Origin of the sequence: Shinella sp. S4-D37 (assembly GCF_040812195.1) — a bacterium.
Taxonomy (GTDB): domain Bacteria; phylum Pseudomonadota; class Alphaproteobacteria; order Rhizobiales; family Rhizobiaceae; genus Shinella.
Genome location: NZ_JBFNXL010000001.1, coordinates 279,665 through 337,335 on the forward strand (window position 1 = coordinate 279,665; position 57,671 = coordinate 337,335).

General features: G+C 63.3%; 48 protein-coding genes, 3 pseudogenes and 3 riboswitches (1 of these 54 cut by a window edge). Of the genes and pseudogenes, 33 read left to right on the forward strand and 18 right to left on the reverse strand.

The genetic code is table 11. The features are described from left to right. The 6 genes in view from AB3G45_RS01300 to AB3G45_RS01325 are tightly spaced (at most 36 nt apart) and all read left to right on the forward strand, a layout consistent with a single transcriptional unit that may run on beyond the window. Positions 1-23, forward strand: partial view of a sugar ABC transporter substrate-binding protein gene (locus AB3G45_RS01300; RefSeq protein ID WP_367828847.1) — the 3' portion only. It extends 1,234 nt beyond the left edge of the window; only the last 23 of its 1,257 coding nucleotides appear in the window; its start codon lies beyond the left edge, outside the window; its stop codon occupies positions 21-23. Beyond that, on the forward strand, positions 20-937 hold the full coding sequence (locus tag AB3G45_RS01305; RefSeq protein WP_367828848.1) for a carbohydrate ABC transporter permease: 918 nt from the start codon (positions 20-22) through the stop codon (positions 935-937). Before AB3G45_RS01300 ends, AB3G45_RS01305 begins: the two co-directional genes overlap by 4 nt. Beyond that, complete coding sequence (locus AB3G45_RS01310; RefSeq protein WP_367828849.1) at positions 937-1,794, forward strand: carbohydrate ABC transporter permease; 858 nt, start codon at positions 937-939, stop codon at positions 1,792-1,794. The genes AB3G45_RS01305 and AB3G45_RS01310 overlap by 1 nt, the downstream gene beginning before the upstream one ends. Positions 1,795-1,805: 11 nt before the next feature. After that, the gene (locus tag AB3G45_RS01315; RefSeq protein WP_367828850.1) at positions 1,806-2,762 is read left to right on the forward strand and encodes an SIS domain-containing protein; all 957 of its coding nucleotides are present in this window, start codon (positions 1,806-1,808) and stop codon (positions 2,760-2,762) included. Further along, entirely contained in the window at positions 2,762-4,060 is a 1,299-nt protein-coding gene (locus AB3G45_RS01320) for a D-tagatose-bisphosphate aldolase, class II, non-catalytic subunit (RefSeq protein WP_367828963.1), read from the forward strand. Before AB3G45_RS01315 ends, AB3G45_RS01320 begins: the two co-directional genes overlap by 1 nt. 36 nt (positions 4,061-4,096) lie before the next feature. Continuing rightward, positions 4,097-5,158 (forward strand): ABC transporter ATP-binding protein, encoded by a 1,062-nt coding sequence (locus tag AB3G45_RS01325; protein WP_367828851.1) that lies wholly within the window; start codon positions 4,097-4,099, stop codon positions 5,156-5,158. A gap of 226 nt (positions 5,159-5,384) precedes the next feature. Here the strand turns inward: AB3G45_RS01325 and AB3G45_RS01330 are convergent, their stop codons facing one another. From AB3G45_RS01330 to AB3G45_RS01355, 6 genes are all read right to left on the reverse strand, one after another. Then, positions 5,385-6,185 (reverse strand): ATP-binding cassette domain-containing protein, encoded by an 801-nt coding sequence (locus tag AB3G45_RS01330; protein WP_367828964.1) that lies wholly within the window; start codon positions 6,183-6,185, stop codon positions 5,385-5,387. A gap of 39 nt (positions 6,186-6,224) precedes the next feature. Continuing rightward, positions 6,225-6,884, reverse strand: coding sequence for a siderophore-iron reductase FhuF (fhuF, locus tag AB3G45_RS01335; protein WP_367828852.1), 660 nt, complete (start codon positions 6,882-6,884; stop codon positions 6,225-6,227). 53 nt (positions 6,885-6,937) lie between these two features. Further along, entirely contained in the window at positions 6,938-8,917 is a 1,980-nt protein-coding gene (fhuB, locus tag AB3G45_RS01340) for a Fe(3+)-hydroxamate ABC transporter permease FhuB (RefSeq protein WP_367828853.1), read from the reverse strand. After that, positions 8,914-9,750 (reverse strand): ABC transporter substrate-binding protein, encoded by an 837-nt coding sequence (locus AB3G45_RS01345; protein ID WP_367828854.1) that lies wholly within the window; start codon positions 9,748-9,750, stop codon positions 8,914-8,916. Before AB3G45_RS01345 ends, fhuB begins: the two co-directional genes overlap by 4 nt. Positions 9,751-9,802: 52 nt before the next feature. Beyond that, a complete protein-coding gene (locus AB3G45_RS01350; RefSeq protein WP_367828855.1) occupies positions 9,803-11,839 on the reverse strand; it encodes a TonB-dependent siderophore receptor in 2,037 nt (678 codons plus the stop codon). A gap of 84 nt (positions 11,840-11,923) precedes the next feature. Beyond that, the gene (locus AB3G45_RS01355) at positions 11,924-12,049 is read right to left on the reverse strand and encodes a hypothetical protein (protein ID WP_367828856.1); all 126 of its coding nucleotides are present in this window, start codon (positions 12,047-12,049) and stop codon (positions 11,924-11,926) included. 285 nt (positions 12,050-12,334) lie between these two features. On the opposite strand from AB3G45_RS01355, the gene AB3G45_RS01360 reads away from it, so the two are divergent. From AB3G45_RS01360 to AB3G45_RS01395, 8 genes and pseudogenes are all read left to right on the forward strand, one after another. Beyond that, on the forward strand, positions 12,335-14,485 hold the full coding sequence (locus tag AB3G45_RS01360; protein ID WP_367828857.1) for a TonB-dependent receptor family protein: 2,151 nt from the start codon (positions 12,335-12,337) through the stop codon (positions 14,483-14,485). A gap of 16 nt (positions 14,486-14,501) precedes the next feature. Further along, positions 14,502-15,485, forward strand: coding sequence for an ABC transporter substrate-binding protein (locus tag AB3G45_RS01365; protein WP_367828858.1), 984 nt, complete (start codon positions 14,502-14,504; stop codon positions 15,483-15,485). Positions 15,486-15,489: 4 nt separating this feature from the next. Beyond that, positions 15,490-16,299 (forward strand): ABC transporter permease, encoded by an 810-nt coding sequence (locus AB3G45_RS01370; RefSeq protein WP_367828859.1) that lies wholly within the window; start codon positions 15,490-15,492, stop codon positions 16,297-16,299. After that, complete coding sequence (locus AB3G45_RS01375; RefSeq protein WP_367828860.1) at positions 16,296-17,048, forward strand: ABC transporter ATP-binding protein; 753 nt, start codon at positions 16,296-16,298, stop codon at positions 17,046-17,048. The genes AB3G45_RS01370 and AB3G45_RS01375 overlap by 4 nt, the downstream gene beginning before the upstream one ends. Then, a complete protein-coding gene (locus tag AB3G45_RS01380) occupies positions 17,045-18,232 on the forward strand; it encodes an NnrS family protein (protein ID WP_367828861.1) in 1,188 nt (395 codons plus the stop codon). The genes AB3G45_RS01375 and AB3G45_RS01380 overlap by 4 nt, the downstream gene beginning before the upstream one ends. 12 nt (positions 18,233-18,244) lie before the next feature. Beyond that, positions 18,245-18,408 (forward strand): annotated as a pseudogene (locus AB3G45_RS01385) (DUF308 domain-containing protein); the annotation flags it as partial. A 137-nt stretch (positions 18,409-18,545) separates the two neighbouring features. Further along, positions 18,546-19,011: pseudogene (locus AB3G45_RS01390) on the forward strand (multidrug ABC transporter ATP-binding protein); the annotation flags it as partial. Positions 19,012-19,585: 574 nt separating this feature from the next. Continuing rightward, complete coding sequence (locus AB3G45_RS01395; RefSeq protein WP_367828862.1) at positions 19,586-20,815, forward strand: aromatic ring-hydroxylating dioxygenase subunit alpha; 1,230 nt, start codon at positions 19,586-19,588, stop codon at positions 20,813-20,815. Between the two features lie 114 nt (positions 20,816-20,929). On the opposite strand, the gene AB3G45_RS01400 is transcribed toward AB3G45_RS01395, so the two are convergent. Together AB3G45_RS01400 and AB3G45_RS01405 are read right to left on the reverse strand one after the other, a co-directional pair. After that, positions 20,930-21,817 carry a LysR family transcriptional regulator gene (locus tag AB3G45_RS01400; RefSeq protein WP_367828863.1) on the reverse strand — a complete coding sequence of 296 codons (888 nt, stop codon included), beginning with the start codon at positions 21,815-21,817 and terminating at the stop codon, positions 20,930-20,932. Positions 21,818-21,819: 2 nt separating this feature from the next. After that, positions 21,820-22,656 carry an acyl-CoA thioesterase gene (locus AB3G45_RS01405; protein WP_367828864.1) on the reverse strand — a complete coding sequence of 279 codons (837 nt, stop codon included), beginning with the start codon at positions 22,654-22,656 and terminating at the stop codon, positions 21,820-21,822. Positions 22,657-22,754: 98 nt separating this feature from the next. After that, positions 22,755-22,965: riboswitch (cobalamin riboswitch) on the reverse strand. A gap of 317 nt (positions 22,966-23,282) precedes the next feature. Between AB3G45_RS01405 and AB3G45_RS01410 the strand changes: the two genes are divergently transcribed. The 3 genes from AB3G45_RS01410 to AB3G45_RS01420 are packed head-to-tail and all read left to right on the forward strand — an operon-like array spanning position 23,283 to position 25,793. Then, on the forward strand, positions 23,283-24,266 hold the full coding sequence (locus AB3G45_RS01410) for a DUF1852 domain-containing protein (RefSeq protein ID WP_367828865.1): 984 nt from the start codon (positions 23,283-23,285) through the stop codon (positions 24,264-24,266). Positions 24,267-24,294: 28 nt separating this feature from the next. Then, positions 24,295-25,323, forward strand: a complete 1,029-nt coding sequence (locus AB3G45_RS01415) for a methionine synthase (RefSeq protein WP_367828866.1) — start codon at positions 24,295-24,297, stop codon at positions 25,321-25,323. Positions 25,324-25,349: 26 nt separating this feature from the next. Beyond that, positions 25,350-25,793 carry a hypothetical protein gene (locus tag AB3G45_RS01420; protein ID WP_367828867.1) on the forward strand — a complete coding sequence of 148 codons (444 nt, stop codon included), beginning with the start codon at positions 25,350-25,352 and terminating at the stop codon, positions 25,791-25,793. 9 nt (positions 25,794-25,802) lie between these two features. Here AB3G45_RS01420 and AB3G45_RS01425 read toward each other — a convergent pair whose 3' ends face one another. Together AB3G45_RS01425 and AB3G45_RS01430 are read right to left on the reverse strand one after the other, a co-directional pair. After that, positions 25,803-26,906, reverse strand: coding sequence for a 2Fe-2S iron-sulfur cluster-binding protein (locus tag AB3G45_RS01425; RefSeq protein WP_367828868.1), 1,104 nt, complete (start codon positions 26,904-26,906; stop codon positions 25,803-25,805). Between the two features lies 1 nt (position 26,907). Then, on the reverse strand, positions 26,908-28,149 hold the full coding sequence (locus AB3G45_RS01430; RefSeq protein ID WP_367828869.1) for an aromatic ring-hydroxylating dioxygenase subunit alpha: 1,242 nt from the start codon (positions 28,147-28,149) through the stop codon (positions 26,908-26,910). Positions 28,150-28,239: 90 nt separating this feature from the next. After that, a riboswitch (cobalamin riboswitch) is annotated at positions 28,240-28,442 on the reverse strand. A gap of 137 nt (positions 28,443-28,579) precedes the next feature. Then, positions 28,580-28,798: riboswitch (cobalamin riboswitch) on the forward strand. Between the two features lie 241 nt (positions 28,799-29,039). On the opposite strand from AB3G45_RS01430, the gene nrdH reads away from it, so the two are divergent. From nrdH to nrdF, 4 genes are read left to right on the forward strand one after another with little or no spacing between them, the layout of a single operon-like run. After that, positions 29,040-29,261, forward strand: a complete 222-nt coding sequence (gene nrdH, locus AB3G45_RS01435; protein ID WP_367828870.1) for a glutaredoxin-like protein NrdH — start codon at positions 29,040-29,042, stop codon at positions 29,259-29,261. Positions 29,262-29,270: 9 nt separating this feature from the next. Then, positions 29,271-29,669 (forward strand): class Ib ribonucleoside-diphosphate reductase assembly flavoprotein NrdI, encoded by a 399-nt coding sequence (gene nrdI, locus AB3G45_RS01440; RefSeq protein ID WP_367828871.1) that lies wholly within the window; start codon positions 29,271-29,273, stop codon positions 29,667-29,669. Next, the gene (gene nrdE, locus AB3G45_RS01445; protein ID WP_367828872.1) at positions 29,666-31,813 is read left to right on the forward strand and encodes a class 1b ribonucleoside-diphosphate reductase subunit alpha; all 2,148 of its coding nucleotides are present in this window, start codon (positions 29,666-29,668) and stop codon (positions 31,811-31,813) included. Before nrdI ends, nrdE begins: the two co-directional genes overlap by 4 nt. A 15-nt stretch (positions 31,814-31,828) precedes the next feature. Then, positions 31,829-32,818, forward strand: coding sequence for a class 1b ribonucleoside-diphosphate reductase subunit beta (gene nrdF / locus AB3G45_RS01450; RefSeq protein ID WP_367828873.1), 990 nt, complete (start codon positions 31,829-31,831; stop codon positions 32,816-32,818). A gap of 159 nt (positions 32,819-32,977) precedes the next feature. On the opposite strand, the gene AB3G45_RS01455 is transcribed toward nrdF, so the two are convergent. Continuing rightward, entirely contained in the window at positions 32,978-34,810 is a 1,833-nt protein-coding gene (locus AB3G45_RS01455; protein WP_367828965.1) for a methyl-accepting chemotaxis protein, read from the reverse strand. Positions 34,811-35,296: 486 nt separating this feature from the next. Next, the gene (locus AB3G45_RS01460; RefSeq protein ID WP_367828874.1) at positions 35,297-35,980 is read right to left on the reverse strand and encodes a GntR family transcriptional regulator; all 684 of its coding nucleotides are present in this window, start codon (positions 35,978-35,980) and stop codon (positions 35,297-35,299) included. 159 nt (positions 35,981-36,139) lie between these two features. On the opposite strand from AB3G45_RS01460, the gene dctP reads away from it, so the two are divergent. The 5 genes and pseudogenes from dctP to AB3G45_RS01485 all read left to right on the forward strand — a co-directional run bounded on the left by dctP (position 36,140) and on the right by AB3G45_RS01485 (position 42,186). Next, positions 36,140-37,156 (forward strand): TRAP transporter substrate-binding protein DctP, encoded by a 1,017-nt coding sequence (gene dctP, locus AB3G45_RS01465; protein WP_367828966.1) that lies wholly within the window; start codon positions 36,140-36,142, stop codon positions 37,154-37,156. Between the two features lie 145 nt (positions 37,157-37,301). Beyond that, a pseudogene (locus AB3G45_RS01470) lies at positions 37,302-37,673 on the forward strand (TRAP transporter small permease); the annotation flags it as partial. Positions 37,674-37,751: 78 nt separating this feature from the next. After that, a complete protein-coding gene (locus AB3G45_RS01475) occupies positions 37,752-39,119 on the forward strand; it encodes a TRAP transporter large permease (RefSeq protein WP_367828967.1) in 1,368 nt (455 codons plus the stop codon). A gap of 107 nt (positions 39,120-39,226) precedes the next feature. Then, on the forward strand, positions 39,227-40,666 hold the full coding sequence (locus AB3G45_RS01480; RefSeq protein WP_367828875.1) for a malonyl-CoA decarboxylase: 1,440 nt from the start codon (positions 39,227-39,229) through the stop codon (positions 40,664-40,666). After that, the gene (locus AB3G45_RS01485) at positions 40,663-42,186 is read left to right on the forward strand and encodes a malonyl-CoA synthase (RefSeq protein WP_367828876.1); all 1,524 of its coding nucleotides are present in this window, start codon (positions 40,663-40,665) and stop codon (positions 42,184-42,186) included. Before AB3G45_RS01480 ends, AB3G45_RS01485 begins: the two co-directional genes overlap by 4 nt. 109 nt (positions 42,187-42,295) lie before the next feature. Here the strand turns inward: AB3G45_RS01485 and AB3G45_RS01490 are convergent, their stop codons facing one another. Next, complete coding sequence (locus AB3G45_RS01490; protein WP_367828877.1) at positions 42,296-43,324, reverse strand: LacI family DNA-binding transcriptional regulator; 1,029 nt, start codon at positions 43,322-43,324, stop codon at positions 42,296-42,298. A gap of 271 nt (positions 43,325-43,595) precedes the next feature. Here AB3G45_RS01490 and AB3G45_RS01495 point away from each other — a divergent pair, with 271 nt between their 5' ends. The 7 genes from AB3G45_RS01495 (at position 43,596) to AB3G45_RS01525 (ending at position 50,823) form a co-directional block, all read left to right on the forward strand. Continuing rightward, entirely contained in the window at positions 43,596-44,933 is a 1,338-nt protein-coding gene (locus tag AB3G45_RS01495) for an ABC transporter substrate-binding protein (RefSeq protein ID WP_367828878.1), read from the forward strand. 102 nt (positions 44,934-45,035) lie between these two features. After that, positions 45,036-45,983 carry a carbohydrate ABC transporter permease gene (locus tag AB3G45_RS01500; protein WP_367828879.1) on the forward strand — a complete coding sequence of 316 codons (948 nt, stop codon included), beginning with the start codon at positions 45,036-45,038 and terminating at the stop codon, positions 45,981-45,983. Beyond that, entirely contained in the window at positions 45,980-46,921 is a 942-nt protein-coding gene (locus AB3G45_RS01505; protein ID WP_367828880.1) for a carbohydrate ABC transporter permease, read from the forward strand. The genes AB3G45_RS01500 and AB3G45_RS01505 overlap by 4 nt, the downstream gene beginning before the upstream one ends. Further along, a complete protein-coding gene (locus AB3G45_RS01510; protein WP_367828881.1) occupies positions 46,918-47,106 on the forward strand; it encodes a hypothetical protein in 189 nt (62 codons plus the stop codon). The genes AB3G45_RS01505 and AB3G45_RS01510 overlap by 4 nt, the downstream gene beginning before the upstream one ends. A gap of 4 nt (positions 47,107-47,110) precedes the next feature. Next, a complete protein-coding gene (locus tag AB3G45_RS01515; protein WP_367828882.1) occupies positions 47,111-48,205 on the forward strand; it encodes an ABC transporter ATP-binding protein in 1,095 nt (364 codons plus the stop codon). Further along, a complete protein-coding gene (locus tag AB3G45_RS01520) occupies positions 48,198-49,193 on the forward strand; it encodes an ABC transporter ATP-binding protein (RefSeq protein ID WP_367828883.1) in 996 nt (331 codons plus the stop codon). Before AB3G45_RS01515 ends, AB3G45_RS01520 begins: the two co-directional genes overlap by 8 nt. Before the next feature lie 10 nt (positions 49,194-49,203). Further along, on the forward strand, positions 49,204-50,823 hold the full coding sequence (locus tag AB3G45_RS01525) for a dihydroxyacetone kinase subunit DhaK (protein ID WP_367828884.1): 1,620 nt from the start codon (positions 49,204-49,206) through the stop codon (positions 50,821-50,823). Between the two features lie 730 nt (positions 50,824-51,553). Here AB3G45_RS01525 and AB3G45_RS01530 read toward each other — a convergent pair. From AB3G45_RS01530 to AB3G45_RS01550, 5 genes are all read right to left on the reverse strand, one after another. After that, on the reverse strand, positions 51,554-53,149 hold the full coding sequence (locus AB3G45_RS01530) for a diguanylate cyclase (RefSeq protein WP_367828885.1): 1,596 nt from the start codon (positions 53,147-53,149) through the stop codon (positions 51,554-51,556). 145 nt (positions 53,150-53,294) lie between these two features. Next, a complete protein-coding gene (locus AB3G45_RS01535; RefSeq protein WP_367828886.1) occupies positions 53,295-54,185 on the reverse strand; it encodes a LysR family transcriptional regulator in 891 nt (296 codons plus the stop codon). Positions 54,186-54,302: 117 nt separating this feature from the next. Further along, entirely contained in the window at positions 54,303-54,644 is a 342-nt protein-coding gene (locus tag AB3G45_RS01540) for a hypothetical protein (protein ID WP_367828887.1), read from the reverse strand. A 181-nt stretch (positions 54,645-54,825) separates the two neighbouring features. Then, the gene (locus tag AB3G45_RS01545) at positions 54,826-56,904 is read right to left on the reverse strand and encodes a pyridoxamine 5'-phosphate oxidase family protein (RefSeq protein ID WP_367828888.1); all 2,079 of its coding nucleotides are present in this window, start codon (positions 56,902-56,904) and stop codon (positions 54,826-54,828) included. 53 nt (positions 56,905-56,957) lie between these two features. Next, complete coding sequence (locus AB3G45_RS01550) at positions 56,958-57,575, reverse strand: glutathione S-transferase family protein (RefSeq protein ID WP_367828889.1); 618 nt, start codon at positions 57,573-57,575, stop codon at positions 56,958-56,960. Positions 57,576-57,671: the final 96 nt, after the last annotated feature.

Consider the following 57,671-nt stretch of genomic DNA (forward strand, 5'->3'; position numbering starts at 1 on the left):
CAAAGCAGGCCATGGCGCAATGACAGCGATCGTCACCGGCCGATCGGCCGGAAAGCGTGGCGTCGGCATGAATGCCGACGCCACGCTCGGCGTGCTGCTTGTCGCACCCATCCTCGTCACCATGGCGAGCCTCGTCTTCTACCCGATGGCGCGCACCTTCTGGGACAGCCTGCACCGCGTCAACCCGATGCAAGCAGGCACGCCCTTCGTGGGACTGGATAATTATGCGCGAATGCTTTCCGACGCACAGCTCGGCGCTGCATGGACCAATACTATCGTCTATGTCGTCCTTGCAGTCATCGCCGAGACGGTGTTCGGCGTCCTCGCCGCGGCCCTCATCAACCAGGTGAAGGTGGGGCGGCGATGGATCCTGGCGGCGGTGATTCTGCCCTGGGCGCTCCCGGGCGTCGTCAATTCCGTGATCTGGCTGTGGATCTACCAGCCGGGCGCCGGCCTCCTGAACGGCATCCTCTCGGCTTTGGGCCTGCCGTTCGAGAACCACGTCTGGTTCAACGACCGGACCAGCGCCATCATCGCCGTCACCGTCGTTCATGTCTGGCGCATGATGCCGCTCACGATCGTCATCGTTCTGGCGGCCATGCAGAGCATCCCGAGCCATCTCTACGAGGCGGCGCGCATCGACGGTGCGACGCGCGGCCAGATGTTCACCCTCGTTACGCTGCCGCTCGTGCGCAGCGCAATCGCCGTCGCCATGACCAATGCCACGGTGAACGCTTTCAACCTTTTCGACGAGGCCTGGGTGCTTTCCGGGGCCAGCCTCGAGACCCGCCCCGTCCTCGTGCAGATTTATCTCGAAACGTTCCAGAACCTCCGCTTCTCCTACGGGATGGCGCTCTCGATCACCGTCACCTTCGTCGCGCTCCTCGTGTCGCTGGTCTACGTCCTCCGCGTCTATCGCAACACACGGTTCGACTGATGAAACCTACGCTTCCCTACCGCCTGCTGATATGGGCCGGCCTCATCCTCCTGCTGCTCTGGTCGTTGGGACCGATCTACTGGACGATCGCCAGTTCCCTGACGCCGACGGCGGATTTCTCCGTGCGGCCGATACGTTTCTTTCCGCAGAATTTCACACTCGACCACTATTCGAGGCTGCTCGGCATCAACATCGACCGGATCGGCGGCGTCGAGGTGTGGAAGCAGTTCCGCGCGGCGCTCTTCAACAGCCTCGTGACCTCGGTGGCGGCGACCGTTCTGTGCATCGCGGTCTCCTCGCTTGGAGCCTATGCCTTCACCCGCATCCCGTTTCCAGGCCGCGGTGCGCTTTTCGCGGCAGTGGTCGCCACGCTTGCGATCCCGGCCTACGCGGTCCTCATCCCGCTTTATCAGATCATGATCAAGATGCAGCTTGTCGACACCTATGTCGGCGTCGCCCTCATCTATGTCTCGGCCTATCTGCCCCTCTCCCTCTGGCTTCTTCGAAGCGTCTTCGACGCCTTGCCGCTTGCGCTCGAGGAAGCGGCGCAACTCGACGGCGCGGGGCGGCTTTATATCTTCTTCAATATCGTGCTTCCGCTCGCCGGCCCCGGCCTGACGGCAGCCGCCATCCTGACGTTCCTCGGGGCATGGGGCCAATATCTGGTTCCTCTCATTTTCTCTCCGCAAGCGACCAAGCCCCTGACCGTCCTCATTCCCGAATTCGTCACCAAGAACTTCATCGACTACGGGCTGATCACGGCGAGCGGATCCATCGCGATCGTCATCCCCGCCCTCGTCGTCATCTTCCTCAACCGATACCTCGTCAGCGGACTGCTGGCCGGCTCGGTAAAATAACCGGAGACATCATGAACACGACTGAAAAGGTGATTTTCGAGCAGTTCCCGTATTGGGAAAAGGCGATAGGCTCGAACACCGCCGCCAGGAAGACCGACCTCCTCGTCTATGTCGGCTGCGGCACATCCTACTATCTCGCGCTCTCCCTTGCGGCCTCTGCCAACGGTGCAGGACGGCAGGCGATCGCAGTGCCCGGCGACGAATGGCTCAACCGGCCGTCGCTCTTCTGGCCCGAATGGACGAGGACGCATGTGGTCGCAATCTCGCGCAGCGGCGAGACGACCGAAACTGTCGCCGCCGCCCGGAAAAGCCGTGCCAGCGGCGCCTTCGTCACCGGCCTGACGGTGGAGCTGGAAAGCAGTCTTGCCAGGAGCTGCCACAAGACCATCGCAGCCGCGACCCATCCGGACGAGGGCATCGTGATGACGGCCTCGGCGAGCCTCATGCTGCTGCTCGGCATGCAGATGGCCGGATACGACATCCCCGCCTCGACCCCGGCAGCGGCGGAAGCGCTCGCCAGGGCCCTCGATGCGTCGCTCCCGGCCCAAATCCACGAGCGCTCGCATGTCGTCTTCCTCGGCAGCGGCGCCCTGTTCGGCATCGCCTTGGAAGGTGCCCTCAAGCTGATGGAGATGAGCCAGGTCCTGACCCAGGCCTTTCATCCGCTCGAATACCGCCACGGCCCGATCAGCCTGGTCGATCAGAAGACAGCCGTCGTGATGCTCTACAGCGCCGACCAGAAGGACGCCGAGATCAAGCTCGTCGGGGAATTGCAGGACAAGGGCGCGCTCGTCGTCGGCCTGGGCGGTCCGGGCGACGTGGCGCTTCCCGTCGTGGACACCGATCCGGCCGTTGCCGGTCTCGTCCTCCTGCCCGCGCTCCAGATCCTGGGTGAACGCGCCGCACAAGCACGGCGAATCGATACGGTCGCACCGCGTCACCTGACGAAAGTGGTGACATTGGCATGATCGCCGCCGTTGAACGCAACCGGCGCATTGCGCTGGCAAAACTGTTCGGATCGAAAGATTTGCCACTGCCGCGGGGAATCACCTCCGTGTGCTCCGCCCATCCGCTCGTCGTCGAAGCCGTGCTACGCCGTGCAGCGCGCGAGGATCAGGCGGTCCTGCTGGAGGCGACCTGCAATCAGGTCAACCAGGAGGGTGGATATACCGGGATGACGCCAGCCGATTTCCGGCATTTCGTCGAGCGTATTGCTGTGACAGCCGGCTTTCCGGTGGACCGCATCATTCTTGGCGGCGACCACCTCGGCCCGAATCCATGGCGGAAACTCCCTGCCGACGAGGCCATGGCCCGCGCCGAGGCGATGATCGTCGCCTATGCCGAGGCGGGCTTCGAAAAACTCCATCTCGACACCTCGATGGGCTGCGCAGGAGAACCGGCAGGCCTTTCCGATGCGCTGACGGCCGAAAGGGCTGCGCGCCTTGCGCGTGCCGCGGAAGACGCCACGAGGCGTGTCGGCCGCAAGCCGCCCGTCTATGTTATCGGCACGGAGGTTCCTCCGCCCGGAGGCGCGACGCAAGTATTGGAGGAGCTGGAAATCACCCGCCCCGAAGCCGTGCTGGAGACGCTTGCCGTCCATCGCTCCGCCTTTGTCGCAGCCGGCGTCGAGCCTGCTCTCGCGCGCGTCATCGGCATCGTGGTCCAGCCCGGCGTCGAGTTCGGCAACGCCAACGTTGCGCTCTACAAGCCGGACCGGGCGCAGAGCCTGGTCTCGGCGCTTGACGCCATGCCCGGCCTCCTCTTCGAAGCCCATTCGACCGACTATCAGCCGGCCGGCGAGCTCTCCGCCCTGGTCGATGGCGGGTTCGGGATTTTGAAAGTAGGGCCGGGGCTGACCTTCGCCCTCAGGGAAGCCCTCTACGGGCTCGATGCGATACGCCGGGAGATCGCCGGTCAAGCCGCATCGCGGGGTCTGCCCGCCGTTCTGGAAGAGGTCATGCTGGCCAGCCCCGGCCATTGGTCGGGTCACTATAGCGGCACAGCCACGGAACAGAGGCTGCAGCGCCATTTCAGCTACAGCGACCGGATTCGCTATTATTGGCTGGACAGGCAGGTATCGAACGCCGTGGACCGGCTTTTCGCCGAGCTCCCCGGGCGGATTCCCGAAACCCTGATCAGTCAATATCTCAGCCGGCTCTACCCGAAGGTCGTCGCCGGCCACGTTGCGCCGAACGCCCGCGATCTCTGCCTTGCCGCGATCGATGCGGCTCTTGCGCCCTACCGTATCGCCACGGCGCGCCGATAGGCCGCGCCAGCCCCACCCCTTCTACTGGAGACAATGATGGCACCAGTCACGATAACGAAGGCCCGCAAGGCCTATGGTCATTTCGAAGTCCTGCACGGCGTCGATATCGACATCCTGGACGGCGAGTTCGTCATCCTCGTCGGTCCGTCAGGCTGCGGAAAGTCCACGCTTCTGCGGATGATCGCGGGACTGGAGGAGATATCCGGCGGAGACATCGCCATCGGCAGCAGGATCGTCAACGACGTCGCGCCGAAGGAACGGGACATTGCGATGGTCTTCCAGTCCTATGCGCTCTATCCCCACATGACGGTGGAAGCGAATATGGGCTTCTCGCTGCGGCTTGCGAGGGCACCGAAGGACGAGATCAAGCGGCGCGTTCTCGAGGCGGCGCAGATACTCGGCCTCGAACACCTGCTCGACCGCTATCCGCGAAACCTCTCCGGCGGCCAGCGTCAACGCGTGGCGATGGGCAGGGCCATCGTCCGCCAGCCCCAGGTCTTCCTCTTTGACGAGCCGCTCTCCAACCTGGACGCCAAGTTGCGCGTGCAGATGCGCGCCGAAATCAAGCAATTGCACCAGCGCCTGAAGACGACGACCATCTATGTCACCCATGACCAGATCGAAGCGATGACCATGGCCGACCGGATCGTCGTCATGCGCGACGGCCATGTCGAACAGATCGGCTCCCCACTCGATCTCTATGACAGGCCGGCCAACCTGTTCGTTGCCGGCTTCATCGGCTCGCCGGGCATGAATTTTATTCCGGGAAAAATCAGCCAGACGGGGCCAATCGAGTTTGTTGCCGCAAGCGGAGCCCGGTTGCCACTCCCCGAAGAGTGCCCCGCAGAGCGCGGCCGGGAGATGATATACGGCGTGCGCCCGGAACATCTGCTCATCAATCAGGGCGGAGTGGATGCAACGGTATCCTTCATCGAGCCGACAGGTGCCGAAATACAGATCACGGCGAAAGTCGGCACCACCCAGATCGTCGCCTCCGTGCGGGACCGGATCGTCGTGCGGCCAGGAGATACCATCTCAGTGGGTTTTGATGTCAACACGATCCATATTTTTGATGCACAAACCGAAAGCCGAATATAGCCTACAAGCTGACTATGCGATGGCCATGGCGCGGAAGAAACGTCCACAAGCACCAAACTCGACATCATGCTGTGGATGATTGATCGTATCCGTCACGATCTCGTGCACGGCACAAGTGATACGAACGTGATGTTGGATTTGCGCGACTTCTTGACCACTGTCCGCGGGCTCAAGCGCGGTGCGACGTGTCAATACTGCCGTTTGGTTCTGTTCGATTCTAAGACCTTCAGCAGGGCAGTGCTACCGGTTTCCCGGTCTGCGGATGAACCATGACCGCCATGTCGACGCCGTAGATGCGCTTCAATTCCCCGACCGTCATGATGTACTCGGGCGCTCCCCGGGCAATGAGCCTTCCCGAATGCAGCGCGATCACGTCGTCGCAGAAGCGGGTGGTGACGTTGACGTCGTGCAGGACGACGACCACCCCCAGACGCTTCTCATGCGAGAGCATGCGCACGAGCGACATGACCTCGATCTGATGGGCGATGTCGAGCGCGGAGATCGGCTCGTCGAGGAGCAGGCATTCGGCGTCCTGTGCCACCAGCATGGCGATCCACACGCGTTGGCGCTCGCCGCCGGAAAGGGTATCGACCAGACGGTCTGTGAAGGGCGCGATGCCGGTCAGCTCGATAGCTTCTTCCACCTTCTCACGGTCTTCCTTGCCGAAGCGGCCGAGCGCGCCGTGCCAAGGATAGCGTCCCATTGCGACGAGTTCCCTCACGAGCAGGCCGGAGGCAGGCGGTGTCTGCTGCGGCAGGTAGGCGAGGCTCCGGGAGAAGGCGCGGTCGCCCCATTCCGGCAGTGCACGCCCCTTGAAGCGAATGGTTCCGCCGGTCGCGGTCTGCTGGCGGGCGAGAATCTTCAGGAGCGTCGACTTGCCCGACCCGTTATGGCCGATCAGGCCGATGATCTTCCCCTCGGGGATCGTCAGGGTCAGTGGCTCGATGAGCGTGCGCTGCGATATCGAGAAGGACACGGCATCGAGCTCGAAGAGCGGTGCGGGAGATGCGTCTGGCAGGGCTTGCATGATCACGATCGTTCCGGTGAATGGGATGGCATTGCGGTTTCAGGTCTTGCGAATATCCGGCAGGGGACAAAGGCTGCAGCATGTCTCCTCACCGGGCAGCAGATAGCGAAGGCAGCAGACCCGGCGGCGCCGGACAGGCATGTCGTTCTCCAGCAGGTAGCGGACCTGCCCGAACAGCGGGTTGCGTCTTCCGTTCGGCAATATCTCCGCGTTCAACATCGAAAAGCCGTGTTGCAAGCCCCTTCCCGATTTCGCGCCGTCCTTGCCGGCCTCGGAGAGAGACCATGCGAGAATGGTGGCCGCATTGCTCCACAGGAGCCGCTCGGTCACGCCGAAAGCCGACGACATCGTTTCTATGAAGGGCACGAGATGATTCTCAAGCAGAACCGACAGCGGAGCCGGGTCTGCCTCGTCGATCGGCTCCCCGTCGCTGGCGAGAAGAAAGGCCGTCGGCGTTCCGTCCTCCGTGATCCGCATATGGATGCGCGTGATCTCGATGGGCAGGGTGCGGCCGAGCCGCACGGCCACCGCCACGGTGGGGACGATGAGCGCAGCAAAGTAGTATTGCGACCAGAGCGAGATCGCCGCGCGCCGGTCGGCCGCCCCGAAGGGGGCCTCGAAACGGGCGACGAGCGCACCGATTCCTTGCATGTCGAGCGGCCGGACCGAGCCGGCATCGTCGTCGCCCGCCAATTCCATATGGTCGCCATACCAGTGGAAGGGCCGCGCGAAGGCGCCAGCGAGGGTGGGGATCATCGCATGTCCCGGTTGCGCCAGAGGAGAAGGACGAGCACCGGGCTGCCGGTGACGGCGGCGAGCAGGCCGGCGGGGATCTGGCGGGGAAAGGCGACCTGCCGGCCGATCCAGTCCGCTAGGACGAGGATGGCGGCGCCGGCGAGAGCCGCGACGAGCACCTCACCGCCCGCGCGGCGTGCCCCGGCGGCGCGGGCGATCGCCGGCGCCAGCAGGCCGACGAAGGTTATCGGACCGACGACGAGGGTCGCGGCGCCCGTGGCGCCCGCCACCATGAGAAGCATGGCCAGCCGGACGGCGGCCATGTTCATGCCGAGCGCCCGGCCGACGGGCGCGCCGAGCGGCACGATATCGAGCCAGCGCAGCAGCGGGACCGTCGCGGCGAGCGCAAGGCCCGCCGCCGCCGAGACATAGGCCATCCGCTCCGTGCCGACGCCGTAGGTCGAACCGGCCATCCAGACGAGCAGCCGCGAGAAGCGGGGGTCTCCGCTGGCGAGCAGGATGGAAACGAGCGCCGACATGGCCGTCGCCAGCGTTAGGCCGACGAGGACGATGCGTTCGGGCGAGAAGCCGCTCCCCTGGACGAGGACGAGGAGCAGTACGGCGACGCCGAACGCGCCGACTGCGCCGTAGAGCGCCTGGATGCCGGGGCCGGCGGCCGGCGACAGCACCATGGCGGCGATCACGCCGCAGGCGGCGCCCGCGCTGACGCCGGCAAGCTCCGGCGCGGCGAGCGGATTGGCCGTCAGCCGCTGGATCACCACGCCGCCCGTGGCTAGCAGCACGCCGCAGGCGGCCGCCGCGGCGATCCGCGGCAGGCGGAGGGCCAGGACGGGATCGGAAGGGCTGGTGAAACCGAAGCTGTCGGCCGTCCAGCCCAGCGTTGCGGCGGCAAGGACGAAGAGGGAGAGGACGATCGCTCCGGTCACCAGAGCCGCCGTAAGAGGGATGCGTGCCGGCATGTCCTGCCGGAGCACGGGCGGCCGGCCGGCGAGCGGCCGCCCTGCGAAAAGCAGGAGGAAGCCCGCGCCGACGAGCGCCGTCGCCGCGCCGGTCGGCACGCTCCCGATGGTGCCTGAACAGGCCATGACGGCGGCATCGGCTAGGAGCAGCAGCAGGGCGCCGGCCGCCGTGGCGCCGGCGAGCTGCTGCGGCAGCGTGCGCGCGCCCGCGAGCCGGGCGAGGGCGGGCGCGGCCAGCCCGAGAAAGGCGAAAACGCCGACGGCCGCCGTGACGATGGCGGCAAGCATCGCGGCGGCGGCAAGAGCAAGGCCGCGCACCAGCGCGGAGGGCAGGCCGAGGGCTCGCGCCGCATCCTCCCCCAGCGCGAGCACCGCGAGCTGCCGCATCAGCAGCAGGAGGCCCGCGGCGGGCAGGACGAGCTTGACGGGCAGCCAGGCCGCGACCGACCAGCCGTTCTGCACCAGCGAGCCGGAGCTCCAGATGAACAGGCTCGTCAGATAGCGGCCGTTGAAAAGGATGAGGACATTGGCGGCGGCGGCGGCCGTCAGGCCGAAGGTCAGCCCTGCCAGCACGACGGTCATCGGCGAGGTGCCCCGCCTCAGCCAGAGGGAGGCCATCAGCGCCATGACGAGGACGGCGCCGGCAAGCGCGGCGGCATCCCGTGCGAGAACGCCGGCCTCCGGCGCGGCGAGCAGCAACACGACGAGCGCGAGCTGGCTGCCGGCGGAAAGGCCGAGTGTTCCGGGCTCGGCGAGGGGGTTGGCGAAGATGTGCTGCAGCACCGCGCCCGCCATGCCGAGCGCCGCGCCCGAGGCGAGCGCGACGACGATCCGGGGCAGGCTGTCGTAGTGGAACAGCATCTGGCGGATATCGTCCGCATCCGGCGTGAGGGCTGCGGCGGGCCAGAGTGCGACGGGCAGTTTGCCGGCGAGATTGGCCGCGGTCAGCATCACCGCCGGAAGCGCCAGCAGCACGCCGAGAAGCACGGCGCGCGAGGGTGGGGATGCCCGCGTCACAGGTCTCCCGCGACGGTGCCGAGCAACCGGGCGAAACGTCCGGCCGTCGGAAAGGCCCCGAATGGGGTCGCCGACGCAATGCCCGTTACGCGGCCCGCCCGCACGAAGGGTAACGCCTGCCAGAGCGGGCTTGCGGCGAGATCCGCCGGCACGCCCGGCGCATTGTTCTCAATGAAGACGAGCATGGCGTCCCACCGGTCCGCCAGCCGATCGATGCCGACGACGTCGAACGTGCCTTCGCCAGCCCAGGCATTGACGAGGCCTACCCGGTCCAGCACGTCCTGAAAGAGGTTCGACCGTCCGTAGACCCAGACGTGCCGGTTATCCACGAAGGTCACGAGGAAAACCGGCTGCCCGGCACGGTGCGCGAGGCGCCGCCGGGCTCCCGCAATATCCGCTTCCACCGCGGCGACGGCGGCATGGCCGAAGGTGGGGCGGCCGAGGAAGTCGGCAAGGTTCAGGAGGAGATCCCTGAAATGCTCGTATTCCCGGACGGCCGGGGCCGACGTCATGGTCAGCGCCCTGAGCGGCGCGATCATGGCGAGGCGGTCGAGGTCGGGCCGTTCCCCGGGGGTGAGGATCAGGTCGGGGTGCAGATCGGCGAGCAGCTCGACATTCGGCTCCGCCTCGGTGCCGAGATCGACGACGCCCTCCGGCAGGAAGGGCTCGACCACCCAGCGACGATAGGTCTCCGGATCCTGCATCGCCGCCGGCACAAGGCCGATGGCGATCAGGGTCTCGACGATGCGATGCTCGAGCGCGGCGATGCGGATCCGGCCGGGACGCGCATGCGCATGCCCCGCGCAGGCGGCAAGCGCCGCTGCGCCCAGCATCCGGCAGAAGCCACGGCGGCAGGAACGGCCCGCCTGCATCCGGCGGTGGCCCCTACCACCGGTATTTCAGTGTCGCCGTGACGTTGCGGCCTTCCCCGTAGAAGCAGCCCTCCCAGAACGAGCAGGTCGAGATGTACTTCCTGTCGAAGATGTTGCGGGCGCTGACCGTGAGGTTGAGCCCCTCCAGGTCGGGATTCTTCCTGCCGAAATCATAGGTCAGGCTCGCGTCGAAGAGCGTGTAGGACGGCAGCTCGATCTCCCGGCTCGAGCCCCAGACCTTGCCGCGATAGCGTATGCCGACGCCACCACCGAGGCCGGCCGCCGCGCCGTCGTCGATCGTGTAGTTCGCCCAGAGCGACGCCTGATGCTTCGGCGTCAGGAAGAGCGGCATGCCAAGATCGGCATCGTTGCTCTTGGTTATCTCGGAATCGAGATAGGTATAGGCGCCGACGAGATCGAAGCGGTCGGTCATGCTGATCTTCGCCTCGGCCTCGAAGCCGCGCACGCGCGCCTCGCCGGTCTGGATTTGTGCCCAGGGATTGGTCGGCGGCGGGTTGAGGTCGCGCGTCAGGATGTTCTGACGCGTCAGGTCGAAGACGGAGAGCGCGAAGAAGCTCTGGCTGCCGACGGGCTGGTACTTGATGCCGATCTCGTATTGCCGGGCGGTCGTCGGCCTGAAGGGGTCGCCGTTGCCGTCGAGCCCGATTTCCGGGTCGAAGGACGTCGAGTAGCTGACATAGGGTGCAAGGCCGTTGTCGAAGAGATAGCCGAGGCCGACGCGACCGGTGAGGGCGTGGTCCTTCTGCGTCGTGCTCGTTGCCCAGAGGCGGTCGGTGGTGGTGCCCTCGGCCCAGTCGTAGCGGCCATCGAAGGTGAGGCGCCAGTTGTTCCAGGCGACCTGGTCCTGCGCGTAGAGGCCGACCTGCGTCGCCGTCTTAAGCTCCGAGATCGTCGGAACGAGCGATCCGACTGGCGTGCCATAGACCGGGTCGAAGACATCGATCGAAGACAGCGTGGCCGAGGCGAATTTCCAGTCGCTCCTCGATCGGGAGTAATCGAGGCCGAGGATAAGCTTGTGCGCGAGGCTGCCGGTATCGAATTCGCCGATCAGTTGGTTGTCGATGCCAAGCGTGCCGATTGCATTGACGTCGTTCCAGCCGGTCCGGTCGGCGGTGCGCCCGTCCACGACGAACGCGCCGTAGTCGAAGGCCATCAGCGAGGTGTTCTCGGTCTGGTCGACATGGGTGTAGCGCAGATTCTGGCGCACGCTCCAGGTGTCGCTGAAATGATGCTCGAATTCATAGCCGAGCGAATACTGCGTCCGGTCGAAGCTGTCGAAGCCCGGTTCGCCGAGGAAGCGGTCCCGCGGGATTTCTCCGTGGACGCTGTCGAACAGCGTGCCGAAGGCGGGCAGGGGGACCGGGCGGAGCGCGTCCTTATCGCGCTGGAACTGGCCGAAGACGGTGAGCGATGTTTCCGCATCCGGGGACCAGGTGAGCGCCGGGGCAAGGAAGAGGCGGTCGTCGCCCTGGAAGTCCATCTGCCCGTCGGCGCTGCGGGCAAGGCCGGTCAGGCGGTAGCGCAGGACGTCGTCGCCGCCGAGCGGCCTGCTGAAGTCGAAGGCGGTCTGGAGGCGGCGCGGATCGCCGAGGGCGAGCTGGACCTCGCGCAGCGGTTCGTCCGTCGGCCGCTTGACGACCTGGTTGACGATGCCGCCCGGCGCGATCTGGCCGTAGAGGACCGAGGCCGGGCCGCGCACCGTTTCGATGCGTTCGAGACCGTAGGGCTCCACGCCGAGCTGCGCCCCGACGATGTAATCCCGGTACTGCCGCGTCCCGTCGAGGAAGAAGGGAACCTGGAAGCCCCGCATGAAGACGTAGTCCTGCTCGGGATTGAACCCGTAGCTGCCCACGCTGACACCGGGCGTATAGGTGAGCGCGTCTTCCAGGCGTGTCGCGCCTTGCTTCTCGATCTGGTCGCGCGTGACGACGGAGATCGACTGCGGCGTTTCCACCAGGGGCGTGTCGGTCTTGGTGCCGCTCGCCGGAAGAGTTTTTGAATATCCCAGTTCATCGGAAAAGGCCCTCAATCCTCCGGGCGGTGCAGATGGGCAACCGCAGGTCGCCTCCGTCCCGCGCGATCAGGACAATGGCGGAATATCGTCGACGCAGGTTCAAAGCGATTTTTTGCCTTGCAGGTTAATGTCGCTAAACTCTTTCGCCGAACGTCGATTTGCATGCAAGTTCAATGAATTGCCGTCGTTCGGAACCAAACGCCATGCGCCGCCGATTGCAAGCAAGAAACCTTCCTGAAAAACTCATATTATTCGGGCGGATAGGGCTTTCTGCTCCTTGAGCCCATTGTTTCCTGCGTCAAAAAATATCCCAACGGGTGTTGCAGAAGAGCCACGAGCGGCGGTGTCGTTTTCTCTTACGAAGCAAAAGCCACTGGTAGGCGATCACGCTCGCTACCTAAAACATGTCTTTTAAAGTCAAGTTTTATGCTCTTGTTTGCGCTAGCGCAAAGAGCGGGGTTTCCCGGATGTGCAATTCCCATCGCAAGGCAAATGGCGAGCGGGGATATTATGGCGCGCAAGGGTGGACTGGGTTTCGTGACGGCGCTTCTTCTGGCCGGAACGGCGACGGGGGTTTTGGCACAGTCGGCAACGCCCGGCTCGACCACAATTCTGGATGCCATCGTGGTCGATGGCGGCAAGTGGAGCGATACGGTTCAGAAGGCGCGCGAGCGGCTGGCGGCCATTCCCGGCGGCGTCGCAGCCATCGGCGCGGAGGAGCGGGCAGCCAAGGCCATGCCGACGCTTTCTGAAGCGCTTGCATTCGTTCCGGGCGTCGTTGTGCAGCGCTTCTTCGGCGGCAACGACCAGCCGCGCGTGCAGATCCGCGGCTCGGGCCTGCAACAGAACCCGGTCGAGCGCGGCATCCTCGTGCTGAAGGACGGCCTGCCGATCAACCGGGCGGACGGTTCCTATATCGTCGGCCTTGCCAATCCCGGGCAGGCGAGCCTGATCGAGGTCTATCGCGGCTATACCGCCAACCGGCTCGGCGCGAGCGTGCTCGGCGGGGCGATCAACTTCGCCTCCCCGGTGGAGGCGGGAACGAGTATTTCGGTCGAAGGCGGCAGTTTCGGCGCGGCGGAGGTGTCCGCACGAACGGGCTTCGACGACGACCGCTTCGCTGGAAGCTTCTTCGCCGACAGCAGCCGGCGCGACGGTTTCCGGCGGCACAACGAATCCCGCCGCACCAGCATCGGCGGCACGGTCGAGGCGGAGATTTCCGATATCGTCACGACGCGCGCCTTCATCGGCTATACCGATCTCGGCTTCGACGTTTCCGGCCCCCTGACGCTGACCGCGCTCGAGGCGGATCCGACGCACATCTCGCTCGGTCCGCCGACCAGTCTCGGCCCCAATGTAGAACGCGACAGGCCGCGCCGTGAGGCAAGCCAGTACCTCATCGGCTCGCGCACCTCGATCACGCTGGACGACCATCTCTTCGATATCGGCCTCGGCTACACCTATACCGAGGACATGTTCCGCTTCCCCATGTCGAGCGGCGTGCGTCGCACGGAGGGCGGCGACATCACAGGCCTTCTGCGCTACGCTTGGCAGCCGGATGCGGACGCGCTCCTGCCACTCTTCGAGACGACGGCGCAATATTCCATCGGCTCGGCCGAGCGGACCTACAACATCAATCGCGCCGGCGCCGACGGGCCGGCCTTCTCCAGGAACGATCTCGACGCCAAGACCCTGTCGCTCACGGCCGGCCTCAATGTGCCGGTCGGCGATGCGGTGACGCTGTCGCCCTCGCTCTCCTACACCCATGCGACGCGTGGTAACGACGATCTCTGGGGCGCGGCGACCCGGCCATGGCTGGGCTTCACGCCCGGCGGGCCGGTCGTGTCGAGAATACCGGCGGTCGATACGAGTTATGACCGCAGCTATAGCGGCTGGTCGCCGGCGCTGGCCGCAAGCTGGCGGCCCGACGAAAGCAACCTGCTGTTCGCCGCGATCAGCCGCAGCTTCGAGCCACCGACCCATGACGACCTGCTCGGCACCATGGGCGGAACGCCCAACTCTTCGGCGACAGGTTTCTCCACGCCGAACCTCGACGCCCAGACTGCGACCACCGTCGAGATCGGCTGGCGGGGCAGCTACGAGACATGGAACGTCGATGCCGTCGCCTACTATTCATGGGTGGACGACGAGCTTCTCAGCCTGCGTGACAGCAGCGGTTCGCTGCTGGCCGCCTTCAATGCCGACCGGACAATCCATGCCGGGCTGGAGTTCGGCGTCTCCGGCGAGATCCTTCACGCGCTCACGGGCCGGCTTGCCTATACGTTCCAGGACTTCCGCTTCGACGACGATCCGGTGCGCGGCGACAATCGCCTCGCCGGCGCGCCCCGCCATGTCGTGCACCTCGCGCTGCAATATGCGGTGACGGAAGACTGGGATATCGGCGCGGCCCTGCAATGGGTTCCGGCAAAGACGCCCGTCGACAACATGAACACGCTCTACGCCGATCCCTACGCGGTTGTCGATCTTACGACCGAATACCGCATCAACGAGGCTTTCAGCCTCTACGGGGCCGTCACCAATATCTTCGACAAGACCTATGCTTCCTCGACCCTGATCCTCGACCAGGCGAGCCCTGGGCAGGCGGTCTACCTGCCGGGCGACGGTCGAGGCTTCTATGCGGGCATCAAAGCGCGCTTCTGACGAAAGGACTGTTGATATGACCCTTCTCATCCGTCGCGAAGTTCTTGCAGGGCTCTCCGCCCTGACGATCACGACGCTGGCCGCGCCCGCGATCCTCCGGGCCGCCGTGCCGCTGACGCTCTACGGCCCGCCAGCCGCGCCCTCCGCCGTGCTCGCCCATGCGGTCAAGGGCGGCTTCCTCAGGGATATCGCGCCGGGAGCGATCTTCCAAGCTTGGAAGACGCCGGACGAGATGCGCGCCGCCGTCGCCTCCGGCTCGATGGGCGCCGTGGTGATGCCGAGCTATGCGGCGGCCAACCTGCACAACCGGGGCCTCGGCCTCGGGCTTCTCAATGTACTGACCACAGGCCTTCTCTATGTCGTCTCGAAGGACGAGACGCTGAAGACGGTCGCCGGGCTGAAGGGCAGAACGCTCGCCTTGCCGTTCAAGAACGACATGCCGGATTTCGTGATGGCGCGGCTTCTGGCGAAGGCGGGCCTGGGACAGGGCGACGTGGCGCTCGAATATACCGCCTCGCCGCCCGAGGCGGTGCAGCTGCTCCTGACCGGCCGGGTGGATGCCGCCCTCCTCAGCGAGCCGGCGGCGACCGGCGTCATCATCAAGGCGAAGTCGATGTTCATGACCGTTCATCGCGCCATCGACGTCCAGGTCGAATGGCAAGCCGTCGCTGGCACGTCGGAGATCCCGCAGGCCGGGCTCGCGCTGACGGCCGACGTGCAGCAGGCGCTCGGCAAGGCGGGCACCGATGTTCTTCAGAAGGCGATCGAGGCGGCGCTTGCCGATGCCCTCGCCGATCCCGCGGCCGCCTCCGCCGCCGTCGCGGATGCCCTCGGCTTTCCGCCCGACATCATCGCGGCTTCCTTCCCGACCAGCCATCTGAGTGCCATTCCTGCCAGCGCTGCGCGGAAAAACCTCGAAGGCTTTTACGGCGTGCTGGCGGAGGCCAATCCGGCCATTATCGGCGGCAAGTTGCCGGGCGACGGGTTCTATCTGGTATGACGCCATGAGCCACGTTCTCGCCGGCCTCGGCTGGACGGGCCGCTATCTATGGGCCGGCTGGGCGGGCCTTGCCGGCATCTTCTGCTTCCTCAGCGCCTGGCAGGCGGGGCACGAGATCTACGGCTCCTTCATCCTGCCGTCCCCGGCGGAAACAGCCTCGGCCATCGCCGTGCTCGTGACGCGGCCGGATTTTTGGGAAGTCTTGTCCGAGAGCGCCGGCCGGGCGCTTTCGGGCTTCGCGCTCGCCGCGATGATCGGTACAACCACCGGGCTCGTCGCCGGCTATTCCTTCGCCGCCATGCGGCTGATGAAGCCGGTGGTCACGGTCATGCTCGGCGTGCCGCCGATCGGCTGGATCGTATTGGCGCTGATCTGGTTCGGCTCGTCCGGGGGCACGGCCATCCTGACGGTGGTCATCGCCTCCGCGCCGCTCTCCTTCGCGGGCGCGCTGGAAGGGGTCGCCAAGCGCGACCGGCAGCTCGACATCATGGCCCAGTCCTTCGGCGCGTCCTGGGTCTACCGGCTGCGCACGATCACCCTGCCGCATGTGCTCTCCTATCTCTTTCCCGCCTGGACCACGACGGCCGGCAGCGCCTGGAAGGTGACGGTCATGGCCGAGCTCCTTTCCAATTCCGGCGGCATTGGCGGGGAGCTCGCGACGGCGCGGGCGCTGTTCGATATCCCGCTCGTCACGGCCTGGCTCGCCATCACCGTCATCCTCGCGCTCGCCACCGACTACGGCCTGCTGCATGTGGTGCGCGAGGCCGCCGAGCGCTGGCGCAGCGCCGGCCTCCCCTGGGGCGTGAAGCGATGACTGAAAACGCCGCGCTCGCCTTCTCCCGCGTCGGGCACGCCTTTCTCGGACGCAGCCTGTTCGAGGATTTCGACCTTGCCATCGGCAGGGGCGAGGCAGTCGCGCTGCTCGGCCCGTCCGGCAGCGGCAAGACGACCCTCCTGCAGATCGCCGCCGGCATCGTCGAGCCGGTCAAGGGGCGGGTCTCGCGCGGCTATCGCCGTCAGGCGGTGGTGTTCCAGGAACCGCGCCTGCTGCCGTGGATGACGCTGACGGACAATATCGCCTACGGCCTTGCCGCAAGGGGTGAGAAGAAGGTGGGGCGACGCGAGACGGCCGAACGTCTCGCCATTGCCGTCGGCCTTGAGGGGACGGATTTCGCAAAATACCCGGCGGAGCTTTCCGGCGGCATGCGGCAGCGGGCCAACGTGGCGCGGGCGCTCGCCGTCGATCCCGACATGCTGTTCCTCGACGAGCCCTTCAGCGCGACGGATGTCGGTCTGCGCCGCCATTTGCAGGACCTGCTGATCGCCGCCGCCCGGGAAAAGGGCTTTTCCGTGCTGCTGGTCACGCACGATCTGGCCGAGGCCGTGCGCGTGGCGGACCGCATCGTGGTCCTCTCGGGCCGGACCGGGCACATCGCCACCAGCCGCGCGCTCTCCGGCCGGCCAGGCGAGCGCTCCGAGCGGACGATCTTCGAGCAGGTGGAGGCATGGTCGCACGATCCGGTGTTCGGTGAACTCTTCTCGGCGAAGGAGCGGTTGAGATGAGGGTGCGGCCGATCCTTGCCGAAGCGCTTCGGCTGTTCTTCCCGCTTGCCGCCGCCCATGGCGCGATGCTGCCTTTCCTGTGGGTGGTCGCGGGCGGCTATGAGTTGCCTTTTGCCTCGGACATTCCACCCTCGCAATGGCATGCGCATGAGATGATCTTCGGCACCTACGGCATGGCGCTCGCCGGTTTTCTCGGCTCGGCCGTGCCGGAATGGACCGATACGCGCCCGGCGCGCGGCAGGACGCTGCTCTGCCTTGCCACCCTCTGGCTACCGGCGCGCCTGATCGGCGCGGTGGGGGCGGATGTCCTGAGCCCGGTTGCCGCTCTCTTCGACCTTGCTTTCCTGATCGCGCTTTCCGTCCTGATCGGCCGGGCGATGCTGGAGCGCCGCACGACGAAGCATCTCGCCTTCCTGTTCTGGCTGCTCTGCTTTGCCTCGGTGGAAGCGGGCGTGCGCTATTGCTGGTTCATCGGCGACGTCGCGCTCGCCGCCCGCCTCCTGGAAACGGCGCTCTGCATCTTCATCGTGCTGTTTTCCCTTTCCGCCTCGCGCATCAATGTCGTGGTGATCAACCTGGCGCTGGACCCGACCGGCGAGACGAGCCCCTACAGGCCGCATCCCGGACGGCGCCATGCGGCCGCGGCGATGACGGTGCTCTATATGGCTGCGGCCTTGCTTCTCCCCGAAAGCGCCGTCCCGGCCTGGCTGGCGCTGGCAGCGGGAGCCACCTTCCTCGACAGGTTGGCGGAATGGTTTATCGGCCGCCCCGCCTTCAGGACGGAAGTGGCGCTACTGGCCCTCGGCAACGCCTTTGCCGGCGCGGGTTTCCTTGCGCTCGGCGCAACGCGGCTGGACCTCGATCTTCCGCCCGTCGCCGGCCTGCACATGCTGGCGATCGGTGCGCTCGGTTGTGCGGTGATGGCGGTGATGATCATCGCGGGCCTGCGGCATACGGGCCGCGATCTCCTGCACCTGCCATGGCAGGCCCACGGCGCGGCCCTGCTGATGGCCGCGGCTGCCCTCGTTCGCGTCCTGCCGGAATTCGGTTTCCCCTCCGGCCTTGCGCCCCTGCATCACGCCGCCAGCGCCGTGCTCTGGGCGGCGAGCTTCGGCATCTGGCTGCACGGCTTCCTGCCGATGCTGGCCGCGCCAAGCCTTGCAGAGAAAAGGGGCTGTCACTAGCGCTCGTGGAGCCGCTGGAAGACAAATGGCGGGCAGTGGGCACTGATCCTCAGTGGCGGGCAGTCGGCGGTCGCAGGAACTTTCTTCATTCTCCAGGCCCGCATGCCGCAGGCTCCGTCGATAGCAAATATCGCGGGCTATGCGGCCTGGGTGCCTTCTATTTCCTCGTCTCGGCCGCATGGTTGTACGTAGGCGACTTGCGGCTCAAAAAAAGAATTGCAATCGTCGAGGACTGGCTGATGGGCGCTGTTGGCTCGCTCTATGAGGAACTGGAGCCCGGTGCGGTGCACCACACCGCTCGGGCAACGGTGTCTATCTGTCCATGCGCTTCGTGCAGGTGGTGGTGATACTGGCCGGCGCCTGGTTCGTCGTGCATGGCGGGCTTTCCGCCGGTGGCTTCGTCGGCTTCCTGCTGCTGGTCAACGTGTTCTTCCGGCCCATCGACAAGATCAACTCGATCATTAAGGCCTATCCGAAGGGTATTGCCGGCTTCACGCGTTATACGAAGTATCCTCGATACCGAACCCGATATCATGGACCGGATGGATGCGAAGGATGCCGGCCGTCTTCGCGGTGATATCGAGTACCGCGACGTCGGCTGCGGCTCCAGCGCCGGCAAGACAACGATCTGCTCGCTTCTGCCGTGTTTCTACGAGATCACCGCAGGCGTGATCGCCGTCGATGGCATCGACATCAGGGACATGACGCTGCGTTTGCTGCGCTCCAGCCTCGGCATCGTGCAGCAGGATGTCTTCCTGTATCTGCTGGATGGCGGGTCTCGGTTTGATTCCTTTCAAGAGCCTTCTCTCACCTTATGCGACCGATAATCGTGACGAGCGCCGGCCGCTAATGTTGCGGGACAGGGTCTGGTGGCTCGTCCAGGCTTTGGCGGTATTCTTGCCGTATCACGCTATGGGCGCGCTTCGAGGAAAATCGAAGTTGCAACCCTCGCCCGCCTGCAGGACGTGATCGCGATAAGGCATGTCACGGCCGCGCGGCGCATTTTCGATCCCCTGATCGGTCCGCTGCACCTCCAGCTCCTCAATGACGCATTCAGAAATTCCGGCCGACGCCCGTTAGCGTATCGGTCTCTTGGAATCGGCGTCCGTCGCTTGATAGGTGTCGAGCACCCCAATGATCTAGCAGTGGATTTGGCTTTGGTGCTTGACCACGGGTAGTTCGTCGTCGGCTCATACGCGCAAGTCGCGCATCTCCGTTTGCGACATGACCCCAACAAAGCAGAGCATTCTTGTAATCGAGTATGTCAATTAACTGAGGCGTTTCCACAATATTGCCGGGAGCCCGGTCATGTCAGTAAACTATTGGAGAAAAAGCGTTGTAGGGGCATACACAATGGTAAGTCGCACTGAGGCTGTAATCGAGGAATCTACTGACAATATTGATCGGCTGCTCTCAGAGCATCGGCGGGGCCATGGGCTTGCCCGGCCTTTCTATTATGACGAGGCGATCTACCAGCGCGACATGGAGCGGGTCTTCCGCCGGCATTGGCACTGCGTCGCCCATGAGAGCGTGATCCCCAACGCCAACGATTTCGAGGTTTTCCGTATCGATACCGAGCAGGTGATCGTCACCCGCGCGGCCGATGGCTCGATCCACGCCATTCTTAATGTCTGTCGCCATCGCGGCGCGGAGGTCTGCACCAAGCAGAAGGGCAATGCACGTGTTTTCGTCTGTCCCTATCATGCATGGACTTATGGCAATGATGGCAGTCTGCGCGCCGCGCGCCTGATGCCGAAGGATTTCCAGCGCGAAGATCATGGCCTGAGGACACTGCATGTGCGTGTTGTCGAGGGCCTGATCTTCATCTGCTTCGCCGACCAGCCGCTGGATTTTTCCGAGGTCGAGAACCTGCTGCATGCGACCTGCGGGCAATATGGCTGGGCCGGCGCGAAGGTCGCGCATCGTGAGACCTATCCTGTTTCGGCAAACTGGAAGCTGGCAGTCGAAAACTACGTGGAGTGCTACCACTGCGGCCCGGCGCATCCGGAATACTCGCAGACCCACGCGCTGGAAAAACCGCTGCATATGATCGAGGCGATGAACGATGCCATGGAAGCGCGGACCTGCGCCCTCGGTATCGAGGTCGGTTCCGGCAACCATTGGCAGACCTCGCGAGAGGGCCGAGAGGCGATCCACGCCTTCCGCTACGCGCTCTACGAGGGCGTCGAGAGCGGCAGCGAGGATGGGAAGACCGTCGCGCCGTTGATGGGGCGCTTTACCGATTTCGATGGTGGCGTGACCTCTATTCACCTCGGCGGCACGACCTTCCTTGTCTGCTATCCCGACCATGGCATGATCTACCGCTTCATCCCGAAGACAGCGGAAACCTGCGAGATGGAACTGATTTGGCTTGTCGATGGCAAGGCCGAGGAGGGAAGGGATTACGACCTTGAAAGGCTGACCTGGCTTTGGAAGGTCACAACCGCGGAGGATAAGGCGATCATCGAACACACGGCACGCGGCGTGCGATCTCACTATTTTGTGCCCGGTCCAATCGCGCCGATGGAGCATAACGAACTGCGTTACATCGCCTGGTATCTCGACGAGATCAGCCGGGCGTAGACGGATGGTTCAAGCGATGGGATATGCCGTGTGGTTTTCGTTTCGCCCGTAATCCATTTTGCCAATTGAAATCGGTACGCTTCTAACAGCATTGCCAACAAAGACACCGTCGCGTCAGGCTGATGTCTGGCGCGAAGTCGCGAGAAACCCGGCGATGAAATCGACAGTGTCGTCGCCATCTCTTAATCCGAGGTGGATGCTTTTCTGGATACCGCTCCGACCCATCCGGACGGGACGAACACCGAGTGCGGCAGCTTCTCGACGCACCAGCCAGTCGGGAATGGCGCTGACCCCTCGGCCTGCCGCCACGAGCTGAAGCATCATTTCCGTCGTCTCGACATTTCGATGATGGCGTGGTCGGCAATTGGCAGGCACCAGAAATTGCGTGAACACATCCAGCCGCTCCGGCGGTACCGGATAAGTGAACAGCGTCTCATCCAGCAGATCCACAGGTTCGGCATGGCGTTTCAGCGCCAGGGAATGATCGGCCGGAACGGCAAGTACCAGCTCATAGTCGAACACCGGAAGATAGTGAATGCCGGGCGTCTCGATCGGATCCGGCGTGATCAGGATATCGATTTCGTATGCCATAAGTGCCGCCACGCCGCCGAAGGCAAATGATGTCTTCAGTTCCAGGCCCACATCCGGCCATTCCATGAGATAGGGCTTTGTAACACCCATAAGCCACTGGTGGCACGGATGGCACTCCATGCCGATCTTGAGCGAGCCTCGCTGGCCGTGACGGTAGTCCGACAGGACATCCTCTGCCCTTTCGATCTGAGGCAGAACGCGCTGCGCCAGCGTGACGATGTAGCGGCCGGCCTCGGTGAGACGAAGGTTGCGGCCGTCCTTTTCCCACATTGCCACGCCGTAGCGCTCTTCCAGCTTGCGGATCGTGTGGCTGAGAGCGGACTGGGAGACGTTCAGCCGCTCCGCCGCAGCCGTCAGGCTGCCCAAGCGGTCGACCTCACGCAGGATCGACAGATGTTGCCTGTCCAACATGATTATGCCCGCCTCTGGCTAACGTGAAGTGCATCCGCTCCGACCATATCGCGAACCGGGATCGGCCGATGGTCCCTGTCGACTGCCACCATGGTGAAGCATCCGGTGGCCGTGACGTGTCTCTCGCGCGTCAGAAGGTTTTCGGACCGAAGTTTTGTCTCGATCGACATGGAACTGCGTCCCACGCGCTCGACGCGTGCCTCGGCCTCGACAATCTCGCCGATCTTGATTGCCCGTGCGAAGTCGATACGCTCCGATGAGGCGAGGACCACCAACTTGCCGGAGTAGCGCGACGCTGCGACGAACGCCGCTTTGGTCATGCAGGCGATCGCTTCGCCCCCGAACATTCGGCCGATGCTGTTGGCCTGATCCGGAAAGACGATGTCGACCATGGCAACGGTATCGCTCATGCCCGACGTTTCCTTGGAAAGCAGTTCGGGCAACGCGTAATGTGCGGCTTCCTCGCCCTCTGGTATGGAAACCATATGGAAGATGCCGCGCGTACAGGCGTGTCGTTGCCGACCGACTATGGTCTCCGCCGCCATCTCGACCTCGACCGTCAGCGAACGGCGTCCAGCCTTGACCGGTCTGGCCGTGAATTCAACGATGTGCCCGATGCGTGCGGATTGCCTGACGTCGACGCGCTCGCAAGAGGCGGTCACGAAGGGCGCTCGCGCGAACCGGGTTGCCGCGATGAAGGCTACGCGATCCATCCGTGCAAGCCCGGCTCCGCCGAACAGAGTGCCGTGACGGTTGGTGTCTCCGGGAAAGACGATATCGATGAGACTGGTTATCGAGCCGTGCTCGGCAGACTGGACTATGGTCGTGATCGCTGTCATCTGCACCGCCATCAGGTTGCGGCCGGGCAACGGCATGACGCAGAGACGACGGCACGGGAGTGCTCATCGCGAAAGCGGCACTCCGGGACACCCCGCCCGTGGACGTTATCTATCGCGGCAGGTCTCCTGGCTTGCGGGTCATTGCTTTCGTCCGTCTTCCCGAGGCAGGCCTCAGTGACATGGATGGACGTTCGCTCGCCGCTTACAGTTGCGGGGGCAGCCTCGGCTTCAGGCTTTGATCAAAGCCCTCACCGGATTCCCTCTTAGCTCCGGACTTCCATCCGCAGAACCACGATGACGAACCAATGTCGCATGTCGCCCGAGCGGTCAAGGCGTTTACCACGGAGACATGGCCGATGTGCAAGGTTCGCTGCCCCCGCGCCTACATCGTCATCTCCGCATTTTTGTCTCTGGCTTCGACCTCAAATCATGAGCACGGCTCATGCTTGCGTGAGATAATACCATTTTTTCTCGATCGATCTCTCAGCCATAAACCGCACACCACTCGTATGTCTGGACGGCGTGAACGCTGCCGACTGCGAATATGTACAATAATGTCCGGTGTGCCCTGAAATTTACGTCAATAATTTCAGGTTTTATCTCGGGAAGCAGGGTGCGTCGTTGCGATGAATAGTGATTTCGATTTTAAGATCAAGGCAGTTCAATTTGATGAGGAATATCACCCCTCAGAAAATACGCGCATTACGACCAATTTTGCTAATTTGGCTAGAGGGGAGAGCCGCCGAGAGAACCTGCACAATGCCCTGAGGATGATTGACAACCGTTTCAACGCCCTGGCGCATTGGGATAACCCCAAAGGCGATCGTTACTCTGTCGAGCTCGAAATCATTTCCGTCGAGATGAATATTGGTGCCGGGGCCAATAGTGATACCTTTCCGCTCATTGAAATATTGAAAACAACTGTCGTTGATCATAAAATGAACGAACGTGTTGACGGCATCGTGGGCAATAATTTCTCCTCTTATGTGCGTGACTACGACTTCAGCGTGTTGTTGCCAGAGCATAACAAAAATCGACCTTGGTTCAGCACGCCGGATAATTTTGGCGATCTGCATGGAAACTTGTTCAAGTGTTTCCTGAACTCAAATGCTTACAAAGAGCATTTCAACAAGCCGCCAGTCATATGCCTAAGCGCATCAAGCAGCAAAACCTATCATCGGGCGGAAAATCGTCATCCTGTATTGGGCGTCGAATACACACAGAATGAATTCTCCTCGACCGACGAATATTTTGGGAAAATGGGATTGCAGGTTCGATTTTTCATGCCGCCGAATAGCGTTGCGCCTTTGGCATTTTATTTTCTCGGCGATCTGCTCGATGACTATACCAATCTTGAGCTCATCAGCACCATCAGCACGATGGAGACCTTTCAGAAGATCTATCGACCCGAGATTTACAACGCCAATTCCGCGGCGGGTGCCTGCTATCAGCCGAATCTGAAGCACCAGGACTACTCCCTGACCCGGATTGTCTACGATCGAGAAGAACGGAGCCGGCTGGCGATTGAGCAGGGGAAGTTCGCCGAGGAGCACTTCATCAAACCGTACGGGGCCATTCTTGAGCAATGGTCTGCCAATCACGCCCGCTGACGAACTCATAAACATAAGGTCGCACAACATGAAAAGACTGTTGCCCACGTCAACCGCCGGGAGCCTGCCCAAACCCTCGTGGCTTGCAGAGCCCGAGAAACTCTGGTCGCCCTGGAAGTTGCAGGATAAGGAACTGATCGAGGGCAAACGGGACGCCTTGCGTTTGTCGTTGGATGATCAGCGACAGGCGGGCATCGATATCGTCAGCGATGGCGAGCAAACGCGCCAACATTTCGTCACGACATTCATCGAGCACCTCGGCGGGGTTGATTTTGAAAAACGCGAGACCGTCAGAATCCGGGATCGCTATGATGCGAGTGTCCCCACAGTCGTGGGCGCCGTGTCTCGCCAGAAGCCGGTTTTCGTCGAAGACGCCAAATTTCTACGTCAGCAGACGAAGCAGCCTATCAAATGGGCTCTGCCGGGTCCCATGACGATGATCGATACGCTCTTTGACAACCACTATAAGAGCCGTGAAAAGCTGGCCTGGGAATTTGCCAGGATCCTCAATGAGGAGGCGAGGGAGCTGGAAGCTGCCGGCGTCGATATCATCCAGTTCGACGAGCCCGCATTCAACGTCTTCTTTGATGACGTGAATGACTGGGGCGTCGCCACACTGGAGAAAGCAATCGAGGGCCTCAAATGCGAGACCGCTGTCCATATCTGCTATGGATACGGTATCAAGGCCAATACGGATTGGAAAAAGACCCTGGGGTCGGAGTGGCGGCAATATGAGGAATCGTTCCCCAAGCTGCAGAAATCCAGTATCGGTATGATCTCCCTCGAATGCCACAACTCTCATGTTCCGATGGATCTCATCGAGCTTGTTCGAGGCAAGAAGGTGATGGTCGGGGCCATCGACGTGGCGAGTAATACCATTGAAACCCCGGAGGAAGTGGCCGCGACCCTGCGAAAGGCGCTTCAGTTTGTCGATGCGGACAAACTTTGCCCTTGCACGAACTGCGGGATGGCGCCCCTGTCTCGCCGTGTAGCAAGAGGCAAGCTGAATGCTTTGGCTGCAGGCGCGGAAATCGTCCGAAAAGAACTCTCGGCCTAGCGCTGGCTGAGGAGCAGGAGGCCGACATGAACATGGTGAAGCACGGCTTCGATATCGTGGACAAGGCCACGTTGCGCAACGGCATGTCTCCCCTCTGCTCTGCGGTCAACGTCGTCACCACTAGATACAGCGGGAAGCGCTACGGCTTTACGGCCTCAGCGGTCCGCGCGTCAGCGACAGGCCGGCGACATGTGGGATACATACCGGTCCCGCATCTCGCCGCGCGCCGGATTGCCTCGAAGGGCACACTCGAAGCCCGCTTCGGCCGGCTGGCCGAGGGGGCGGGCGTGACGGATGTGCTCGTGATCGGCGGTGGCGTCAATCCGCCCGCCGGGCCGTTCACGTCTTCGATGGACCTGCTGGAGACCGGCGTTCTCGCCCGATACGGGATCACCGATCTCGCAATCGCCGGACATCCCGAAATCATCAGCGGATGGCGTCACGACGACGCCCTTGCCGCCGCCATATAGGAACTCCTCCTACGCCTCGATCGAGACATCCCCGATCGGCCGCGAGCAGCAGGCGAGGATGTAGCCCTCCTCGATTTCGTCATCGAGGATGCCGCCATTGTGGCGCATCTCTACCTCGCCCGAAATCTTCAGCACACGGCAGGTGCCGCAGAGGCCGCCCTCGCAGGCCGCGCCGATGCGCACGCCCACTGCGCGGGCCGTCTGCAGGATGGTCTGGCCGGGCAGGCATTTAGCGTCCTTGCCGGCCATGGTAAAGGTGACGGTGGAAACGGCGTTGGCGTCGGTCTCCTGCTCGCCGGCGCCGGCGCGAATGGCGATCTCCTCCGGCGCGGGCGCTGCGGCCGGCTGGAAGCTTTCCTCGTGATAGCGGTCCATGTCGAAGCCGCAGACCTTCAGCATGTCGCGCACGCCGCGCATGAAAGGTTCCGGGCCGCAGCAGAAGACGGTGCGCTCGCGGAAGTCGGGCGCGAGCAGCGAGAGGCGGGCGGCGTCGATGCGGCCGGTGAGGCCATGCCAGCCGTCGCGCGGATTGTGCCCCTCCACGACGAAGCCGAGCGCCAGGTTCGGCATCTGGGCGGCAAGGCATTCGAGTTCCGGCTTGAACAGGAGGTCCTCCGGCTTGCGGGCGCAGGTGACGAAGGCGACATGCGATTGCGGCGCGCAGTCCGCCATCCAGCGTGTCATCGACATCATCGGCGTGACGCCGGACCCTGCCGAGACGAACAGGTATTTTTCCGCCGGATAGCGCACTAAGGAGAAGTCGCCGAGCGGGCCGAAGGCCTTCAGCTTCATGCCGGGGCGCAGGTTGTCGAACATCCAGCGGGTGCCGATCGAATTCCTCTGCGCTTTCACCGTCACGGCCACGGAGAACGGCCGCGACGGCGTCGAGGACAGCGTGTAGGTGCGCATGACCGGTTCCTCTTCCGAGACCAGCAGTTCCAGCGTGACGAACTGGCCCGGCAAATAGCGGAACCAGTTCTTGTGGTCGGAACTGAAGGTGAAGGTCATCACGTCGGCCGTTTCCACGGTGGCGGCGATGCATTCGAGTAGGTTATGGCGGTCATGCCACGGATGAAGCTCATCGAAGTGACGGAACGGGGCAATTGTCGTCATATCACGCCACTCGGGACATCGGTTTCTTGTTGCCCAGGCGATCGATCATGAAGTTCGAATACCATTCGACAAACTGCATGACGCCGCCTTCGTCCTCCGGTGAATAGGGGCCGGGCCGGTAGGCCGGTGAGCGGATGCCGAAGGCGTTTTCCTCGACGATCCGGCGGTCTTGATCGTTGGTCTCGGTCCAGACATGGGTGAGTTCGTCGAGACGGTAGTCGATGCCCTCGACGGCATCCTTGTTGACCAGCCATTTCGTCGTGACCTGCGTCAATTCGGGGCCGAGCGGCAGCACGCGGAAGGTGATGGCGTGGTCGGCCAGCACATGGTTCCACGTCGTCGGATAGTGGAAGAGCAGCAGCGTGCCGATATGGTTTTCCAGGACGTCGTTGGAGAGCGGACGTGCGACGGCGCGGGCACCCGACATGGTGTAGCTCTCGGCCTCCTGGATGAGCGGCATGCGCGCGGCGCGAAACTGCCCGGTCGGCGACATGCGGAACTCGCTCGGCAGGCCGGATGCCTCGCACTTCGCCCAGTGCTCGGCGATGACCGGATCGTCCTTGGCCCCCTGCACGCCCGTGGCGCTCGGCGCTTCCGGATAGGTGCGGCAGAGTTCGGGATGGTTGGCGGCGCAGTGATAGCACTCGCGGTTGTTTTCCCAGACGAGCTTCCAGTTGCCCTTCTCGACGATCGTGCTTTCGAAGGCGACCTTGGTCTCGCCGAGGCGGTGGCGGGCGAGATAGGGCTCGACCATGCCACGGAAGGCGGAGAAATCCGGGGCCTCGTCGGCAAGGCAGATGAAGATGTACCCGCCGACGGTCTCGCAGTGGATTTGCTTCAGGCTGTGCTGCGTCCTGTCGAAATCCTCGGCCATGTGGCGGGCGAAGAGCAGCGAGCCGTCGAGTTCGTAGGTCCACTGGTGGTAGGGACAGACAAGCTTGGCCGACGAGCCCTTGTGCTGCGTGCAGACGCGCGAGCCGCGGTGGCGGCAGGAATTATGCAGCGCCCGGACCGTACCGGAGCGGTCGCGGGTGACGACCACGGGATAATCGCCGATCTGCACGGTGAAATAGTTGCCCGCCCTCGGGATCTCGCAGTCATGGCCGATGAACAGCCAGTCACGATACCAGATCGTCTCGAGGTCGAGCCTGTAGTGGTCGGGGTCGATGTAGAAGGCCTGTTCGAGGCTGTGGCCTTCACGCCGGTTCCTGAGTTTGTGGAGAACGTCGCTGCGAATGTCCATTGTCCTGATCCCAAAGGGACTGTTGGATGGAATCGCGCTCCGGCATGCCCGTATCGGGCATGCCGTCGCCCGATCGCCCACCGCAATCAGTCGTTTCATGTCATCTCGGGCTGGTTTCCGGACTTCAGAGCCGTCCCTTAGGACCATCGACGCCTTCCCAGGTGGACAAACCCAGTGGCATTCGTCGACGTTGCGCTCTGCTACCGTTGCGGGGGCAGCGCCGGACTTTCACCGGCTTCCCAATTATCCGCATTGCGACCGAGCAATGCGGCACCCAAGACAAGGAGAACATACTTCACTCTCGAAGGATTTTGGCGATCCCTAACGACATTCGCCGCGTCGCATTTCGAACAGTGCGCCTCATTTCCCCTGGCTGTGGGGAAGCCGTTGATAATCGATCATAGCCATTGACGCATTTCTTGGCTCGTCTACTATATCTTGTGTTCGAGGTTCCTTCGATTCGAAAATGTCGAAGGCTAAGACGGGAATCCGGGGCGACCATGATGGTCGTGAATATCCGGAGCTGCCCCCGCAACTGTAAGCGGCGAGCATTCGTTCGACAGAGCCACTGGGGCGCAAATGCCTTGGGAAGGCGGACGGATGCCGCGACCCGCAAGCCAGGAGACCTGCCTCGCACATGAACGTCCACGGGCGGGGTGTCCGGCAGGCGAGCGTTGGGTTGCGGAATGATGCCGCCCCGCCGTCTCCCTTGATGCCCCGCGAAAATGTCTCGGGGTGAAGTCATGTCGATCCTGTTTCCAGTTCCTGCGCGCGAGTAACGGCGCCCGGCCGTCGCCACGGCGGTCGTCCATCTATTTCAGCTCATCGAACGGTTGTCGGCGGATGACCGAGCGATCTCCCATGCCCGATTGCCCGATCACGAGGAAGCCATGTCCATCACCGTCTATTCCAAGCCCGCCTGCGTCCAGTGCACCGCGACTACCCGCGCACTTGATCGTCAGGGCATCGACTACAGCGTCGTCGACATTTCCGAGGATGCCGATGCGTTCGCGCTCGTCCAAGGCCTCGGCTATCGCCAGGTTCCCGTCGTCATTGCCGGCGAGCAGCATTGGGCGGGCTTCCGTCCGGATATGATCAGTGCGCTCGCCTGAGCCGGCGCAATGGCGGGACTCGTCTACTTTTCCAGCCGGTCGGAAAACACCCACCGCTTCGTGGAGAGGCTCGGCGTCGAGGCCCAGCGCCTGCCCGTCGATGCCACCGAGGAGCCGCCGGAGGTCGAAGAGCCCTTCGTGCTGGTTTCGCCGACCTATGGCGGAGGCGGTGAGAAGGGAGCGGTGCCGAAACCGGTCATCCGCTTCCTCAACAACCCGCGCAACCGAAACCTGATCCGCGGCGTGATCGCGGCGGGCAACACAAATTTCGGCACCGGATATGCCGTCGCGGGCACCATCATCGCCGCGAAATGCGCCGTGCCGTTCCTCTATCGCTTCGAATTGCTCGGGACGGATGAGGATGTCGACAACGTCAGACAGGGACTGGAACGATTTTGGACACGATGACGATCGAGAAGCCGGCCAAGACGCCGGAAATCACGGCGCTGGACTATCATGCGCTGAATGCCATGCTGAACCTCTACGACGAGGATGGAAAAATCCAGCTCGACAAGGACCGGCAGGCGGCCAAGCAATATTTCCTCCAGCACGTCAACCAGAACACCGTGTTCTTCCACAACCTCAGGGAAAAACTCGATTACCTGGTGACGGAGGGCTATTATGAGCAGGACGTGCTCGACCAGTATGCCTTCAATTTCGTGCGCGATCTCTTCGATCACGCCTACGGGAAAAAATTCCGCTTCCCGACCTTCCTCGGCGCCTTCAAATATTACACGTCCTATACGCTGAAGACCTTCGACGGGAAACGCTATCTGGAGCGCTACGAGGACCGCGTCTGCATGGTGGCGCTGACGCTGGCGCGCGGCGACGAGGCGCTTGCCCGCGATCTTGTGGATGAAATCATCTCCGGCCGCTTCCAGCCGGCGACGCCGACCTTCCTCAATGCCGGCAAGAAGCAGCGCGGCGAGCTCGTCTCCTGCTTCCTTCTGCGCGTGGAGGACAACATGGAGAGCATCGGCCGCTCCATCAATTCGGCGCTCCAGCTTTCCAAGCGCGGCGGCGGCGTCGCGCTGTCGCTGACCAATCTTCGCGAGATGGGCGCGCCGATCAAGCAGATCGAGAACCAGTCCTCCGGCGTCATCCCGGTGATGAAGCTCCTGGAAGATTCGTTCTCGTATGCCAACCAGCTCGGCGCGCGGCAGGGGGCCGGCGCGGTCTATCTCCACGCCCACCACCCGGACATCATGCGCTTCCTCGACACCAAGCGCGAGAATGCGGATGAGAAGATCCGCATCAAGACGCTGTCGCTCGGCGTCGTGATCCCGGACATCACCTTCGAGCTCGCCAGGAACAACGAGGACATGTACCTCTTCTCGCCCCACGACGTGGAACGCGTCTACGGCGTGCCCTTCACCGAGATCTCGGTGACGGAGAAGTACCGCGAGATGGTCGAGGACGGCCGCATCCGCAAGAAGAAGATCAAGGCGCGCGACTTCTTCCAGATCATCGCCGAGATCCAGTTCGAGTCGGGCTATCCCTACCTCATGTTCGAGGACACGGTGAATCGGGCGAACCCGATCGCCGGCCGCATCACCATGAGCAATCTGTGCTCGGAAATCCTGCAGGTGAGCGAGGCGAGCGCGTTCAACGACGACCTCTCCTATGCGAAGATGGGCAAGGACATCTCCTGCAATCTCGGCTCGCTCAACATCGCGGCCGCGATGGACTCACCGGATTTCGGCCAGACGATCGAGACCGCGATTCGCGCGCTGACGGCCGTCTCGGAGATGAGCCACATCTCCTCGGTCCCCTCCGTCGAAAAGGGCAACGACGACAGCCACGCCATCGGCCTCGGCCAGATGAACCTGCATGGCTATCTCGCCCGCGAGCGCATCTTCTACGGTTCGGAAGAAGGCATCGACTTCACCAACATCTATTTCTACACGGTGACCTATCACGCGGTCCGCGCCTCGAACCGGCTGGCGGTCGAGAAGGGCGTGAGCTTCAAGGGTTTCGAGAACTCGCAATACGCCTCGGGCGAGTATTTCGACAGATATACGGAAGCCGAATGGCGGCCGGCGACGGAGAAGGTGCGCGGTATCTTCGAAGAGGCCGGCATCCATATCCCGACACAGGAGGACTGGCAGGCGCTGAAGAAAGCCGTCATGGACGGCGGCCTCTACAACCAGAACCTCCAGGCCGTGCCGCCGACCGGGTCGATCTCCTACATCAACCACTCGACCTCCTCGATCCACCCGATCGTCTCGAAGATCGAGATCCGAAAGGAAGGCAAGATCGGCCGCGTCTACTATCCGGCCGCTTATCTGACCAACGACAATCTCGACTATTACCAGGATGCCTACGAGATCGGCCCGGAGAAGATCATCGACACCTACGCGGCGGCGACGCAGCATGTCGACCAGGGCCTGTCGCTGACGCTGTTCTTCCGTGACACGGCGACGACGCGCGACATCAACCGGGCGCAGATCTACGCCTGGAAGAAGGGCATCAAGACTATCTACTACATCCGCCTTCGCCAGATGGCGCTGTCCGGCACGGAAGTGCAGGGCTGTGTCTCCTGCGCCCTCTGATATCCGGTGACCGACATGAACATCCAAGTGAAGACCAAGGCCCCGAAGGCCGCCAGCGCCATCCGCGCCATCAACTGGAACCGCATCGACGACGACAAGGACCTCGAGGTCTGGAACCGCCTGACCGGTAATTTCTGGCTGCCGGAAAAGGTGCCGCTCTCCAACGACATTCCGTCCTGGGCGGCCTTGAAGCCGGAGGAGCAGAAGCTCACCATCCGCGTCTTCACCGGCCTCACCCTGCTCGACACGATCCAGAACGGCGTCGGCGCGGTGACGCTGATGGCCGATTCCGTCACGCCGCACGAGGAGGCGGTGCTGTCCAACATCTCCTTCATGGAGGCGGTGCACGCGCGCTCCTATTCCTCGATCTTCTCGACGCTCTGCCTGACGCCGGATGTGGACGATGCCTATCGCTGGTCGGAGGAGAACGAGTTCCTGCAGAAGAAGTCCGCGCTGATCCTGGAGCAGTATGGGTCCGGCGATCCTTTGAAGAAGAAGGTCGCCTCCGTCTTCCTCGAAAGCTTCCTGTTCTATTCCGGCTTCTATCTGCCGATGTACTGGTCGAGCCGCGCCAGGCTCACCAACACGGCCGACATGATCCGCCTCATCATCCGCGACGAGGCCGTGCACGGCTACTATATCGGCTACAAGTTCCAGCGCGCGCTGGAGCGACTGTCGGAGGAGCGCCGGCAGGAGATCAAGGACTTCGCCTTCGACCTTCTGCTGGAGCTCTACGACAACGAGGCGAAGTATACCGAGGAACTCTACGACGGCGTCGGCCTCACCGAGGACGTGAAGAAATTCCTGCACTACAACGCCAACAAGGCGCTGATGAACCTCGGCTACGAGGCGCTCTTCCCGCCGGAAGCGTGCAAGGTCAATCCTGCGATCCTCTCCGCCCTCTCGCCGAACGCCGACGAGAACCACGACTTCTTCTCCGGCTCCGGCTCGTCCTATGTCATCGGCAAGGCCGTCGCGACCGAGGATGACGACTGGGATTTCTGACGATCCACTCTCGTGCTCCGGATCCTATCCGGCGGCCCTATGGAAGGGGCGGAAGAAAAAGCAGGAAGAAGATATGCGGTTCGATCTCCACCCGGGAGCCCGTGGCCCCGGCGATCGAACCGCGTTGAAGCGAGCGGCACCGAAGGACTGTGACGCGACTTAAAATTCTCTCCATGTCTGGCCGCCGGCGGCCGCCAGCCTTCGGACAGGCGTCCCGGCGGCGATTGCGTCCGGTTGCTTTTGGGCAGCCGACTGAAGAGCGGGCTCTTTCGCCGATTGCGAGAGGGTGAACTGCGAAAGAAGCCTGTTCAGCGCGCCGACCTCGGCTGCCAGCGCGTGGCTCGCGGCGGTCGTCTCCTCGACCATGGCGGCATTCTGCTGGGTGCCCTGATCCATCGTGTTGACCGCCGTGTTGATCTCCTGAAGCCCGGTCGACTGTTCGCGGGCCGCCTCGACAATGGCCGAGACGTTCTGGTTGATCTCCTGCACCTGCTCGACGATCCGTTGCAGCGAGGTCCCGGTCTCTCCGACGAGTTGGGCGCCTGCGCGCACCTGCTCGCCGGAGGCGCTGATCAGCGTCTTGATTTCCTTGGCGGCACCGGCCGAGCGCTGCGCCAGTTCACGCACTTCCTGAGCCACGACGGCAAACCCCTTGCCGGCCTCGCCCGCACGGGCGGCCTCGACGCCGGCGTTAAGGGCGAGCAGATTGGTCTGGAATGCGATCTCGTCGATGACGCCGATGATGTTGCTGATTTCCCCGGAGGACTTCTCGATTGCCTGCATGGCGGAAACCGCACGCTGCATCACTTCGCCGGATTTCTCGGCCTGCACCCTGGTCCGCTCAACCAGCCCGCCGGCTTCCTCGGCGCGGCGCGTGGAATCCTTGACGGTCGTGGTGATCTCCTCGAGAGCGGCGGCCGTCTCTTCCACGGAGGCCGCCTGCTGCTCCGTGCGCCTCGACAGATCGTCGGACGCCGAACGGATTTCCCTGACGCCGGCATCGATGCCGCGGGCATTGTCACCAACGGTCTGAAGGGCTTCCTGGAGCTTGGCGACCGAATTGTTGAAGTTCTCCCTCAGACCGTCCAGATGAACGGCGAACGGCGTCTCGATGCGATAGGTGACGTCGCCCTGCGAGAGCCGTTCAAGGCCCGTCGCAAGACCGTCGACGGCGAACTGCGTGTCGGCCGCGACGCCAGCCTTCTGGGCTTCCTGTTCGATCCGCTCCTGTTCGAAGGAGGTGCGATTGGCCTCTGCCTCGCCTTCGAGGCGCTGCCGCTCGATCGCCGCCTCCTTGAAGACCTCGACGGATTTCGCCATCTCGCCGATCTCGTCCCGGCGCGCGGTGGCCGGCACGTCGACCGAATCGTCACCGGAGGCAAGCCGGCTCATGACGGCGGTGAGCAGGTTCACCGGCTTCACGACGCTGCGCACGACCGCATAGGTCCCGATCAGGGTCGCAAGGAAGGCGAAGGCCAGGAGCCCGCCGAAGAGCATCATGCTGTGCCAGAACATCGCATCGATGTCGTCGGTGTACACGCCGGTGGCGACCGCCCAGCCCCACGGCTCGAAGAGCGCGACATGGGAATATTTCGGATATTGCCCGTCCATTCCGGGGCGAGGGGCATGATAGGCGATGAACCCATCGCCATTCTCGCGCACCATTTTCACGAACTCGCGATACAGCAGCTTGCCTTTGGCATCCTTGTAGTCCGTCATGTCCTGCCCGACCTTGCGGCTCGGATGGAGCACGATGCGATGATCCATGTCGAAGGCGAAGAAATATTCGCTCTTTTGATAGCGCACCGAGCCGACCGCCAGTTTTGCCTGCGCCTGCGCCTCTTCACGGGTCAGCGTGCCGTCCTGCTCCATCTTGTGATAGGCGGCGAACACGCTCAGCGCGCTTTCGGTCATGGCCTGGAGCATTGCCTTGCGTTCGGACATCGTTCGCTCGTGCTGCTGGAACAGGCCGAAGGCGACGGTGCCCGCCATGAGGGCGAGCGTCAGCCCCACCAGCAGGTAGAGCCGGGCGGATATGCCGGACAATCTTGTCCTGGACCGGCCGCGGTCGTGGGCGTTCCTGGAAGCGGGGCTGCGATCGGTCATGCTGATATCCTCCGGCATGGTGATGACGTGATCGAACACGACGGTCTCGACTGCCTGTGGGCTCATCTCCCGGGCCCGCCTCGTGTCGCGGATTTCGTCGCGCGGCCCTCCTTCGAGGGCGGTTGCACGTTTCCTCGTCGGGCGCAGGCCCGCACGAGCACGTATCTCGGGAGTGGAAGCGCTCCATCATGGAGCAGGGGAAGTCGACCTTCGTGCTCTTTCGCGAGAGCAAAAGAACTCAATGGCGCTTGTCGGCTTGCGGCTGAACGCCGTCAGGCGGGACGCTGCCTGGGCATGTTGTCACCGAGCAAATAACAAAAACTTAAACGGCGGCAGTTCGGCACGATTGTTCCGCAAGGGCCGCGGGTCGGCTCACCCCAAGGACATGCTGCGCCGCTGTTCGCGGTCCCGTTCGCCGAGCGTGGCGATGAGGTCGCTGAAGCGATCGCCCTGCACCGCGATATGGCCGCGCAGCAAGGTGCGCGCGGTCTCCGTCTCCCCGGCGAGAATGGCCTGCACGATCTCACAGTGCTCCTTGAACGATACCTTCATGCGGTTGCGCACCCGAAGCTGCAGGCGCCGGTAGGGCTGCAGGCGCCGATGGAGGGCCTGGCACTGCTCTTCAAGGAAGCCGCTGTGGCTCGCGGCATAGATCACATCATGGAACACTTCGTTTTCATAATAGTAGCGGTCGGTATCGTCGCTGTTGGCCGCCGCCTCGCATCTCGCATGCGCGTCGAGCAGGATCCTGCGGTCCTCCTCGGTATGCCGGCGCGCCGCAAGCGCGCCAGCCATGCCCTCCAGCTCGGCCATCACATCGAACATTTCGAGCAGCCGGTTGGGTTCCGGGGCGCTGACGACGGCCCCGCGATGGCGGCGGTGCTCGATCAGGCCGGCGATGGACAATTGCTGCAGGGCTTCGCGGATCGGCGTTCGCGAAACACCGAACCTTTCCGCGAGGGAGACTTCATCCAGTCGTTCGCCGGGGCGGAGGGCTCCGGTGGCGATCTCTTCTTCGATTTGCGCTCTGAGGCGGCTCGATTGGTTCATGCTCATGAACAAATTTTGCGCAGTTTCTCATCCGGGCGCAAGAGGCTCCATGCAGTATCTTTTTTATTGCATGCAATCTGATTGACAATGAATGCATTCCGCTTGTAGCTTTGATACAGACGGGCAATCGTGGAGGAGGCCCGCTACTTCAGGGAGGACTACATGATGCCCCTTACGCGCAGACAGGCCTTGATTGGCGCTCTGGCAATGCCCGCGGTCGTCGGGACACTCGGCAAGGCCCGTGCCGCCACGACGTTGAAGATTTCCCACCAGTTCCCCGGCGGAACGATAGAGCAAGGTGACTTTCGCGACCGGCTGGTCCGGGTCTTCGCCCAGGAAGTGGAGAAGCGCACGAACGGCGAACTGAAGTTCGAGATCTACGCGAACTCGTCGCTGATGAAGACCAACGCGCAATTCTCGGCCCTGCGCAAGGGCGCGCTGGATATGTCCCTCTACCCGCTCGCCTATGCCGGCGGCGAGGTGCACGCCTGCAACCTCGGACTGATGCCGTGCCTCGTGACGTCCTACGAGCAAGGGGCGGCGTGGAAGAATGCCGAAATCGGCAAGGCGCTTTCCGCGACTGTCGAAAGCAAGGGCGTGCAGTTCATCTCATGGGTATGGCAGGCTGGCGGCGTTGCCTCCCGCGGGGAGGTGGTAACGAACCCGGCTAGCGTCGAAGGCATCAAGATCCGTGGCGGCAGCCGGGACATGGACCTGATGTTCACGTCGGCGGGCGCCCAGGTGTCCACCATGCCGTCCAACGAGATCTATATCGGCATGCAGACGGGTGCGCTCGACGCGGCAGTGACGTCTTCGACCAGCCTCATCTCCTTCCGTCTCGAGGAACTGGCGAAATCCTTGACCGCCGCCCGCACGGGCTCGTTCTGGTTCATGCTGGAGCCGCTCCTGATGTCCAAGGCCATCTTCGACAGTCTGCCCGAGGACCAGCGCAAGGTTTTGCTGGAGGTGGGCGCGGAGATGGAACCGTGGGGCACGGCCGAAGCACGCAAGGACGACGAGGCCGTCGCCAAGATCTATCAGGAAAAAGGCGTCGCCGTCTCGGACCTGAGCGCCGAGGACCTGGCCGCCTGGCGCAAGATCGCCGAGGAGAGCGCCTGGAAGGATTATGCCGCCAAGTCAAGCGAAGCCGCCGATCTCCTGAAGTTGGCTCAGAAGGTGTGAGCGGATGGGCAACGTCAGACACGATGCCATTCTCGGCGCCGACACGGTGGACCCTATCGGGTCCATCGGCACGGCTTCCCGCGCTCTTGCCGCCGTCAACAAGATCGCATTCCGGCTTTCCGGGCTTGCGCTGGTCGCGGCGGCGATGGTCCTGACCTTCGGCGTCGTTCTCGGCCATGTCAGCGGACGTTCGGTCCTCTGGCAGGACGAGGTCATGATCTTCCTGGTCGCCGGCGCCATCTTCCTGTCGGCGGCCTCCGTCCAGGCCGTCCGCGGCCATGTCGGCATCGATCTCGTCGAGCATGTGGCGCCGGCCATCAAGGCGCTGCTGCGAACCGTGGTCGATACGGCCGTGCTCGCTTTCTCCATCCTCTTTGCCTGGAAGTCGGGGCTGCTGCTGCACGAGGCCTGGGTCGAGGGGCAGATCACGCACTCCGCCTGGGGGCCTCCGCTCTGGGTTCCCTATTCGCTGCTGACGGCGGGGATGATCCTCCTTGCGCTCCAGGTCGCGCTCCAGGTTCTGGAGCGGTCCTATGTCGCGCTCGCCATCGGCCTCGTCGCCGTCATCGCCTTCGCGTTGTGGGACAGGTCGCCGATGGCGCTCGTCTCGGGCGTTCCGCAATGGGGGATCGGCATCGCCTACTGCGTCGCCACGCTTGTCGTCATGTTTTCCGGCATGCCGATCGCCTTCGCACTCGGCGTCGTCGCCGTCTCCTTCATGATCTTCTTCATGCCGGCGGCGTCCGTCGATACGATCGCCCAGAATTTCTACGAGGAACTGGCGAACGTCATCATCCTCGCCATTCCCCTGTTCATCCTGAAGGGGGCGGCGATCGGGCGGTCGGATGCGGGCAAGGATCTCTATTCCGCACTGCATGCCTGGCTCTACAAGATTCCGGGCGGTCTCGGCATCGCCAATACCGTCGCCTGCGGACTGTTCGCGGCGATGGCGGGTTCGTCGCCGGCCACCTGCTCGGCGATCGGCTCGGCCGGGATCCCGGAAATGCGCGCTCGCGGCTATTCCGGCGGCTTCGCCGCCGGCATCATCGCCGCCGGCGGCACGCTCGGCATCCTCCTGCCGCCGTCCGTCACCATGCTGCTCTATGCCGTCGCCGCCGAGGTATCCCTCGGAAAGCTCTTCCTGGCCGGCATCGGTCCCGGCCTCCTGCTCATCCTGATGTTCGCCGGCTATTCGATGCTGCGCTACAGCAAGGAGAAGCAGCAGGCACTGGCGCAGGTCCATGTCTCGGGTGCGCCGAAATCCGCGCTCCTTGCGGAAGAGCACTACACGCTCGGCGAGAAGATCCGGATGATCACCTGGGTCGCCCCCTTCGTCCTTATCCTCGCCGGCGTCATGGTCGTCCTCTATGCCGGCTGGGCCACGCCATCGGAGACGGCCGGGGTCGGCGCGGTTCTCGCCTTCCTCGTCATCGGTGCGATGTACAGGCTGTGGCAGCCGTCGAAGATCATGCCGATCGTCTCGGGCACGCTACGGGAATCGACCATGCTGCTGATGATCATCGGCATGTCGCTGATCTATTCCTATGTGATGAGCTATCTTCACATCAGCCAGGCCACGGCGGCGTGGATCATCGACCTCGACCTGTCCAAGTGGGTGCTCCTTGCGGCCATCCTGTCGTTCGTCATCGTGCTTGGTTTCTTCCTGCCGCCGGTTTCGATCATCCTGATGACGGCGCCCATCATCCTTCCGCCGTTGAAGGCGGCCGGCTTCGACCTGATCTGGTTCGGCGTCGTCATGACGATCGTCATGGAGATGGGGTTGATCCATCCGCCCGTCGGCCTCAACATCTTCGTCATCAAGAACATCGCGCCGGATATCTCGCTTTCGGAAATCATGTGGGGCACGCTGCCATTCGTGATCCTGATGGCGATCGCAGTCGTCATCGTCTGCTTCATGCCCGGCATCGTGACATGGTTGCCGGATACGATCATGGGTGGTTGAGCGCCGGAAGCTGGCGGCAACGGCAAAGATGAATCCGAAAAGTCCCTCCGGCCGCTCGGCCGTAGGGACGCCAACCGGCCCTCACATCAGAACGGCGGGCAGATCCGATGAACACGGCATCCTTCCTGAGCGACATGCTGCAGACCATCACCGAGCGGGGCCGGCGTTTCCTTGCGCTTGCACCCATGCCGAGAGACGACGGACGCCATCCGATCGACCACCTTGCAGCCCTTTGCGAAACGCTGCTGACGAGCCGCGGCGAGGCGTCCGGCATGGCGCTCGCTACGGACATCATGGAGCGCTGGCATGGTCTCGATGCCGATGGGCAGCGCGATTTCATGCATATGCTGCTCGCACGGTTCGGCCCGCGGACCGACCGCCTCGAAGCGGCGATCGAGGACTACCGCAAGCGCCAGACCTCGAAGACGCTGTTCGAGCTGCACATCGCCGCGGAGCCGCGCCGGCAGGAACTGATCCGCCGGCTCAACCTGGCGCCCAACGGCATCGCGACGCTCGTCGAGATGCGCGAAGGGCTGCTGAAGCTCAAGGCCGGGGAACGCGACCTCGAAGCGGTCGATTCGGATTTCGCCCATCTCTTCGGTTCCTGGTTCAACCGCGGCTTCCTGGTGTTGCGGCCGATCAACTGGGCGACGCCGGCCAATATCCTGGAGAAGATCATCCGCTACGAGGCCGTCCATCACATCGACGGCTGGGACGAACTGCGGCGCAGGCTGGCCCCCGATGACCGGCGGTGCTTCGCCTTCTTCCATCCCCAGCTTCCCGACGATCCGCTGATCTTCGTGGAGGTGGCGCTCACGCGGGAAATGCCCTCGAACATCGCCGATCTCCTGCGTGAGGATCGCGCCCCGATCCGCGAGAGCGAGGCGACGACGGCCGTCTTCTATTCCATCTCGAACTGCCAGGAGGGCCTGCGCGGCATTTCCTTCGGCAATTTCCTCATCAAGCAGGTGGTGGAGGACCTGCGCCGCGCGCTGCCGAAGCTCGATACCTTCGTCACGCTTTCCCCGGTGCCGGGCTTTGCCGACTGGCTCATGCGCGAGCGGCGCGCGGAGGCTTCCGACGCGCTGACACAGGCCGAGAAGGCGACGCTTGCCGCGATCGACACGGCCGATTGGGCCGCGACGAGCGACCTCGCCGCGGGGGTGCAGCCGGTCATGATGGCCGCGGCCGCCTGGTACTTCCTGAAGGCCCGCACCGCCGACGGCCGCGTCGTGGATCCGGTCGCCCGCTTCCATCTCGGCAACGGTGCCCGACTGGAACGCATCAATTTCCTGGCCGACCTTTCGCCGCGCGCCATGCGCCAGGCGCACGGGCTGATGGTCAACTACCTCTACAAACTCGACGACATCGAGACCAATCACGAGGCGTTCGCGGGCAAGGGCGACGTGGCGACGACATCGGCGATCCGGCGGCTCGTGCCGGCCGACAGGGGATCGCGCAGCCTGGTGCCGCTCGGTGGAACGCAGACGAAGACCGAGTCCCAGGGCAAGACGGGACAGAAAAGAAGCAGGGAGTTTACCGCATGAGCAATCATCTCTTCGACGCCATCCGTTCGGCCGCCAGGCCGGCCGCGCCCTTCATCGAGATGCTCGACGGAAGACGTTGGACCTATGGCGACATGCTTGCCTTGTCGGGCCGGCTCGCCAGCGCGCTGGAGACCCTTCAGGTGCGTCCCGGCGACCGGGTGGCGGTTCAGGTGGAAAAAAGTCCCGAGGCGCTGATGCTCTATCTCGCCTGCCTGCGTGTCGGCGCCGTCTACCTGCCCCTCAACACCGCCTATACGCTGGCCGAACTCGACTATTTCATCGGCGACGCGGAGCCGCGGCTCGTCGTCGTCTCCCCGCCGGCGCGCGACGGCATCCTCCCGGTTGCCGGGAAATACGGCGCCCATGTGGAAACCCTGGACGATGCCGGCGGCGGCTCCCTGATCGAACTGTCGCAGGACGAGAGCCCGGATTTCCTGGATGCCGAGCGCGGCCCGGACGACCTTGCGGCAATCCTCTACACTTCGGGAACGACCGGCCGCTCCAAGGGGGCGATGCTGACGCACGAGAACCTGCTCTCGAATGCGACGACGCTCCGGGACGTCTGGCGCTTCACCAGCGTCGACCGGCTTATCCATGCGCTTCCGATCTTTCATACGCACGGGCTGTTCGTCGCGTCCAACGTCACGCTGCTGTCGGGGGCGTCGATGTATTTCCTGCCGAGGTTCGATGCCGCCGAGGCATTGCGGCTGATGCCGTCGGCGACGGTGATGATGGGGGTCCCGACCTTCTATGTCCGCCTTCTCCAGCAGGCTGGCCTCACCAGGGATGCGGCTGCCAGCATGCGGCTCTTCGTTTCCGGCTCGGCGCCCTTGCTTGCCGAGACGCACCGGGCCTTCGCCGAAAGGACGGGCCACGCCATCCTCGAACGCTACGGCATGACCGAGACCAACATGAACACCTCCAATCCCTATGACGGCGAGCGGCGTGCCGGCACGGTCGGCTTCCCCTTGCCCGGCGTGTCGCTGCGCGTGGCGGACCCGGAAAGCGGCGGACCCATTGCCCACGGCGAGACCGGCATGATCGAGGTGAGGGGCCCCAATGTCTTCAAGGGCTATTGGCGCATGCCGGAAAAGACGAAGGCCGAGTTCCGGGACGACGGCTTCTTCATCACCGGTGACCTTGGCAAGCTCGACGAGCGCGGATACGTGCATATCGTCGGGCGCGGCAAGGACCTCGTGATCTCCGGCGGCTACAACATCTATCCCAAGGAGGTCGAGGTGGAGATCGACCAGATGCCCGGCGTCGTGGAAAGCGCGGTGATCGGCGTTCCCCACCCCGATTTCGGCGAGGGCGTGACGGCGGTCGTCGTGCGCAAGCCGGAAGCCGTCCTGGACGAGGGGGCCGTGCTCGATGCGCTCAAGGAACGGCTGGCGCGCTACAAGCAGCCCAAACGGGTGATCTTCGTCGACGACCTGCCGCGCAACACCATGGGCAAGGTGCAGAAAAATATCCTGCGTGACGCCTATGCCGGCCTCTACAAGGATATGGCGCTGCACTGATCGGCTGAAGTTTGACCGGCGAAGAGGTTTTTCCCCGAAGGAACCCTTCGTCCGGGTCGCCGCGCGGATGGTATTCGCATTCGATCCATCATATGCCGGGATTAAACACCTAGCGTTGGAGGTTCTCTTTCAGCAGCACCTCGATACGGATCTTTTCCTGGGAGGCCAGGAGGTCCCTGTGGTCGGCGCGGGCGCGCATGATGCGCAGCGCGCTTCGCACGGCATGGCCAGGGTCCTGGGCGATCACGGCGTCGATCCGCTCGTCCATCAGCGCCTGTTCGGTGAAGGGCGTTCGCTCGTGGGCGACCACGGTCAGGGGACAGGCGCTCTGCCAGTTCCGCACCGCGGTGAGAGCGCACCGCGCCTCTGAACTGAGGACGTAGACCGACACGATGTCCGGGTGGTGCTGCAACGTCCTGTGGATGATGAGGTCGGCCCGCTTTTCGTCGGCATAGGTCTCCAGCGACGGCAGGCTCTGGAGGTGCGGGAATTGCGCATTGATGATGCAGTCGAAGCCGTGGCGCCGCTGAATGCTGTCGAGCGCCATCATGGTTTCGGCCACGACCATGATCTTGCCCGGTCTTCCGCTGACGAAGCGGCCGATGATCTTTCCGGCGGTGGCGCCGGCGGCGAAGTTGTCGATGCCGACATAGTCGGCATTCTCAAGCCGCTCCTGACCTGACAGGAACTGGACGACCTTGACGTCGCGCTCGACGAGGCGAACCAGCGCATCGCGCACCTGCGGCGATTCCGGCGCCATGACGGCGACGCCGTCGACCGCATCCGGTTCGATTGCCGCCAGGTATTTCGCGACATGGTGCGGGTCGGCCATGGGGATGCGGACGATATCCACCTCGGTGGAATCGGCGCGAAGCGCGTCCCTTGCTTCATTGGCCCGCGCGACGAGCTCCAGCAGGTAGAGGTCTCCGCTGTCGGGCAGGACGAAGCGAAAACGGTACGTTTTGTTGCGCGCAAGCGCGACGGCGGCCGGGTTGCGGATGAACCCTATGCGCTCGATGGCCTCGTTGACCTTGTGGGCCGCCTTACGGCTGACATTCGGCCGGTCGTTCAGCACGCGGTCGACCGTTGCCAGGCTCACGCCGGCCGCCTCTGCCAGGTCTTTCGCGGTCGGCCGCATGTCTTTCGATTCTCTTGTTCTCGATCTCAAGCCGGATTTCTCCAACAAAAGCAGGTGAAAAGCAAGAATTGAAGTGCGCACCTCAAAAATTGCTTGCATTGAGGTGCGCACCTCAGTATTGGGTGTGCGTGGCCTTCGGGAGGATTTGGCTCAAGACGGCACAGGAGGCGTGGGCGCTACGATCCCTTCGGGGCGGTTCGCGTCAGTTGCCCGGACCGGGCGTTTTTAACCTTCCGATGGAGGTCGGGAGGATGGGAGGAGGACCCTAGCTATGAAATCGCGTTCTTTCAGATCATTGGCCGCATTTAGCGCCTTGCTGGCCGCCGGCATTGCAGGTGCAGCGCCGGCCCGCGCCGCGGGCGAGCTGACCCTTTGCTGGGCCGCCTGGGACCCGGCAAACGCGCTCGTCGAGCTCAGCAAGGATTTCGAGGCCAAGAGCGGCGTCAAGATGAAGTTCGAATTCGTGCCGTGGCCGAATTTCGCCGACCGCATGCTCAATGAGCTCAATTCCGGCGGCAAGCTCTGCGACCTGATGATCGGGGACAGCCAGTGGATCGGTGGCGCGGCGGAGAACGGCCAGTACGTCAAGCTCAACGATTTCTTCGACAAGGAAGGGATCAAGATGAGCGACTTCATTCCGGCAACCGTGGTCGGCTATGCGGAATGGCCGAAGAACTCGCCGAACTACTGGGCACTGCCGGCCTTCGGCGACGTCGTCGGCTGGAGCTACCGCAAGGATTGGTTCTCCCGCCCCGAGCTGCAGGCGGAATTCAAGGAGAAATACGGCCGCGATCTGGCCGTGCCGAAGACCTTCGGCGAGCTGAAGGACATCGCGCAGTTCTTCCAGAAGCGTGAGATCGACGGCAAGACGGTCTATGGTGCGGCGATCTACACGGAGCGCGGCTCCGAGGGCGTCACCATGGGCGCCATGGACGTGCTCTACAGCTTCGGCTTCAAATACGAGAATCCGGACAAGCCCTATGAACTGGAAGGCTATGTCAACTCGGCGGATGCCGTGAAGGGCCTGGAGTTCTACAAGGAACTCTACGATTGCTGCACGCCGCCCGGCCATTCCGACGCCTACATGTCCGAGGACATCGACGCCTACAAGTCGGGCCAGGTCGCGCTGCACATGAACTTCGCCTTCACCTGGCCGGGCATCAATGCCGACCCCAATGTCGGCGGCGAGAAGTCCGGTTACTTCCCGAACCCGGCAGGCCCGGATGGCGCCGCCTATGCGCAGCTGGGAGGGCAGGGCATTTCGGTCGTCTCCTCCTCGGAGAAGCAGGAGGATGCGCTTGCCTATATCAAGTGGTTCGCGCAGCCTGAGATCCAGCAGAAATGGTGGCAGATGGGCGGCTACTCGGCCCTCCTGAAGGTGGTCGAGGATCCGGGTTTTGCGACCAGCCAGCCCTATGCGCAGACCTTCCTCGATTCCATGGCCATCGTGCAGGACTTCTGGGCCGAGCCGAGCTATGCCTCGCTGCTGCAAGCCGCGCAGAAGCGCTTCCACGACTATGTTGTCGCCGGACAGGGGACGGCCAAGGACGCGCTCGACGGTCTCGTGAAGGACTGGACGCAGGTCTTCGACGACGAAGGCAAGTACTGACGCCATCGGCCGTGCCCGCGCCTCCCAGCGGGCCACGGCGCGGCCGGAGCCGGGGATCTGCCTCGGCTCTGCCGCCGCCCATGCTGCTATAGGGGAATACCAATGCTGAACTCATCCATGGACCGGGTCGCCGAGGCGACGCCGCATGCCATTGCCGGACGCATGCGCGGCCTGTCCGATCGTGCGCTCGCCTGGCTCTTCGTCGCGCCGTCGATCGTGCTGCTGCTGGCGATCAACATCTTCCCGCTCATCTGGACGATCCGGCTGAGCTTCACCAATTTCCGGGTCAACCGGCCCAATGCCGAGGTCCAGTTCGTCGGCCTCAAGAACTACCTGAACATCCTGTCCGACCGGGATATCTGGCTGACCATGCAGGCGACGGCCCATTTCCTGATCTGGACCATCGTGCTTCAGGTCCTGATCGGCTTCACGCTCGCCTATCTCATCAACAAGAAGTTCCGCGGCAACGATCTGTGGACCACGATCATCGTGTTGCCGATGATGCTGAGCCCGGCGGTGGTGGGCAATTTCTGGACCTTCCTCTACCAGCCGCAGATCGGCCTCTTCAACTATGCGGTCGGTTTCCTGACGGGCGCGGACCCCTCCAGCTTCTCGATGATCGGCGACGTGTCGCTCGCCCCCTGGGCCATCATCATCGTCGATACCTGGATGTGGACGCCCTTCGTCATGCTGATCTGCCTTGCGGGCCTGCGTTCCATTCCGCCGAGCATCTATGAGGCGGCTGAATGCGACCGCGCCAGCAAGTGGCGGCAGTTCTGGACGATTACCATCCCGCTCGTCCTGCCCTTCCTGATGCTCGCCGTGCTCTTCCGTGGCATCGAGAACTTCAAGATGTTCGACCTCGTCGTGCAGCTTACGGGCGGCGGCCCGGGCTCGATCACCGAACTCACCTCGATCAATCTCAAGCGCGAGGCCTTCGAGAAGTGGCGCACGGGCTACGCCTCCGCCTATGCGGTCATCCTCTTCGTCACGGTCTTCGGCCTCGCCTCGATCTATGTCAAAGCCCTGAACAAGGTGAAACAACGATGAGCAGCTATTCCGTCACCGAGCCGTCGCCGCGGCAGAAATGGTTCGCGGGTTCCCTGGTCGTGCTCTACGCGCTGATCACCATCCTGCCGCTCGTCTGGATCATCGCGACGAGCTTCAAGAGCCCGTCCGAGGCCATCGCCTATCCGCCGAAGACCTTCTTCACGCCGACGGTGGAAGGCTATGTCAACGTCTTCACCACGCGCACGCGCCTTTCCGGGGAGCAGCTTCAGGCGCTCGGCGAGCCCACCACCTGGTACGACAAGCTCGTGCGCAAGGACGGGCTCGTCATCTCCGGTCCCTCGCGCTTTGCCGAGCGCTTCACCAATTCGGTGATCATCGGCTTCGGGTCGACGGTGCTCTGCATCGTGCTCGGGACGGCGGCGGCCTATGCCTTCTCGCGCTTCAAGGTGCCGCTGAAGGATGACCTTCTCTTCTTCATCCTGTCCACGCGCATGATGCCGCCGATCGCCGTCGCCATCCCGATCTTCCTGATGTTCCGCTCGCTCGGGCTCAGCGACACCCATGCCGGCATGATCCTGCTCTATACGGCGGTGAACCTGTCGCTCTCCGTCTGGCTGCTCAAGGGTTTCATCGACGAGATCCCGGTCGAATACGAGGAGGCGGCCCTGATCGACGGCTACACGCGCTTCCAGGCTTTCTACAAGGTCGTCTTGCCGCAGGCCGCGACGGGCATCGCCTCCACCGCGATCTTCTGCCTGATTTTCGCCTGGAACGAATACGCCTTCGCCGTGCTGCTCACGTCCGGCAATGCCCAGACGGCGCCGCCCTTCATTCCCACCATCATCGGCGTCAGCGGCCAGGACTGGCCGGCCGTCGCGGCGGGCGCGACCCTCTTCCTCGTGCCGGTCATGGTGTTCACCATCCTTCTGCGCAAGCATCTCCTGCGCGGCATCACCTTCGGAGCCGTCCGCAAATGACAAGATTTTTCAACGGTCTCATGCATTTCAGGCGGGGTGCCTGGGAGATGCTGGCCTCGGTGCTGATCGCCGCCGGCGTCGCCATGCTCATGCAGCCCTTCGCGCTGGTGCTCTATTCCTGGTCCTTCGTCATAACCCTACTGGGCACGGTGATGTTCATCGTCGTCAGCCATTTCCCGGAGTAGGCCGATGGCGCAGATCAGAATTGAAAACGTGCGCAAGGAGTTCGGCGCCTTCACCGCCGTCCGCTCCTCCTCCTTCACCATCGAGGACGGCGAGTTCTTCATGCTGCTCGGCCCGTCGGGCTGCGGCAAGACGACGACGCTCCGCATGATGGCCGGCCTGGAACTGCCGACATCGGGCGAGATTTTCATCGACGGCGAGGAAGTCGGGATGAAGCCCGCCAGCAAGCGCGACATCGCCTTCGTGTTCCAGATGTTTGCGCTCTATCCGCATATGAACGTGCGCAAGAACATTTCCTACCCGCTGGTGAGCCAGGGGCTGCGCGGCGACGAGGTCAAGACGCGCGTCGCCGAGGTCGCGCGTATTCTCAAGATCGAGAACATCCTGGACAAGCCGGTCGGCGGGCTTTCAGGCGGTGACCGTCAGCGTGTCGCGCTCGGTCGGGCGATCGTGCGGCGGCCGAAGGCGTTCTTCATGGATGAGCCGCTCGGCGCGCTGGATGCGGAATTTCGCGAGCATATGGCCGAGGAACTGCGCGCCCTGCACGACCGGATGGGCGCCACGACTGTCTACGTGACCCATGACCAACTGGAAGCGATGCAGATGGGCGACAAGATCGTCGTCATGAATCACGGCGTCGTCGAGCAGTTCGGCAAGCCGCAGCAGATCTACGACTGGCCGGCGACGAAGTTCGTTGCGCAGTTCATCGGATCGCCGTCGATGAATTTCCTGGAGTTCGAAGGCATGATCGGCATTGGCGGGGATACGGTCGATCTCGGCGGGACCAAGGTCAAGGTGCCGGCCTTGCGGGAAGGGCGCGCCGGGAAACTGACGCTCGGTGTGCGGCCGGAGCACGTGAAATTCAGCGATGCCGGCTACAGGGGACGCGTCAGCGCCGTCGAGTATCTGGGGACGACGCAGATTGTGACGCTGAGATCCAGCTACGGCTCGCTCAAGGCTCGTATCCCCTCCCACCAGAGGGTCCATGAAGACGAGCTGATCGGCCTCGAATTCGATGCGCGCACGCTCTCGCTCTTCGATGCCGAAACAGGCAGGGCGCTGCTGTCCGAAGCCAATGAAGGAGTGCTGGGACATGGCTGAGATCGTCCTTGAGAACGTAACGAAGTCCTACGGTGGCACCGTAGCCCTCGACAATGTGTCCCTGACCGTTCCGGACGGCTCCTTCGTCGTGCTGCTGGGGCCAACGGGCGCGGGGAAGACGACGACGCTCAGAATGGTCTCCGGCCTCGACACACCGGACAAGGGAGAGGTCCATATCGCCGGACGCCGGATGAAGGGGCTGGCGCCGGCCGAGCGCAATGTCGCAATGGTCTTCCAGCAATATTCGCTCTATCCGCACCTGACTGTGCGGCAGAACCTGGAGTTTCCGCTGAAATCCCCGCTCCTGAAGACGCCAAGGGACGTCATCGACCGGAAGGTGGGAGAGATCGCCGAGGTTCTCCAGATCGCGCACAAGCTGGAAAACAAGGCGACGGCCCTCTCGGGCGGCGAAATGCAGCGTGTTTCCATTGGCCGCGCGCTTGTCCGCAACCCGCAGATCTTCCTGATGGACGAGCCGCTGAGCTCCCTCGATGCCAAGCTCAGGGCGGACCTGCGCATCGAATTGAAGCGTATCCAGGCGAAGTCGGGCGCCACGCTGCTCTATGTCACGCACGACCAGATCGAAGCCATGACGATGGCCACCCATGTCGGCGTGCTGAACGAAGGCAGACTGGTGCAGTTCGGCTCGCCCCGCGAGGTTTACGAACACCCGGTAAGCATCTATGCCGCAACGCGCCTGGGGCAGCCGCGGATCAACGTTCTGCCGGCCGATCTCTTTGCGGGTGCGCCGCATGGTGCAAAGAGTATCGGGCTGAGGCCGGAGCACATCGTGCAGGGCGAAGGGGAGGACGCATTGGTCAAGCGTGTCGAGCATCTGGGCGACCAGACACGCCTGCACCTGATCTTCAAGAAACACGATCTCATCACCGTCACGGATGCCCACACGCCGCTGCGGGGCGGGGAAACCATCAAGATTCAACCGTCAAGGCCGCTCTACTTCGATGCGGCGGGCATGCATGTAGCTTAGGGAGCTGGATATGGCGCAATTCATCAACAAGCGGGAAGACGTTGTAACCGAGGCGATCGACGGCGTGCTGGCGCTGTCCGGCGGCGCGCTCACCCGTCTCGACGGCTATCCGCATATCCGCGTCGTCCTGCGCAGCGACTGGGACAAGTCGAAGGTGGCGATCGTCTCGGGCGGCGGTTCCGGCCATGAGCCTGCGCATGTCGGCTTTGTCGGAAAGGGAATGCTGACGGCTGCGGTGTGCGGCGATGTCTTCGCCTCGCCGAGCGTCGATGCGGTCCTGGCGGGTATTCTGGCGGTGACGGGTTCCGCCGGATGTCTTCTTGTCGTCAAGAACTATACCGGCGACCGGCTGAACTTCGGTCTTGCGGCGGAGCGCGCCCGCGCTTTCGGGCTGAATGTCAGCATGGTGATCGTCGGCGACGACATTGCGCTTCCCGATCTGCCGCAGGCCCGCGGCGTGGCTGGCACCCTCTTCGTGCACAAGATCGCGGGCGCGCTTGCCGAAAGGGGTGCCGATCTCGAAACGGTCACCGCTGCTGCAAGACGCGTGATCGCCGGCACCCATTCCATCGGCATGTCGCTCGATACCTGCCGGGTCCCGGGCTCGCCCAAGGAGGATCGCATACCGGAAGGCAAGGCGGAACTCGGCCTCGGCATTCACGGCGAGGCCGGCGTCGAGCAGGTCGACTTCACCGGCGCCCGCGCGTCGGTCGCGACCATGGTCGAGCGTCTTGCCGCCGTCATGGGTGAGGGACCGCATGTCGCGCTGGTCAACAATCTCGGCGGCACATCGGTGCTGGAAACATCCGTGCTCGCCCATGATCTTCTCCAGTCGTCCATCGGCGGAAAGATCACCCATGCGATCGGTCCGGCGCCTTTGATGACGTCTCTGGACATGCAGGGTTTCTCGATCTCGCTCTTTGCGGCGGATGCGGCCGAGCTGGAGTTGCTCAAGGCGCCGGTTGCGATCTCCGCCTGGCCGGGTGTCTCCGACGTGCAGCCGATCGCCGTCTCCGCGCTGCCGGACGGCCTGACGCCGATAACGCCCATGCCCTCCAATCATGCCGCGACGCGGCAGTTCCTGATCGATTGCTGCAACGTCCTGATCGCCGCGGAACAGGACCTCAACGCGCTCGACGCAAAGTCCGGGGATGGCGATACCGGCTCGACGCTGGCGGGAGCGGCCCGGGCGTTGGTCAAAGCGATCGACCGGTTGCCCCTGTCCGATCATACGCAGTTGCTGCGCGCCATCGGCCAGGAGCTGAGCCAGACGATGGGCGGATCCTCCGGTGTATTGCTTGCGATCTTCTTTGCGGCCGCCGGCGACGGCGCGTCCTCCGGCCTGCCGGTGGGAGAAGCGCTTCGGGCTGGGCTTGCCCGGATGCAGGAGATCGGCGGTGCGAGGATTGGCGACCGGACGATGGTGGATGCCTTGTCCCCGGCGCTCGACGCCCTGGGCGAGAGCGTGACGGCGGCCGCCACCGCCGCCCGGGCGGGCGCGGATTTCACCGCCACCCTGCTCCAGGCCAAGGCAGGGCGTGCCGCCTACATCAACGCCAAGCAGCTCGAAGGCCATGTCGATCCCGGCGCAGAGGCCGTCGCCCGGCTGTTCGAGCATCTGGCCACCTAGTCGCGTTGGTCGCCTTGTTGGTCGATATCAAAGCTGTCCTGGAGCATCGGTAATGGATTGATGGCGTGAGGACACCGTTCAAACTGGCTGACACCGGCGCTACGCCCTCCCGAAGGGAAAGCTCAATGGGGGAGAGGCAGCGCCGGGAACCTTTCCTCAAGGCACGGGTTTCTGCGCAAAAGGCTCGCCAATGACAGTCAGGCTCGTTCAGTTTGCCGCCATCGTCATCTCGGCGCTTGCGCTCGTCCCGTCGGCAGCGCACCTTGCCGCCCTTCCCAACAAGATAGGCCTGCCTCAGCCGGAATACTTCACCGTGCAAGGCATCTATTATGGGTGGGCGATCCTGGGTTTGCTTTGGCCCGCCGCGCTGATCGCAAACGCAATGCTCGCAATCGTCGTCCGCGCCCAGGGCCGGCCGTTCTGGCTTGCTGTTGCCGCTGCATGCTGCCTCGCACTCATGCTCGGCATATTCCTTGTCTGGACGTTACCTGCGAACCAGGCGACGGAAAACTGGACAAGGGTTCCGGAAAACTGGGAGGCGCTGAGAAAGCAGTGGGAATATTCTCATGCCGTAAACGCGATGATCGTGCTCGTGGGGCACTGCTTCGTGGATTTTTTTCGGCGCTGTCCTGGCGTCCGTCTGGACCGTAGTCGCGGCGGCTATCCAGAAAATGCGCTTGAAAACCATGTCGGCAGCATCGGGCGGCCCGGCAGGTGCCCTTCCTGCTCGTCATGCCGACCGGACGTGCGGCTCAGCCGGGGTTTCGTCGGGATTTCCGGCTGCGTTGCCATCCGCCGCCAACTTCCATATGCCGCGGCCCGCGGCCTTGGCGGAATAGAGGGCGCGGTCGGCGGCTTGGACCAGCGACTCGCCGTCGACGCCGTCTGCCGGGGATGAGGCTATGCCGATGCTGAGCCCGATCTTGATGGACAGCCCCTTGAGCATGAACGGTCTTTCCAGCGCGGCAATGCAGCGGTTTGCGAGGTCTGTCTTGGATCCTCCGTGCGCCCGGAACAGAAACGCGAACTCGTCGCCGCCCAGCCGGGCTACCATCCGGTCTCCCGTCTGCGCCTTCAGCCTCTCGGCCACCTGCTTCAATACGGCGTCACCCGCGGCGTGGCCGAACGTATCGTTCACCGGCTTGAAGCCGTCGAGATCGAGGCAATAGACGACCAGCTCGTCCGCACCGTCGGCCGCGATCGCCTCTTCCAGTTCCTTGTAGAAGAGCACACGGTTCGGCAGGCCCGTCAGGGCGTCGTGATGCGCGAGCCGGTTGGCCTCGCTCTCGGCATGCACACGGTCGCTGACGTCGGCGATGGTGAGGAGCAGCCGCTTGGCTGTGCCCTCATGGATGAGCCGCACATAGATGAGGACATGGAGCATCTTGCCGGACGACGCTTGCTGCCGCCACACCGTCCGGGCGTTGCAGTGATCCGCCAGGCCGGTAAGAGCCGTCTCGAATTGTGTCTTCTGTTCCTCGACATGCAGGTCCATCGCTGTCTTCAGGACAAGCTCGGGCTTGCTGAAGCCATAGAAGTCGACCGCCGCGGTGTTGGCCTGCAGGATGGCGAGGTCTTCGCCGTCGCAGAGCAGCATCGGCATCGGATTGGCTTCGAACAGTTCACGCAGCCAGATCTCGCGCTGCTTCAGTTCCGTGATGTCGATGCGCATGCCGATCGCGCCGCCATCGGGCGTGCGACGATCATCATGGCGGAGCCAGCGCCCGTCGCGCAACTGTTGCTCCTCTTGTGATGTCGGCCGGCGAAATTTTTCCATGCGCTGCTTCAGCCAAAGGTCGCCATCCCCGACGACCTCCGACATTTCCCCGCTGGCCAGGCTGATTTTCAATATTTCCTCCAACGGGATTCCCGGCCTCAGAGATTGCGCTATGTCGGCGTAAAGATCGGAATATCGTTTGTTCCAGAGGACATAGCGATCTTCCGGATCAAACACGCATATGGCCTGCGGCAGCATGTCGATGATAAATTGCAGGCGCCGGTTGGCTTCCCCCGACACCAACCCGAGGGGCGCGCCCGCGGCCATCATTACAATGGCGATGTCGCCTGCCTCCCCCAATCCGTCGATGACGGTGATGTCGCAGTCGGTCCATTCCCCGGAGCCACCCATTATGGAAGCTTGGAAGGTTGCGCCGGATGATCTCCATTGCGGGATCAGTTCGGAAACCGGCTCCCATCGCGACGGATCATCGCGCCCGAACAGCGTCTGCGCCGCTCGATTGGCAAAAAGTATTCGATCGTCCGGCCCAGCCGCGAATGCAGGCGTCGGGGAGGCTTCCAAGAACTGCACAAGGTCAAGTTTGAGCAACGGTTTGGTCCGCCTGACCGGAAAACAATCGTGCGGCAGAGTATCCTTAGAAAATTAGGAATACCTTACGCCCTCGGCGGCGATGAAGCGTTTTGATGACGTGCGGCGGAGATATCTCGAAAACCAAGAAGACCGAGACGAATGCTCAATTCAGGAGCCGGTTCTCTCGCAGGCGGTCCACCGCCAGGTCCACGAACGCCCTAACTTTCGCCGGAGCGTGACGACCTTCCGGATGAAGGACATGAATGGGCAAGGGTGGTTCTTCGTGGTCGGCGAGCACGATCTGCAACTTGCCCGCCAGAAGGCCTGGCCCGATCTGATAATGGAGAACCCGCGTCAGGCCCCATCCGGCCTCCGCAGTCGCAATGACTGCTTCATTGGTATTGCATTGGAGGATGGAGTCGATGGTCACGCGCTGATCTCCTGCAAATCTCCATTCGGGAGATGCCCAGGCGCTCGTCGAAGTGGCGATCCGATGACTTTTCAGGTCGGCAGGTGTCGTCGGGACCCCGTGGCGCTCGAAATATTCCGGGGAGCCGCAAACCACCCGCCGGACCGATCCAACCTTGATGGCCGAGAAGCCGGAGTCCGGCAGATGGCCGATGCGAACAGCCACGTCGATACCTTCTTCAACGATGTTCACCGGCCGATCGATGAACAGTGTGCGGGCGCGCATCATGGCATAGCTATTCAAGAATTCAGTCATGATCGGCAGCACGTACATTTGGCCAAACAGGACAGATGCTGTCACCGCGAGGGTGCCGGTTGGACTTGCATAGGAGCCGCCCGCCGCTGCTTCTGCCTCCGCGATGTCGGAAAGTATCCGGCGACAATCCTCGAAATATCGGGACCCGGCCTCAGTCATCTTGACCGAACGTGTCGTGCGAACGAAGAGCCGCGCGCCGATCAGCTCTTCAAGAGCAGCGACGGCACGCGTCACGGCGGGCGCGCTCATGTGCATGTGGCGGGCGGCTTCCGCGAAGCTTTCGGTCTCCGCGACCTTCACAAAAACTCTCATCGCCTGCCAACGATCCACTCGTTCCCCCTTTTTCAGCGGTCACGGCATCCTCGAAAGAGCCGCTGGATCAATGCCGGGTTCAACCCCGGTCCCCCTTGTCATAGCCGGACGTTCCGCACGGCCGCAATCGCTATGTCAGACGTCGTGACTTTCAAGCTTGCCGGAGGCCGGGTTCATGAACGCCGCAGCAAAGCTTTCGATCTGCACACAGGCAGCCCCGCCAATCCCGGCTTTTGCCGCATGCGCGCGTCTCGCCCGGCGGTCTTCGTCACCTGAGACGAGGGCGAGTGCAATCGCTCGCGATATTCGAAAATCGAAGCTCGATCCCTGGCGGGACGCATCGATTTCAGCGCCGATCATGCCGAGCCTCCTCGCTTCGGCATCCTGCCGCTGCAAGAGCGACAGCTCGCCGCTATGTCCGGTAAGAGCGAGCTCGATGCACAGCCGAACTCGCTCATCGAGCTTGAATCCAGTCATTCTTGCGTGTCGATGATATGGGCGAGCGCCACCTTGGCAGGATCGCTGCTATTCCAGCCGTCCCTCGCCACATCACGCCGCAAGGCGATCGATGCGGGGGAAGTCGATCTCGGTGCCTAACGTATGGCGCGTTGCAGCAAAAACGGCGCCGGGGTGAACCAACCGACGCAAGGGGATCCGGTCAGAGAGCAAGCCGTATTCGGTTATCGCCGCCCGCGTTCGCTTCCGCGGGTACGGCGGAGCAGATCAGAACCTCGCCGTCGGCAACGGCCGCGCTGGGGTCCTTGAGATAGGTAACCTCGCCGGCCAGGAGTTTTGTTCGGCAGCTGCCGCATGTTCCTTCGCGACAACTGAACTCCGGCGCGAGGCCGCGTGCTTCCGCCAATTCGAGAAGCGTTCCGGACCCAGGCGTCCAGCGGGCTTCCTTGGAGGATTCGATGAAGGCCACCGGTACCGGCTTTGTCGCGGCAGGACGGCGCGACGGCGCCGGAACCGTGATCTCCGGCCGCCGAACCAGCGACGAGGGACCAAAGGCCTCCGCGTGGATCCTGCCGTCGGCGATGTTGAGATCGCGCAGGCCGTCGTAAAGCGCCTGCGTGAACTCCGGCGGCCCGCACAGATAGAAGTCGTAGTCGTTGAACGCGAGGAAACGGGAGAGTAGCGTCGTGTCGATGCGTCCCGAGACATCGTAGTCGATGCCTTCCTCGGCATCGCTTACATCGCTGAGCACGCGAACGAGACGAACTGCGCCCTGACCAGCATTCACAAGCGCGGCCAGTTCCCGGTCGAAGGCACGATCCTTCTTCGAGCGGGCGGCCTGGAAAAGGACGGTCGGCCGAACACTTCGGGTCCGCAGCCCCTCGTAGACGATGTGGCGCAGCATTGCGAGCATCGGCGTGATGCCGATCCCGCCGCCGAGCAACACGGCCGGCCGCTTTTTCTCGTGCGCATCGATGGTAAACGCACCATTGGGAGCGCGTGCGTCGATGATGTCGCCGACATGGATCTTACCATGCAGGTGTTGCGAGACGAGGCCGTCACGCTTGACGCTGATCCGGTAGATCCCATCGGAGGGCGCTACCGACAGCGTGTACGTGCGGATGATCGGCTTTTCCTCGCCAGGCAACTGGACCCGGATCGGCAGGTGCTGGCCAGCCTCATGCGGAATGAGGCCGGCGCCGTCGTCCGGGGTGAGGTGAAACGAACGGATCGATGCGGTTTCCTCGACCACCTGCGTCACCCGAAGGGGCCGCCATTTCGTTGCGAGCTCAGCGGCACGCAGGCGATCGGCCGCCTGTGCCCAATCGCCCGTCATCAGCGAATTCGGCGACCAGCCATCCTGCTCGAAGGCCCAGCGCAGCGGCAACGCCCCGCGCCGGAGGACCACGCGCCTCGCCCGAAACGTCCACAGCCGCTCGGCGCCCTGAAAGGCGGATATCTCGGGGGAGTCGAGAATGACTTCGGCGTTGCCGGTCATCTGTAAGACGTCACCGGTCTCGAAATCGAAGAAAACAAGCCCCGCCTTGCCATTCAACAGAATGTTGCCGAGCGTGTTGAAGAACAGATTGCCCGCGAAATCAGGGATGGTGAGCGTGCCGTCATCTGCAACGCGGACAAAGCCCGCCTTGCCGCCGCGATGCGAGACATCGACCTGCCGCCTGTCCTCGCGCTCAGCGTAAGAGGCCACGAAGAAGGTATCCGAGGCTTCGATCATCGCGCGCGCGAAGGAGTTGATTACGGTGGCCTCTTCGATGACGCCGGCAAACGGTTCATGGGGATCGCGGACGTGTGAGAAATCGCGCAACTGGATATATTGCGGGCAGTTGCCGTAACTCTGATCGACCGTAAGGCGTAGCGCCCCGCCTACCGGCATGCTGAGACGCCCGTTCGTCCGGTTGCGACGACGAGTGTGCAGCTCGATACCGAGCAGCCCAACCGGCTTTCCGTCGGCGATGCCAATGCTGGCCGGGTCGCTGGGGTCGGGTTGCACGTCGATATCGAGGATCGTCGGCTCCGGCGAGAACATGAACCCCGGCTGACCTGCGAGCATGGAAGCCCAGGGTGCACCGTCATGATCGACGCTGCCGACCACGATGAACGGCAATTGACCGAAGAATTCGCTATGCTGGTCGGGCATGTAGTCACGGACCACCCGCTTGCCGAGCCCTTCCATTCGCTCCGCGACCCCGACTTTCTCCTGGATCGCCTTTTCGCCGGCGTGCCAGGTTTCCAGCTTCGTCTTCGTCCGTTCGGCGTCCATCGTTTCATCCTCCAATCCGGAAGGGCGGGCGCTCCAGGCGCCCGGCCGGAAGGTCATGCGACAGCCGACAGGCCGGCAGGGGTTTCGGCGAAGGGAACGAAGCCCGGCAACGCCTCGATCCGGCGAAGGAAGGCCTTGACGTTGGGGTAGCTCGACAGGTCCACATTGCCTTCGGGCGCCCGCGCCACGTAGCTGTAGAGCGCGACGTCGGCGATGGTCGGCCGTCCGCCGACGAGCCATTGGCGTCCGGCAAGCTGGCTCTCGAGCCGGCCGAGAAGCGTGTGCGCCCGGCCAATCACTTCTTCCGGGCTGAACTTGGCGCCGAAAACGGTGATGAGGCGGGCCGCCGCCGGGCCATAGGCAACCTCGCCGGCTGCGACCGACAGCCAGCGCTGCACGGCCGCGGCGCTGACGGCGTCCTCCGGCAGCCATTCGTTCCTGCCGGCCTTCTTGGCGAGATAGACGAGGATCGCATTCGAGTCCGAGACGATCGTGCCGTTGTCGTCCAGCACCGGCACCTGGCCAAACGGATTCATCGCCAGGAATTCCGGCAGCTTGTGCGCGCCGGCCTTCAGATCGACCTCAACGACGTCATGCTGCAGGCCGAGAAGCGAAGCGAACAGATGAGCGCGGTGGGCGTGGCCCGACAGGGGATGGTAGTAGAGCTTCATGGCGGTGTTCCTGATTTGGTGGACGGGCCTATTCCCGTTTCGCCAGATCAAATTGCGGCAATCGCGGAACGAACTGAATGACCAGCCTCGACACTT

Bases quoted from the DNA above. Each gene is read 5' to 3' on its own strand.
- AB3G45_RS01420 (WP_367828867.1), top strand. From the start codon at position 25,350: ATGAACATGGTGAAGCACGGCTTCGATATCGTGGACAAGGCCACGTTG.
- AB3G45_RS01400 (WP_367828863.1), bottom strand. From the start codon at position 21,817: ATGTTGGACAGGCAACATCTGTCGATCCTGCGTGAGGTCGACCGCTTG.
- nrdE (WP_367828872.1), top strand. From the start codon at position 29,666: ATGACGATCGAGAAGCCGGCCAAGACGCCGGAAATCACGGCGCTGGAC.
- AB3G45_RS01455 (WP_367828965.1), bottom strand. From the start codon at position 34,810: ATGGCGGGCACCGTCGCCTTCGGCCTGTTCCAGCAGCACGAGCGAACG.
- AB3G45_RS01365 (WP_367828858.1), top strand. From the start codon at position 14,502: ATGACCCTTCTCATCCGTCGCGAAGTTCTTGCAGGGCTCTCCGCCCTG.
- nrdF (WP_367828873.1), top strand. From the start codon at position 31,829: ATGAACATCCAAGTGAAGACCAAGGCCCCGAAGGCCGCCAGCGCCATC.
- AB3G45_RS01540 (WP_367828887.1), bottom strand. From the start codon at position 54,644: ATGACTGGATTCAAGCTCGATGAGCGAGTTCGGCTGTGCATCGAGCTC.
- AB3G45_RS01325 (WP_367828851.1), top strand. From the start codon at position 4,097: ATGGCACCAGTCACGATAACGAAGGCCCGCAAGGCCTATGGTCATTTC.
- AB3G45_RS01375 (WP_367828860.1), top strand. From the start codon at position 16,296: ATGACTGAAAACGCCGCGCTCGCCTTCTCCCGCGTCGGGCACGCCTTT.
- fhuF (WP_367828852.1), bottom strand. From the start codon at position 6,884: ATGGAATTGGCGGGCGACGACGATGCCGGCTCGGTCCGGCCGCTCGAC.
- AB3G45_RS01475 (WP_367828967.1), top strand. From the start codon at position 37,752: ATGGCGCTCGTCTCGGGCGTTCCGCAATGGGGGATCGGCATCGCCTAC.
- AB3G45_RS01305 (WP_367828848.1), top strand. From the start codon at position 20: ATGACAGCGATCGTCACCGGCCGATCGGCCGGAAAGCGTGGCGTCGGC.
- AB3G45_RS01525 (WP_367828884.1), top strand. From the start codon at position 49,204: ATGGCGCAATTCATCAACAAGCGGGAAGACGTTGTAACCGAGGCGATC.
- AB3G45_RS01425 (WP_367828868.1), bottom strand. From the start codon at position 26,906: ATGACGACAATTGCCCCGTTCCGTCACTTCGATGAGCTTCATCCGTGG.
- AB3G45_RS01460 (WP_367828874.1), bottom strand. From the start codon at position 35,980: ATGAGCATGAACCAATCGAGCCGCCTCAGAGCGCAAATCGAAGAAGAG.
- AB3G45_RS01550 (WP_367828889.1), bottom strand. From the start codon at position 57,575: ATGAAGCTCTACTACCATCCCCTGTCGGGCCACGCCCACCGCGCTCAT.
- AB3G45_RS01505 (WP_367828880.1), top strand. From the start codon at position 45,980: ATGAGCAGCTATTCCGTCACCGAGCCGTCGCCGCGGCAGAAATGGTTC.
- AB3G45_RS01330 (WP_367828964.1), bottom strand. From the start codon at position 6,185: ATGCAAGCCCTGCCAGACGCATCTCCCGCACCGCTCTTCGAGCTCGAT.
- nrdI (WP_367828871.1), top strand. From the start codon at position 29,271: ATGGCGGGACTCGTCTACTTTTCCAGCCGGTCGGAAAACACCCACCGC.
- AB3G45_RS01405 (WP_367828864.1), bottom strand. From the start codon at position 22,656: ATGACAGCGATCACGACCATAGTCCAGTCTGCCGAGCACGGCTCGATA.
- AB3G45_RS01520 (WP_367828883.1), top strand. From the start codon at position 48,198: ATGGCTGAGATCGTCCTTGAGAACGTAACGAAGTCCTACGGTGGCACC.
- AB3G45_RS01395 (WP_367828862.1), top strand. From the start codon at position 19,586: ATGGTAAGTCGCACTGAGGCTGTAATCGAGGAATCTACTGACAATATT.
- AB3G45_RS01360 (WP_367828857.1), top strand. From the start codon at position 12,335: ATGGCGCGCAAGGGTGGACTGGGTTTCGTGACGGCGCTTCTTCTGGCC.
- AB3G45_RS01490 (WP_367828877.1), bottom strand. From the start codon at position 43,324: ATGCGGCCGACCGCGAAAGACCTGGCAGAGGCGGCCGGCGTGAGCCTG.
- AB3G45_RS01545 (WP_367828888.1), bottom strand. From the start codon at position 56,904: ATGGACGCCGAACGGACGAAGACGAAGCTGGAAACCTGGCACGCCGGC.
- AB3G45_RS01315 (WP_367828850.1), top strand. From the start codon at position 1,806: ATGAACACGACTGAAAAGGTGATTTTCGAGCAGTTCCCGTATTGGGAA.
- AB3G45_RS01345 (WP_367828854.1), bottom strand. From the start codon at position 9,750: ATGCTGGGCGCAGCGGCGCTTGCCGCCTGCGCGGGGCATGCGCATGCG.
- AB3G45_RS01500 (WP_367828879.1), top strand. From the start codon at position 45,036: ATGCTGAACTCATCCATGGACCGGGTCGCCGAGGCGACGCCGCATGCC.
- AB3G45_RS01410 (WP_367828865.1), top strand. From the start codon at position 23,283: ATGAATAGTGATTTCGATTTTAAGATCAAGGCAGTTCAATTTGATGAG.
- AB3G45_RS01310 (WP_367828849.1), top strand. From the start codon at position 937: ATGAAACCTACGCTTCCCTACCGCCTGCTGATATGGGCCGGCCTCATC.
- AB3G45_RS01485 (WP_367828876.1), top strand. From the start codon at position 40,663: ATGAGCAATCATCTCTTCGACGCCATCCGTTCGGCCGCCAGGCCGGCC.
- AB3G45_RS01495 (WP_367828878.1), top strand. From the start codon at position 43,596: ATGAAATCGCGTTCTTTCAGATCATTGGCCGCATTTAGCGCCTTGCTG.
- AB3G45_RS01510 (WP_367828881.1), top strand. From the start codon at position 46,918: ATGACAAGATTTTTCAACGGTCTCATGCATTTCAGGCGGGGTGCCTGG.
- AB3G45_RS01515 (WP_367828882.1), top strand. From the start codon at position 47,111: ATGGCGCAGATCAGAATTGAAAACGTGCGCAAGGAGTTCGGCGCCTTC.
- AB3G45_RS01415 (WP_367828866.1), top strand. From the start codon at position 24,295: ATGAAAAGACTGTTGCCCACGTCAACCGCCGGGAGCCTGCCCAAACCC.
- AB3G45_RS01370 (WP_367828859.1), top strand. From the start codon at position 15,490: ATGAGCCACGTTCTCGCCGGCCTCGGCTGGACGGGCCGCTATCTATGG.
- dctP (WP_367828966.1), top strand. From the start codon at position 36,140: ATGCCCCTTACGCGCAGACAGGCCTTGATTGGCGCTCTGGCAATGCCC.
- AB3G45_RS01380 (WP_367828861.1), top strand. From the start codon at position 17,045: ATGAGGGTGCGGCCGATCCTTGCCGAAGCGCTTCGGCTGTTCTTCCCG.
- AB3G45_RS01480 (WP_367828875.1), top strand. From the start codon at position 39,227: ATGAACACGGCATCCTTCCTGAGCGACATGCTGCAGACCATCACCGAG.
- AB3G45_RS01430 (WP_367828869.1), bottom strand. From the start codon at position 28,149: ATGGACATTCGCAGCGACGTTCTCCACAAACTCAGGAACCGGCGTGAA.
- nrdH (WP_367828870.1), top strand. From the start codon at position 29,040: ATGTCCATCACCGTCTATTCCAAGCCCGCCTGCGTCCAGTGCACCGCG.